Here is a 57,671-nt window from a genome sequence, read left to right on the forward strand (position 1 = left end):
TAAACTATCCGGTCTAAAACCGTTTCCTTTTCTAACTTCCAACAGTTGTGGGGGTGACATTAAGACGAGTGTTATTATTTTAACTAATATAAAGCAAAATAAAGTCAGTTGATGAAAAGAATTATAAAATGTTTATATCAGGCAATTTTAAAAACAATTGAACATGATGGGGTTGAACATTCAGGGTATATGTCATTTATGATACTCATGGCATTTTTTCCTTTTTTAGTTTTTTTATTAGCATTAACAAGTTTTATTGGTGCCTCAGAACTCGGGCAGAATTTTATAACTATCTTTCTTGAGAGTATGCCAGAATTGGCTACTGACTCAATAAAAACTAGGATAAATGAACTTAGTAAAACTCCACCTCAAAGTCTAATGACCGTAGCGATAGTAGGAAGTATATGGACCGCATCATCTTTTGTTGAATGTTTAAGAACAATCTTAAATAGGGTATATGAAATAAAATCACCCCCTCCATACATAAGACGAAGATTACTTAGCATAGTACAGTTCTTAGTAATCAGCATATTCGTTACTTTTGCTATGTTCATTTTAATTATAGTGCCAATAATATTGACAAAACTTCCGATGATTTTACAAATAATGGAAGAACATATGCTAGCTCTAACTATTTTACGATATGTTATAATTTTTTGTTCATTATTTATTACCTCATCATCATTATATTATATCGTCCCTAATATAACATTAAATTTTACAGATGTAGTTCCTGGAGCTTTATTAACAGTAATTTTATGGGTGATAAGTGGATATTTATTATCTACTTGGATAAGAAGTTATAACCAATTAAGCATAATATATGGTTCACTTGGTGGTATAATAATAACCCTAATGTTCTTTTATATTATTAACATGATTTTTATATATGGTGCAGAATTTAATTATTTGCTAAAAAAATACCACTGAATTATTAAATAAAAGTAAATCTTTGTTTACTTTTATGAAATTTTTGTTGCGTCCTAGCTAAAATAGTAGTACAAGCCGTTTTGTTAGGATATGTGAAGGATATCTAAGTAAAAGCTTGAACGATGGGATAATGGTTGCATCTTTGTCATTCGCGTTCGTCCCTTTGTTATTCGTGCTTAGGTGCGGAATCTAAGCCCCCGCATCAAAGCAGGGGTGACATCTGACTTTTTTGTCATATATGGACGAGTGAATTTGTCAACAAAGAAAATTTTTGATCCATTCCCAAACTTGTTCCATTGCATTAAGTTCCGGTGCATAGGGCGGAAGCGGTATCAAAGTGATATTGCTTGGCACAGTTAGTTTTTTGGCTGTGTGCCAACCTGCATTATCCGTTAGTAAAGCTATATGTCGGTTGCCTTGAATACTGCGAGAAAGCTCTTCTAAGAATTTATTCATTGCCTGTGTGTTTGCATATGGTAAAATTAATGCAAAAGCTTCTCCTGTATCATGGCAAGCAGCTCCATAAATATATGTTGAAATGAATTGCTGTTGCCGAACTTTACGGGGTCTAGTGCCACGCTTAGCCCATATACGAGTTAAGCTACCTTGTTGCCCAACTCGAGTTTCATCCTGAGACCATATATCAACTTTACATCTATCGATATTTTTTGGTAATAATTTTGTTAACATGTCTGGGAAGTTTTTTTATATGTATTTTGAGTCTCTTGATTTGACTTTGGATGCATTGAACGAGAAGTAATCCAGCTAAAACCAAGGCGGTGCATAGTATTGTAGACTGTTTTTAAAGCGCATTTAGCACCATATTCCTCAAGTAACATGATATGTAGCTCCTTTCCAGTTATATACCCACCAGTTTTACTTTCACTGAGCGTATTGATTTTATCAAAAAGAGCAGACTCTTGTATAGTGTTAATCTTCCTAGGGGCGCCGCTTCTTTGTGATTCAAATAATCCTTCAAAACCATGATTCCTAAATCTTCTGAGCCATGATTGCACAGTTTTCCAGTGTGACTTCACTATTTCAGATATGGCTTTTAAAGATTTGCCTAATTGAAGGTGATACATCGCCAATAAACGTATACGATTTCGACCATGCGGCTCATGTTTCATCATTTTTATAAAATCATGACCATGAAAACCTTGTGGTAATATTAACCTAGCCATTTGAGTACCTTTATCAGTTAAAAACCCATTTTACACCACTGTGTTAATTATTGCAATTGGTATCACACTGGAAAACTGTGCAATCATGGCTCAGAAGATTTAGGAATCATGGTTTTGAAGGATTATTTGAATCACAAAGAAGCGGCACCCCTAGGAAGATTAACACTATACAAGAGTCTGCTCTTTTTGATAAAATCAATACGCTCAGTGAAAGTAAAACTGGTGGGTATATAACTGGAAAGGAGCTACATATCATGTTACTTGAGGAATATGGTGCTAAATGCGCTTTAAAAACAGTCTACAATACTATGCACCGCCTTGGTTTTAGCTGGATTACTTCTCGTTCAATGCATCCAAAGTCAAATCAAGAGACTCAAAATACATATAAAAAAACTTCCCAGACATGTTAACAAAATTATTACCAAAAAATATCGATAGATGTAAAGTTGATATATGGTCTCAGGATGAAACTCGAGTTGGGCAACAAGGTAGCTTAACTCGTATATGGGCTAAGCGTGGCACTAGACCCCGTAAAGTTCGGCAACAGCAATTCATTTCAACATATATTTATGGAGCTGCTTGCCATGATACAGGAGAAGCTTTTGCATTAATTTTACCATATGCAAACACACAGGCAATGAATAAATTCTTAGAAGAGCTTTCTCGCAGTATTCAAGGCAACCGACATATAGCTTTACTAACGGATAATGCAGGTTGGCACACAGCCAAAAAACTAACTGTGCCAAGCAATATCACTTTGATACCGCTTCCGCCCTATGCACCGGAACTTAATGCAATGGAACAAGTTTGGGAATGGATCAAAAATCATTTCTTGTCTAACCAATGTTATGGTGTATATGAAGATATCGTCACTATGGCTTGTTACGCTTGGAATCAATTTGCTCATAATGTAGATTTAGTAAAATCAATTATGTATAGAGACTGGATAAACACACCGTGTTAATTATTGCAATTGGTATAAGTTATTGGATATTAGCAGGTCAACCTATTACTATCAACCTACTGGTATTAGTGAACAAGATATCAAGATTATGGCAATAATTGATGAGACCTATACTATGCATCCATATTATGGTATGCGGCGGATGGCTAAATATTTACAAGCCCAAGGTTTTTCGGTAGGTCGTAAAGCTGTTAGACGTTACTACAAGATAATGGGTCTTGAAGCTGTTTATCCTAAAATAAATTTAAGCAAGAGGAATCAAGCGCATAAAATATATCCTTATTTACTAAAAGGATTAGAAATAGTATTGCCAAACCAGGTTTGGAGTGCAGATATAACGTATATAAGACTGAGCCAAGGGTTCGTATATTTAGTAGCTATTATTGACTGGTATAGTCGTTATATTCTAAGTTGGCGAATCTCCATTAGTTTGGAAAGTGAATTTTGTGTAACAGCCCTTGAAGACGCTATAACGTCAGTTCGGGATAAGATATAGATGAAATAGTAATAGATAAAAGGATTGTCAAAAAGGAGTGCCTGCAGTATTTATATTTTTAAACAAAAAAACAAACTACAGGCATGAAAAAAGATATCACAGAATTATATAGTTTTATAGATGATTTTTGTAAAATTTATTTGGAGTATGAACAGAGAAAGTTATTACCATCAAATAAGCAAAGAAATCGCTGTTGTAGCATGAGTCTAAGTGAAATGTTAACAATAATAATTATGTTTCATACATCCTATGCTAAGAATTTTAAATTTTTCTATAAAAGTTATATAGAGTGCATGCATAAGGATGATTTTCCCAAAGCCTTGAGTTATAATAGATTTGTTGAATTAATGGCACGATTATTCATACCGCTAAATATGTTGATTCATTTGTTGTTTGGTGAGGAAACAGGTATTTATTTTATTGACTCTACAACGATTAAAGCTTGTCACAATAAAAGGCGTTATAGCAATAAAGTTTTTAAAGGATTAGCCAAACATAGTAAATCCTCTATGGGGTATTTTTATGGTTTTAAATTACATGTAATAATCAATAATAAAGGGGAGTTTATGGCATTAAAAGTGACCAAAGGCAATGTAGATGATAGGGTTCCAGTACCGGAGTTAACAAAAAGATTAACTGGAATTATAGCAGCTGATAAAGGTTATATTAAGCAAAATTTGTTCTTAAATTTATATGAAAGAGGCTTAAAAATGATTCATGGAATTAAGAAGAATATGGAAAATAAATTAATGGATTTGAAAGAAAAAATCTTACTTCGAAAGCGTAACTTAATTGAAACAGTTTTTGATTATCTAAAAAATAAAATGAACCTTGAACATACTAGACATAGATCACCAATAAATGCCTTTGTCCATATATTATCTACTCTTGTTGCTTACTCATTAAAGAAAAATAAACCTTCAACAAAATTTGATTTTAATCTACATGTTCACAATATCCTTATCCCGAATTGACGTAATACAGAAGCTCCTGAAGATTATAAAATTAAGGTTATTCAGAAAAAATACCTAAATAATCTTGTAGAACAAGATCATAGGTTTATCAAAAAACGTACAAAGCCAATGCTTGGTTTTAAGAGTTTTCATTCTGCAGAAATGACTATTACCGGTATAGAAAATGTTCGTATGATTCAAAAAAGACAAATAATTGGAGCTAATGATAATCTTTCTACTTTTGAGAATTTTGCTATGTTAATGGCATCATAATGTCCAAAATATAAGTTGTAACAATTTTGGTATAGCATAATTTATAGATGCGACAGAACCATTTCTCTATGTATCTATAATGTCATATTTGGAATTGCTGGTTTCGTCCTGATTATTTTATGTAGTTGATATAAGATTATTATTAACTAGAATCATATAAGAGATAGTAATTAAATATTCAGTTTATATGTTTTCTTCAATTGATTTAATAATTTTTTTTGGATTTCTAGCTGTCAATACACTCGTAGGTATTTTCGCTGGAAAAGAAAATACTACAATCGCGGATTATGCCCTTGGAGATAGAAAATTTAGCACAGGAGATATTGCAGGTACATTAATTGCTACTTGGATTGGTGCTGGTTTTTTCTTATTTAGCATATCAAAAATTTATACATCTGCTCTCCCGTTTATTTTTATAATGATTGCTAACGGATTAATGCTTTTGCTTTTATCTGTATTTTATATACCTAGGATGAAAAGTTTTTTAGGTAATTTGTCTATAGCCTCCACCATGGGAAATTTATATGGTAAACATGTACAAGTGCTTTCTGCAATAGCAGCAATATGTTTGGCTATCGGTTATGTTGGGCTGCAAATTAAAGTATTATCAAATCTTGTATCTTGGATGACAGGGGCAGAAGGTATTTATATAATATTACTGTGTAGTATTATTGTAATAATATATTCAGCCTTTGGTGGAATAAAAGCCGTTGTTTATACGGATTTAGTACAGTTTTTTACCTTTGGTGTATTTGTTCCAGTAATAGCCTTTATTTTATGGAATTCACTTGATAATAGCCAAGTAGTCTATGATGTTGTGTCCTCAGAAAAATTCCTAGATTATAATTATTTATTTAGTTTGAGTTGGGTTAGCATCTTTATATGGTTCATTCTACCTGCTATGGATCCAAGCATTTTTCAAAGAATTTTAATGGCAAAAAACACGCGTCAAGCATCTAGAGCTTTTGCTATAGCTTCCGTTGCCTGTGTTACAATAATTATTTTCTCCTCTTGGCTTGCAATACTCGCTCGTGCCACAGGTGAGGATCTAGATCCAGATAATATTATTAATTATATACTCCATAATTACTCATATAAGGGTCTTATAGGTTTAACAGCGGCTGGTATTGCTGCCATGGTTATGTCTACAGTAGATTCCTATATTAATACATCCGCTGTCTTATTTAGTGAAGATATATGCAAGACGTTTGGAATTAAGTTGAAAAATGAATTAACCATCGCAAAATCTTTCTCAGTTTTAGCAGGAATAGTTGGAGTTTTTATTGCATTATCCGGTAATAACCTTTTTGACATTACCTTGTTTATAGCAAATTTTTATGTGCCAATTGTTACAGCACCAATGACACTAGCTATATTTGGTTTTAGGTCTACACGTCAATTCGGGATAAGGATATTGTGAACATGTAGATTAAAATCAAATTTTGTTGAAGGTTTATTTTTCTTTAATGAGTAAGCAACAAGAGTAGATAATATATGGACAAAGGCATTTATTGGTGATCTATGTCTAGTATGTTCAAGGTTCATTTTATTTTTTAGATAATCAAAAACTGTTTCAATTAAGTTACGCTTTCGAAGTAAGATTTTTTCTTTCAAATCCATTAATTTATTTTCCATATTCTTCTTAATTCCATGAATCATTTTTAAGCCTCTTTCATATAAATTTAAGAACAAATTTTGCTTAATATAACCTTTATCAGCTGCTATAATTCCAGTTAATCTTTTTGTTAACTCCGGTACTGGAACCCTATCATCTACATTGCCTTTGGTCACTTTTAATGCCATAAACTCCCCTTTATTATTGATTATTACATGTAATTTAAAACCATAAAAATACCCCATAGAGGATTTACTATGTTTGGCTAATCCTTTAAAAACTTTATTGCTATAACGCCTTTTATTGTGACAAGCTTTAATCGTTGTAGAGTCAATAAAATAAATACCTGTTTCCTCACCAAACAACAAATGAATCAACATATTTAGCGGTATGAATAATCGTGCCATTAATTCAACAAATCTATTATAACTCAAGGCTTTGGGAAAATCATCCTTATGCATGCACTCTATATAACTTTTATAGAAAAATTTAAAATTCTTAGCATAGGATGTATGAAACATAATTATTATTGTTAACATTTCACTTAGACTCATGCTACAACAGCGATTTCTTTGCTTATTTGATGGTAATAACTTTCTCTGTTCATACTCCAAATAAATTTTACAAAAATCATCTATAAAACTATATAATTCTGTGATATCTTTTTTCATGCCTGTAGTTTGTTTTTTTGTTTAAAAATATAAATACTGCAGGCACTCCTTTTTGACAATCCTTTTATCTATTACTATTTCATCTATATCTTATCCCGAACTGACGTAAGATATAAAAATATGGTATGCCAAAAATATTTAATACTGATCAAGGAGTACAATTTACCTCGGAGAATTTTATTAGTATGCTAAAGCTACATAATATCTTGATTAGTATGGATGGTAAGGGACGAGCCTTAGATAATATTTTTATTGAACGTTTTTGGCGATCATTAAAACAGGAAAAAATTTATCGGATTATTTTAACAACAGTAAAGGAGGCAAAGACAGCAATTAACGAATATATGGACTTTTATAATAGACAAAGGATGCATCAAGCTTTGGATTATAAAACTCCAGAATGTGTATATTTTGAAAAAAATATTGTATAAAAACAACAATTTAATTTTTGTGAATTATATCTCTATTTATCTAAATTTTTGTCTAGACAAAGGGGACCACCTTAGGTTTTGTCTCTATTCTTTCATGCAATATTCAGGTTAGTGTCACCCTGCTTCGGTGCGGGGTCTAGATTCCCGCCTACGCGGGAATGATGGTATGGACGAGTGAAGCGAAATATGCTTTACTTGTACGGAGTCAGCTGAAAAATAGTTTTCAGCTGCTCCAAATTAAATAATAATTTAATTAATAGGTCCATACCATGATAAATAATAGCATAAAAAATACTATAATAGGAATAGATTTAGCAAAAAATAGTATGCACTTGGTGCAAGTCGATCAAAATGGCAAAAAAATAGGTTATCAAAAAGTTACAAGAGATGAGTTAATAGCCTATTTAAGCAATCTCGATAAAAGTTCATTGGTAGCTATGGAAGCATGTGGAGGAGCTAATTATTGGTCACAGGAAATTGCTAAGCTTGGTTTGCAAGTCAAACTAATGAAAACAAAAGATGTAAAAGTTTATGCTACATCGAAACAGAAAAATGATTATAACGATGCGTTAGCAATATGCAAAGCGGCTCGTGATCCAGAATTAAAAACTGTGCTGCCAAAAAGCAAAGAGGAACAAGATATAAAATTTTTGCATAAAATTAGAAGTAATACGATCAGAGATCGTGTGCAAAAAACTAATTCTACAATATCAAGTTTATGTGAATATGGCTATAATATAAAATTAAGTAAAAATAAATTTTGCAAATCATGTAGGCTGGAGGTAGAGTTAGCGTATAGTAAAGGTTATATAAATTCTGGGATACGGTCAATTTTACTTTTAGAATGTAAAGAAATTGAGGATTTATGTGACAAAGAGAAAACTTTAGAAAAGCTGATTATCAGCAATAATAAGCAAAGTGAGAAAGCTACTAGGTTGCAGACAATTTTTGGCATTGGAGCAATCAATGCTAGTTGTTTGAGTGTAGCCCCAATGGAAAGTTATCCAACCCCGAGGGATTTTGCTGCTTCGCTTGGTTTGGTACCAAAGCAACATAGCTCAGGAGATAAGATAGTTTTAGGAGGGATTACCAAACAGGGAGATAGATATGCCAGAACTATGTTGATTCAAGCCGCAAGGACAATAGCAATAAGAGCAAAAAGTGGTAAGGAATCAAAGATAAACTAGTGCAGTGGGCAGTGAAGAAACTTGCTGAAAATAAATCATATAATATTATATGTGTTGGTTTAGCAAATAAGTTAGCAAGGATTGCTTATGCAGTAGTCACCAATGGTAGCGAATATGTTGCAAATTAGTTTAGTTGAGAAAAAAGAAGAAACTATGTCAACTAAATAAAAATTGGTAATTGATAAATATTGCGAGTAAAGAATAGTAACAATAAAGAGAACGAAAGTTAAAGAGTTAATGAATAAGTATTCTGAATAAAATCCGTAATTATGTCGAGGCTCTAGAAGCCGTGGGAATGAGAGGTCACTCAAGGATATTTATAAGAATGCAGAAACCATTATGGCACTCGATGCCGAATATATGACCGCTTCCTTTGTGGCTCTATTTTTTTATTTTCTTTGTTGACAAATTCACTCGTCCATATAAGACAAAGGGGACCACCTTAGGTTTTGTCTCTATTCTTTCATGCAATATTCAGGTTAGTGTCACCCTGCTTCGGTGCGGGGTCTAGATTCCCGCCTACGCGGGAAAGACAAAGGGGACCACCTTAGGTTTTGTCTCTATTCTTTCATGCAATATTCAGGTTAGTGTCACCCTGCTTCGGTGCGGGGTCTAGATTCCCGCCTACGCGGGAAAGACAAAGGGGACCACCTTAGGTTTTGTCTCTATTCTTTCATGCAATATTCAGGTTAGTGTCACCCTGCTTCGGTGCGGGGTCTAGATTCCCGCCTACGCGGGAATGATGGTATGGACGAGTGAAGCGAAATATGCTTTACTTGTACGGAGTCAGCTGAAAAATAGTTTTCAGCTGCTCCAAATTAAATAATAATTTAATTAATAGGTCCATACCATGATAAATAATAGCATAAAAAATACTATAATAGGAATAGATTTAGCAAAAAATAGTATGCACTTGGTGCAAGTCGATCAAAATGGCAAAAAAATAGGTTATCAAAAAGTTACAAGAGATGAGTTAATAGCCTATTTAAGCAATCTCGATAAAAGTTCATTGGTAGCTATGGAAGCATGTGGAGGAGCTAATTATTGGTCACAGGAAATTGCTAAGCTTGGTTTGCAAGTCAAACTAATGAAAACAAAAGATGTAAAAGTTTATGCTACATCGAAACAGAAAAATGATTATAACGATGCGTTAGCAATATGCAAAGCGGCTCGTGATCCAGAATTAAAAACTGTGCTGCCAAAAAGCAAAGAGGAACAAGATATAAAATTTTTGCATAAAATTAGAAGTAATACGATCAGAGATCGTGTGCAAAAAACTAATTCTACAATATCAAGTTTATGTGAATATGGCTATAATACAAAATTAAGTAAAAATAAATTTTGCAAATCATGTAGGCTGGAGGTAGAGTTAGCGTATAGTAAAGGTTATATAAATTCTGGGATACGGTCAATTTTACTTTTAGAATGTAAAGAAATTGAGGATTTATGTGACAAAGAGAAAACTTTAGAAAAGCTGATTATCAGCAATAATAAGCAAAGTGAGAAAGCTACTAGGTTGCAGACAATTTTTGGCATTGGAGCAATCAATGCTAGTTGTTTGAGTGTAGCCCCAATGGAAAGTTATCCAACCCCGAGGGATTTTGCTGCTTCGCTTGGTTTGGTACCAAAGCAACATAGCTCAGGAGATAAGATAGTTTTAGGAGGGATTACCAAACAGGGAGATAGATATGCCAGAACTATGTTGATTCAAGCCGCAAGGACAATAGCAATAAGAGCAAAAAGTGGTAAGGAATCAAAGATAAACTAGTGCAGTGGGCAGTGAAGAAACTTGCTGAAAATAAATCATATAATATTATATGTGTTGGTTTAGCAAATAAGTTAGCAAGGATTGCTTATGCAGTAGTCACCAATGGTAGCGAATATGTTGCAAATTAGTTTAGTTGAGAAAAAAGAAGAAACTATGTCAACTAAATAAAAATTGGTAATTGATAAATATTGCGAGTAAAGAATAGTAACAATAAAGAGAACGAAAGTTAAAGAGTTAATGAATAAGTATTCTGAATAAAATCCGTAATTATGTCGAGGCTCTAGAAGCCGTGGGAATGAGAGGTCACTCAAGGATATTTATAAGAATGCAGAAACCATTATGGCACTCGATGCCGAATATATGACCGCTTCCTTTGTGGCTCTATTTTTTTTATTTTCTTTGTTGACAAATTCACTCGTCCATATATGACAAATTTTGCGTTTTATGACTTTTAATGCCATGCGTAAGGCGAGATACTAATTATAGCCATCTTCTGTACTTAACCAAACTGAATATTACACAAATAATTTTCTAAAATAATATCTTTTGTTATTAGTGGCACTAAATATTTATGCTATATTATTTTATAACTGATATAGAATAAAATTTTATGAAAAATATTGAGAAAAAATGGCAAAGAATTTGGCTTGAGGAAAAAGCTTTTGCCGCAAAAGACAACAGTGATAAGCCTAAATATTACGTACTTGAAATGTTACCTTATCCTTCTGGGAAAATTCATGTTGGACATTTACGTAACTATTCTATTGGAGATTGTATCGCTCGTTTTATGAAATCACGAGGCTATAACGTATTGCATCCCATGGGTTGGGATGCTTTCGGTTTGCCAGCAGAAAATGCTGCCATTAATAATAACTCTAATCCTAAAGACTGGACTTATTCAAATATCGCAACTATGCGAGATCAGCTAAAATCAATTGGCTTTTCATATGATTGGTCGAGAGAAATAACAACTTGTGATCCAGATTATTATAAGCATGAACAAAAATTCTTTTTAGAACTTTATAATAGAGGTTTAGCCTATCAAAAAGAATCTTTAGTAAATTGGGATCCTGTTGATAATACTGTTTTAGCTAATGAACAAGTAGTAGATGGTCGTGGATGGCGTTCAGGTGCTTTAGTTGAAAAAAAATATTTAAAACAATGGTTTTTAAAAATTACTAATTACGCTGAAGAGCTATTAAATGAAATTTTAAAACTGGAATTTTGGCCTGATTCTGTTAAATCTATGCAGGAAAAATGGATAGGTAAATCGGAAGGAGCAAATTTTACTTTTAAAATTAAAGATCATCAAGCTAATATAGAAGTATTCTCTACTCGACCAGAAACTATTTTTGGAGCAAGTTTTGTTGCAATAGCCTATAATCACCCAATAATTGGGCAATTGGTGAATAAAAATAACGATATGGTGTTGTTTATTGAAAAATGTTCACAATTACACACTAATGCTGCAGTAGATAAAGCTGAAAAAGAAGGGGTGTATACTAACCTTTTTGCCATTCACCCATTTGATTCGACAATTATTATTCCTGTCATAATAACAAATTTCGTACTAATGGATTATGGTACTGGGACGGTTTTTGGATGTCCAGCTCATGATGAAAGAGATCATGCATTAGCAAAGAAAATGGGCTTGCCAATAAAGCAGGTAGTAATTAACAAAGATGTTCAAATGGACGTATACTCGGAGCCTTACACGGGTGATGGTATGATGATCAACTCAGACTTTTTGAATGATCTTGCTGTTCAGGATGCTAAACAAAAATCTATAGAAGAATTTGAAAAACGTGGTTTAGGAAAACGTACTATTAACTACCGTCTGAAGGATTGGGGAGTGTCTAGACAAAGATATTGGGGCTGTCCTATCCCAATAATATATTGCTCAGTTTGTGGAACTGTGCCAGTAGCTGAAAAAGACTTACCAATAACTCTACCAAGCGATGTTACATTTTATGGAAATGGCAACCCTCTTGATTTGCATCCTACTTGGAAAGATACTAATTGCCCAAAATGCCAAAAACAAGCTATTCGAGAGACTGATACGTTAGATACATTCTTTGAGTCTTCTTGGTATTTCACCCGTTATTGTAACGTGGCAGCAAAAGATATAACCGATAAGCAAGCATGTGATTATTGGTTACCTGTTGATCAGTATATTGGTGGAATTGAACATGCAGTAATGCATCTTCTTTATTCCAGATTTTTTACCAAAGTAATGAACGAACAAGATTATCTTAGTATTCGCGAACCTTTTAATAATTTGCTAACTCAGGGTATGGTTCTACATGCTACTTATAAAGATGCTAATAATAATTGGCTTTACCCAGATGAGGTAATAAAACAGTCTGATAAGTGGATTAATAAAAATACTGGAGAAAAAGTAGTTCAAGGACGAATAGAAAAAATGAGTAAATCCAAAAAGAATGTCGTGGATTTAGAATCAATATTGACCAACCATAGTGCTGATGCTATTAGGCTATTTGTCCTCTCCGATAGCCCGCCAGAGAAAGATTTTGAATGGTCGGCAAATGGTCTTGAAGGCTGTTCTCGTTTTATTAGTAAGCTAGAAAATATGGCAGAAATACTAATTAATAGTGAAATAACGGAAGGTTCTAGTAATAAATCAAATAAATTAACAAAGCTTACCCACTACACTATCAAACATGTTACCGAAGAATTAAAGGATTTTAAGCTAAATAAAGCCATAGCAAGAATGCGGGAACTATTTAATGCTTTGTCAGATGAAATATCTAAGGGCAAGGAAGGCAATATTGATAGTAGACCTCTTGCAAAACTCGCTTATGCTGAGGAATTTGAAGGAGACGCTTCACCTCGAACCGCAGCGTACTCAAATGTACGTGAGGATTCGAGTACCGCATCGACGTACAAATTACCAGCAGAAGTAGAGTTTTGCAAGAGGTCTAGTGTTAAAGAGGGGTTTACAGTCTTGATTATGTTACTTAACCCATTTATTCCACATATTACAGAGGAAATTTGGCAAAAATTAGGTAGTAAGGAAAGATTATATCAAACTTCCTGGCCTTCTTTCGATGAATCATTGCTGGAGCTAGAATCTTATACCATGGCTATCCAAGTTAATGGCAAACTGAGAGCTACACAAGAATTTGCCAACGTAACGAGCAATATTGAGATTCAGAATATGGTAATGCAATTACCCGAGATACAAAAACATTTAAGCGGCAAAGAGCCTAAGAAAATTATCATAATACCCTCGAAAATAGTAAATATCGTGGTGTGAGACTATTAAGTTACAAATATAATGAATAATCAAAAGTTTTACAACCAAACCCTCAGTACATGACAAAAAGATTAACGAGAAAAGAGTAGATAACGCTTGATCAAAGCCCTATTACTTATGTTATTCAGACTTAAGGAGAGGGAGAATGATTTCAGCGTTATCACAACTATTACTCGATAATCAAGTTTTTTTGCAGATTTGAATAAAATATAGGACAATGGTTGTCATCCCTGCTTCAGTGCGGGATCTAAAAATGCCCTGAGGTATTATAGATTCCGCACCGAAGCGGGAATGATGGTATGGACGAGTGAAGCGAAATATGCTTTACTTGTACGGAGTCAGCTGAAAAATAGTTTTCAGCTGCTCCAAATTAAATAATAATTTAATTAATAGGTCCATACCATGATAAATAATAGCATAAAAAATACTATAATAGGAATAGATTTAGCAAAAAATAGTATGCACTTGGTGCAAGTCGATCAAAATGGCAAAAAAATAGGTTATCAAAAAGTTACAAGAGATGAGTTAATAGCCTATTTAAGCAATCTCGATAAAAGTTCATTGGTAGCTATGGAAGCATGTGGAGGAGCTAATTATTGGTCACAGGAAATTGCTAAGCTTGGTTTGCAAGTCAAACTAATGAAAACAAAAGATGTAAAAGTTTATGCTACATCGAAACAGAAAAATGATTATAACGATGCGTTAGCAATATGCAAAGCGGCTCGTGATCCAGAATTAAAAACTGTGCTGCCAAAAAGCAAAGAGGAACAAGATATAAAATTTTTGCATAAAATTAGAAGTAATACGATCAGAGATCGTGTGCAAAAAACTAATTCTACAATATCAAGTTTATGTGAATATGGCTATAATATAAAATTAAGTAAAAATAAATTTTGCAAATCATGTAGGCTGGAGGTAGAGTTAGCGTATAGTAAAGGTTATATAAATTCTGGGATACGGTCAATTTTACTTTTAGAATGTAAAGAAATTGAGGATTTATGTGACAAAGAGAAAACTTTAGAAAAGCTGATTATCAGCAATAATAAGCAAAGTGAGAAAGCTTAAGGTGGTCCCCTTTGTCTAGACAAAAATTTAGATAAATAGAGATATAATTCACAAAAGAGTCTGTCCTATAGTTTGTGTAAGTTGCAAAGAAAGCAGTAAGAGATTACTGTAAAAAAAGTAACTTAAGCAAGCAAGGAGGAATTATGGCTAAAAAATTAGATACAGATAAAGATACATTAAACATCAGTAATCAGCTAGTAGAAGAATTATTATCAAAAGCAGATCCATCGGAGTTATTTGGTCGAGATGGTTTATTTCAACAGCTAAAGAAGCAAATAGTTGATAAAATATTAGCAAGTGAGTTGGATCATGAATTAGGATATTCAAAACATAGCAAGATGGCAAAAGTAGATAATAATAGTCGTAATGGTAGCTATGAGAAGACAGTAATTGATGGGGATGGTCGTAAGCTGACAGTAGAAGTACCAAGAGATCGGGAAGGAGAGTATAATCCTCAATTAATACCAAAAGGGCTGAGGAGATTTAATGGATTTGATGAGAAAGTGATATCCCTTTATGGTCGCGGTATGACAGTCAGCGAGATCCGAGGGCATTTAGAAGAAATATATCAAACTGATGTATCTGGTGACTTGATATCCACCATAACAGATGGGGTAATAGAAGAAGTAACTAGGTGGCAAAATCGTTGTTTAGATAGGGTGTATCCAATATTATACTTGGACTGTATCTATGTAAAATCTAGAGACAATCACATAGTAATAAATAAAGCAGTATATTTAGCACTTGCTGTAAATATAGAAGGGAAAAAGGAGTTACTTGGCATTTGGATAGGCAAAAATGAAGGTGCTAAATTTTGGATGCAAGTAGTTACTGAGTTAAAGAATCGAGGAATTGAACAAATTTATGTTGCTTGTGTGGGGTTTAAAGGGCTTTCCAGAAGCTATAAGCAGTGTATTCCCGAGTACTATAGTACAATTATGTATTGTACATATGGTTCGCAATTCAGTAAAGTATGTGTCATATAAAGATTTAAAAGAGGTCACATCAGATCTAAAACAAATTTATACAGCTAATAATGACGAAATGGCACGTTTAAAACTTCAGCAATTTGGTGTAAAATGGGATAAAAAATATCCGGTAATTTCTGATATTTGGCAACGTAATTGGTCTGGGATAATACCGTTTTTTGCCTTTCCTGAAGAGAACAGAAAGGTAATTTATACTACTAACACTATAGAATCTGTAAATCGTCAAATTAGAAAAATTATCAAAAATAAGGGGGTGTTTCCAGATGATAAGTCAATTCAAAAAATAATATTTTTATCCCTACAAAATGCAGCCAAAAAATGGACCATGCCTATTAAAGATTGGTCTTTAGCTTTAAATCAATTTGAAATACTTTGTGGAGATTTTAAATATGATTTATTGGAAAATAAAAAATGAACTTACACAAATTAAATGATTGACTCAACTAAGGTGGTCCCCTTTGTCTAGACAAAAATTTAGATAAATAGAGATATAATTCACAAAAATTAAATTGTTGTTTTTATACAATATTTTTTTCAAAATATACACATTCTGGAGTTTTATAATCCAAAGCTTGATGTATCCTTTGTCTATTATAAAAGTCCATATATTCGTTAATTGCTGTCTTTGCCTCCTTTACTGTTGTTAGAATAATCCGATAAATTTTTTCCTGTTTTAATGATCGCTAAAAACGTTCAATAAAAATATTATCTAAGGCTCGTCCCTTACCATCCATACTAATCAAAATATTATGTAGCTTTAGCATACTAATAAAATTCTCCGAGGTAAATTGTACTCCTTGATCAGTATTAAATATTTTTGGCATACCATATTTTTCTATAGCGTCTTCAAGGGCTGTTACACAAAATTCACTTTCCAAACTAATGGAGATTCGCCAACTTAGAATATAACGACTATACCAGTCAATAATAGCTACTAAATATACGAACCCTTGGCTCAGTCTTATATACGTTATATCTGCACTCCAAACCTGGTTTGGCAATACTATTTCTAATCCTTTTAGTAAATAAGGATATATTTTATGCGCTTGATTCCTCTTGCTTAAATTTATTTTAGGATAAACAGCTTCAAGACCCATTATCTTGTAGTAACGTCTAACAGCTTTACGACCTACCGAAAAACCTTGGGCTTGTAAATATTTAGCCATCCGCCGCATACCATAATATGGATGCATAGTATAGGTCTCATCAATTATTGCCATAATCTTGATATCTTGTTCACTAATACCAGTAGGTTGATAGTAATAGGTTGACCTGCTAATATCCAATAACTTACACTGTTGTACAATTGTTAACTTATTATGATTAGGCTCTATCATATTATACCAATTGCAATAATTAACACGGTGTGTTTATCCAGTCTCTATACATAATTGATTTTACTAAATCTACATTATGAGCAAATTGATTCCAAGCGTAACAAGCCATAGTGACGATATCTTCATATACACCATAACATTGGTTAGACAAGAAATGATTTTTGATCCATTCCCAAACTTGTTCCATTGCATTAAGTTCCGGTGCATAGGGCGGAAGCGGTATCAAAGTGATATTGCTTGGCACAGTTAGTTTTTTGGCTGTGTGCCAACCTGCATTATCCGTTAGTAAAGCTATATGTCGGTTGCCTTGAATACTGCGAGAAAGCTCTTCTAAGAATTTATTCATTGCCTGTGTGTTTGCATATGGTAAAATTAATGCAAAAGCTTCTCCTGTATCATGGCAAGCAGCTCCATAAATATATGTTGAAATGAATTGCTGTTGCCGAACTTTACGGGGTCTAGTGCCACGCTTAGCCCATATACGAGTTAAGCTACCTTGTTGCCCAACTCGAGTTTCATCCTGAGACCATATATCAACTTTACATCTATCGATATTTTTTGGTAATAATTTTGTTAACATGTCTGGGAAGTTTTTTTATATGTATTTTGAGTCTCTTGATTTGACTTTGGATGCATTGAACGAGAAGTAATCCAGCTAAAACCAAGGCGGTGCATAGTATTGTAGACTGTTTTTAAAGCGCATTTAGCACCATATTCCTCAAGTAACATGATATGTAGCTCCTTTCCAGTTATATACCCACCAGTTTTACTTTCACTGAGCGTATTGATTTTATCAAAAAGAGCAGACTCTTGTATAGTGTTAATCTTCCTAGGGGCGCCGCTTCTTTGTGATTCAAATAATCCTTCAAAACCATGATTCCTAAATCTTCTGAGCCATGATTGCACAGTTTTCCAGTGTGACTTCACTATTTCAGATATGGCTTTTAAAGATTTGCCTAATTGAAGGTGATACATCGCCAATAAACGTATACGATTTCGACCATGCGGCTCATGTTTCATCATTTTTATAAAATCATGACCATGAAAACCTTGTGGTAATATTAACCTAGCCATTTGAGTACCTTTATCAGTTAAAAACCCATTTTACACCACTGCGTTAATTATTGCAATTGGTATTACACCTAACCTTTAATTCCAAACAATGCAGATTTTTTTTTGAGCCAGTCACACTCAACGCTTAACTGACCAATTTGCTCATATAGATTCTTGATTAACCCCTGCTGATTTGGATCAGCACTCTGTGTTTTATTCTTAAAACCTTGTACTAACAACTCAAGACCTTGTTTTTTCCAGTTACTGATCTGTGTTGCATGAACACCATACTTACTGGTTATCTGGGCTATTGTTAGCTCTCCCTTAATTGCTTCTATGACAATTTTGGCTTTCTCCTCAGCACTATATTGCCTTACTTGTTTTTTCATCTCTAGCTCTCCTTGTTTGCTAAAGAATTCTATCTCATTTTTCTTATTTTTCTGTCCAAAATATTGGAACCATTATAATTTGTACTTTTCTGTAATTTTTAAATTGCCACGGAGTTATGCGTAAGGTAAGTAAATTATCAATTTTATTATGCTTTACTACGATGCAAGCCTTGCATATCAAGGTTCTTATGAATTTTTTAATCCAGAATTCGGGTTAATAGATAAAAATCTTTTATATTGACCTATCAGTGGATACTTATATAATGCACGCTTTCAATAAGCATAAAATTATAATGAATAAATTAGCAAAAATATTATCTACTATTTATATAGGTTCCTTGTTTTTTACCAATGCTCAGGCAGATGATGTTAATCTTGAGGCTGATCAGAGTTTTTTTTATATTGGGACGGAAGCCGGAATAGTACAGCCGGTGGTAAAAAAATTTCGCCATGATTCGGGTACTGACTTTACCTTAAAAAGGTCTAAGATGTATAGCGGTAAGATTGGTTACAGCTTTTATCCGCAAATGGCTATTGAGTTTTCAGCAACACATCATTCACAATACCGGCTAAATTATGTTTTACCCAAACAAGAGGTTGCCGGTTTAATTGTACCACAAACTGCAGGTGCCACTAAGATAATTTCCAATTTATATATGCTTAATATTGTATATGATTTTGACAAAATTAAAGAAATGACTCCTTTTGTCATATTAGGTGCTGGAATTGCTCAGGTAAAAGTTAGTTCCGCTTCTTCTCGCTGGAAATTAATGGATGTAGAATATTTTGAAATTAGAACCACTGATAGTAATTATTTTGCTTGGCAAGTAGGTCTTGGGCTTTCTAAGGATTTATCTAGTAATTTTAGCGTTGATATAGCAGTAAAATTACAAGCTGCTCATTCCATAAAGATTAATTATGATACTTTGGATATGCAAACTCAGAAATTTATCCCAGCAATTCCTATCAAAAAAACCATAGGGGTTGGAGAATTTGGTATAGGATTTACTTATAAATTACCAATTTAATGTAAAAAGACTATTAGTGCATGAAACTTTTTAGTATATAATACATTTAAATTTTAGTGTGGAGAACATATGACTGCTAATTTAGAGCTTGCCTCAACATCTCAGAATACATACGATGAATTGCCTTATGAGAGTTATTCATATGCCTTAACATCCCCGTACCATCTACAAACACTTGCTGTGTTATTTGGTATGCAATCACCAGCAGTTGAGACTGCAAGGGTTTTAGAGTTAGGGTGTGCTGCAGGTGGTAATTTAATACCTCATGCTGTTAATTATCCTAAAGCACATTTTGTTGGAGTTGATCTATCTAAAGTACAAATAGATGAAGCTAATAAACATAAAGAAGGATTAGAACTTAAAAATATAGAATTCCGACATTATTCTATTATGGATATTGATGAATCATTTGGTAAATTTGATTATATAATTTGTCATGGAGTAATCTCTTGGGTGCCAAAAATTGTCCAGGATAAGATTTTTGAGATAGGTAATAAAAATTTATCAGATAACGGCGTCATGTATATTAGTTATAATACACTACCTGGCTGGAATATGATTCGTACTATAAGAGATATGATGCTTTATCACTCAAATGCCTTTAATAACATTCAAGATAAAATTACTCAATCTAGGTTATTACTTGAATTCGTTAATGATAGTTTGGAATCTTCTAAATCGCCTTATTCTCAAGTGTTACAAAATGAAGCTAGTTTGCTTGCCAAACAAAATGACCATTATTTGCGTCATGACCATTTAGAAGAAGATAATGTACAATATTATTTTTATGAATTTATGGATGAGGCTAAAAAAAATAATTTACAGTATTTGTCTGATTGTAATATTTCCACCATGTATCTAGGAAATATGCCGGCAAAAGTGGTAGAGAAATTACAAGCAATAAATGATATTGTTAGAATAGAACAATATATGGACTTCATTACCAATCGTCGATTTAGGTCAACCTTACTTTGTCACAATAATATTAAATTAAATAGAGCTATCAAAAATGAGGATATTACTAAATTTAATATGACATTTAATATAGTGCCAGAAAAGCCTCTTGTTGATATAGACCTTAATTCATCTGAAGTCGCCAAGTTTTTTCATAATGGTAATAAGGATAATAATTTATCAACATCTTCTCCTTATATGAAAGCGATACTCTATACTTTCTCTGAGAATATCAATAATCCGATGAGTTTTGATAAAATTGCTGTTAGTAGTAATAAAAAACTGCAAGGAGCAAAACTGAATGAAATAAAGGCTGAATTTTTAGCTAATGCCATGAAGTTAGTGTTGCAAGGATATATTAATATCACCTTACAGAATAATAGGAAAGAAGTAAATCTTGATAAACCTAAAGCATCAAAGCTTATTTCATATCAGGTAACTCATACATCTAATATGTGGGTAACAAACCAAAGATATGAAGTGGTAGCTATTAATCTTTTTGAGAAGTTTGCTCTACGATATATGAACGGTAATAATGACCACAAGCAAATCATTGAACTTGTTATGCAGCATGTTACTTCTGGTGAGATGACCTTAAGCCGAGATGGTAATAAAATAGAGAATATTGATGAAGTCAATAAAGAATTAACATCATTCTTGCCGCCTACATTAACTAAGTTTGTGGCTAATGCTTTGCTGATTTAATTGTCATATATGGACGAGTGAATTTGTCAACAAAGAAAATAAAAAAATAGAGCCACAAAGGAAGCGGTCATATATTCGGCATCGAGTGCCATAATGGTTTCTGCATTCTTATAAATATCCTTGAGTGACCTCTCATTCCCACGGCTTCTAGAGCCTCGACATAATTACGGATTTTATTCAGAATACTTATTCATTAACTCTTTAACTTTCGTTCTCTTTATTGTTACTATTCTTTACTCGCAATATTTATCAATTACCAATTTTTATTTAGTTGACATAGTTTCTTCTTTTTTCTCAACTAAACTAATTTGCAACATATTCGCTACCATTGGTGACTACGGAAGTGTAATATAGTGAGTTGACATTGTTATAAAAAGGCGATACAATAATGTCATTATTAGCAACTATGAGTAATAGGATGACAACAAGAAGATATAGAATAATATATGAATCGTATGATCATAAGCAACCCACTACAACAATTTCAAGAGTAGAAGTACTTAATGGCGAGCTTAACGAACCAAGTAATTGTCTAGATTTTTCCATAGGTTTGGATAATCAAATTGCTTTAATTCAAGGAGTACAGGATATAGTTTTGCAGGAAAAGATTCAATTAATCCATAAACTAACAAAAGTTACTTGCCCTAAGTGTAAAATTAAAATGCATAAGACTGGTGTAAATAAATCTACTTTTCACGATGTTTTCACTGATCATAACATTGTAATACAGAGATTTAAATGCCATAATTGCGGATATGAAACGCACTCTACCGTCCGCACGTTATTGCAGGGAGTAATTTCTGGTGATTTAAAAAAAATACAAGCTACACTAGGTGCTACACATAGTTTTAGAGAAGGAGAGAAATTATTTGAATTATTTTCTGGTAAAGATCGGCAAATTAATAATCATAATCGTATTAAACAAGTTACAGAATCAGTTGGCAATGCTATTGAAGATATCAATGCTGATGAGAAGGAAATGCTCATTACTGAAGATGCTGTTGAACTAATATTAAATGTAGATGGAGGACATATAAAGACAACAGAGGATCAACGTAGTATGGAGGCTATGGTGGCTGTAGTTTACAAACCAGAATCTATAAAATCAAATAGTCAAGATACCAGGAATTATATTATAAGTAAGAATTGTGCAGCGTCAATTAAGGATGATCGTCAAAAACAAATTATAAGTTCTACTATTATTGCAGCATTGAAACAAGGCTTAAGCCCAAAAACACATATTACCGCACTATGTGATGGGGCGGCAAATTGCTGGAATATAGCAAAGGCACTAGAGCCTTTGTGTGCTAAAATAACTTATATTTTAGATTGGTTTCATTTGGGTATGAAATTTGAGAATATATCGTTACCAAAAAGGCTAAAAGAAGATCTGATGCATATCAAGTGGCATTTATGGAGAGGAGATGTGGAGAAGGCGATGATAAGATTTAAAGAAATATTAGCACTGACAAAAGAAGAACAGCATCATGATAGGATTAAAAAATTATCCCAATATGTTGATAATAATAAAGATAAAATTGTGGATTACTCAACAAGGAAGGATCAAGGGCTGATCTTTACTAGTAATCTTGCTGAATCAACTGTTGAGAGTTTAATCAATCAAAGATGTAAAGGGCAGCAACACATGAGATGGTCTAGAGAGGGGTTAAATCCTATTTTGCAATTAAGATCTATAATCCATAGTAATGATTGGTCTAGCAAATGGAAAACTGCGGTACTAAATGCTGCTTAATAATTCACTATATTACACTTCCGTTTGTATTTGTTTCTAATGCCTTTACACCAATCATTAACTTTCTTTAACTTGGTGCTTATCCTTTTTCCACTGCTCTTTAACTTAGGTATTATTCTACCATTCCTAGACTTTCCCAGATAAAAGGTAAATCCTAGAAAATCAAAGGACTCCTGTTTTATGCCTCGAGACAACTGGTTCTTTGAAAATCTGACCAATTTGGTCTTTTCTTCATTAAGTTTAAGTTTGTACTTTTCAAGTCGTTTCACAAGAACTACTTTAATCTTCTTTGCATCCTCTTCATATCTACAGCATATCACTGCATCGTCACAGTAGCGAAATAATTCTACCGTACCACTGCAATGCTGGGTTACTACTTTTTTAATCCATTCATCTAGTACATAGTGAGCAAATATATTCGCAAGTATGGGGCTTACAATACTTCCTGCAATTACCCCTTCTTCTAGGATAGTTAACTCTCCATCAGATAATACTCCCGCCTTAAACATACGGATTAAATACCTAATTAGCCTCTCATCCTGAACCTTCTCCCGTAATATTTCGATCAATATCTTCCTATCCAATGTACCAAAAAAAGTTCGCTAAGTCTAAGTCTATTATGCTCTCAACCTCATTTTCATAAAGATGTTTAGAAAGCTCCCTACTGCATCATGACATCCAATCCCTGCCCTGAAACCGTAGGAACACTTAAGGAATAATGGCTCATAGATATTTTCAAGTACCTTCTTCATCATCTTTTGGCAAAGCTTATCTTCAAAATTGCTAATCCCTAAAGTCCTATACTTACCCGGGCTTCCTTCCTTTGGTATCTTTACCTCTAGTATATTCCCTGGTTTATATACCATGTTCTTTAGTTTCTTAACCAATTCTCTGATATTTTCTGTAAGGTTTAAGCTATAGCTCGATTTGTCCATACCATCTGTTCCCACCGCTCTATTTACATCAAGCTCTTGGTAACATTTGGTAAGTGCTTCTTCATTAAATAAATGCATGAGATTGTTAAATCTCTTGCCCTTATCCTGTGAGGATAACCTAAGGTGGTCCCCTTTGTCTAGACAAAAATTTAGATAAATAGAGATATAATTCACAAAAATTAAATTGTTGTTTTTATACAATATTTTTTTCAAAATATACACATTCTGGAGTTTTATAATCCAAAGCTTGATGCATCCTTTGTCTATTATAAAAGTCCATATATTCGTTAATTGCTGTCTTTGCCTCCTTTACTGTTGTTAAAATAATCCGATAAATTTTTTCCTGTTTTAATGATCGCCAAAAACGTTCAATAAAAATATTATCTAAGGCTCGTCCCTTACCATCCATACTAATCAAGATATTATGTAGCTTTAGCATACTAATAAAATTCTCCGAGGTAAATTGTACTCCTTGATCAGTATTAAATATTTTTGGCATACCATATTTTTCTATAGCGTCTTCAAGGGCTGTTACACAAAATTCACTTTCCAAACTAATGGAGATTCGCCAACTTAGAATATAACGACTATACCAGTCAATAATAGCTACTAAATATACGAACCCTTGGCTCAGTCTTATATACGTTATATCTGCACTCCAAACCTGGTTTGGCAATACTATTTCTAATCCTTTTAGTAAATAAGGATATATTTTATGCACTTGATTCCTCTTGCTTAAATTTATTTTAGGATAAACAGCTTCAAGACCCATTATCTTGTAGTAACGTCTAACAGCTTTACGACCTACCGAAAAACCTTGGGCTTGTAAATATTTAGCCATCCGCCGCATACCATAATATGGATGCATAGTATAGGTCTCATCAATTATTGCCATAATCTTGATATCTTGTTCACTAATACCAGTAGGTTGATAGTAATAGGTTGACCTGCTAATATCCAATAACTTACACTGTTGTACAATTGTTAACTTATTATGATTAGGCTCTATCATATTACACCTAACCTTTAATTCCAAACAATGCAGATTTTTTTTTGAGCCAGTCACACTCAACGCTTAACTGACCAATTTGCTCATATAGATTCTTGATTAACCCCTGCTGATTTGGATCAGCACTCTGTGTTTTATTCTTAAAACCTTGTACTAACAACTCAAGACCTTGTTTTTTCCAGTTACTGATCTGTGTTGCATGAACACCATACTTACTGGTTATCTGGGCTATTGTTAGCTCTCCCTTAATTGCTTCTATGACAATTTTGGCTTTCTCCTCAGCACTATATTGCCTTACTTGTTTTTTCATCTCTAGCTCTCCTTGTTTGCTAAAGAATTCTATCTCATTTTTCTTATTTTTCTGTCCAAAATATTGGAACCATTATACTATAGAAAAATATGGTATGCCAAAAATATTTAATACTGATCAAGGAGTACAATTTACCTCGGAGAATTTTATTAGTATGCTAAAGCTACATAATATCTTGATTAGTATGGATGGTAAGGGACGAGCCTTAGATAATATTTTTATTGAACGTTTTTGGCGATCATTAAAACAGGAAAAAATTTATCGGATTATTTTAACAACAGTAAAGGAGGCAAAGACAGCAATTAACGAATATATGGACTTTTATAATAGACAAAGGATGCATCAAGCTTTGGATTATAAAACTCCAGAATGTGTATATTTTGAAAAAAATATTGTATAAAAACAACAATTTAATTTTTGTGAATTATATCTCTATTTATCTAAATTTTTGTCTAGACAAAGGGGACCACCTTATTGAATCAGAGAATTTGAAGAGATATCAGCAAAGACGAGAAGATTTAGTATTAATGCTTAGCAATGAAAAGAAAAGACTACATCATAGTATTGATGGTATTGATAAAAACAGTGTAGAAAAACATATTAAATTCTTACAAGATACGTCAATTCGGGATAAGGATATTGTGAACATGTAGATTAAAATCAAATTTTGTTGAAGGTTTATTTTTCTTTAATGAGTAAGCAACAAGAGTAGATAATATATGGACAAAGGCATTTATTGGTGATCTATGTCTAGTATGTTCAAGGTTCATTTTATTTTTTAGATAATCAAAAACTGTTTCAATTAAGTTACGCTTTCGAAGTAAGATTTTTTCTTTCAAATCCATTAATTTATTTTCCATATTCTTCTTAATTCCATGAATCATTTTTAAGCCTCTTTCATATAAATTTAAGAACAAATTTTGCTTAATATAACCTTTATCAGCTGCTATAATTCCAGTTAATCTTTTTGTTAACTCCGGTACTGGAACCCTATCATCTACATTGCCTTTGGTCACTTTTAATGCCATAAACTCCCCTTTATTATTGATTATTACATGTAATTTAAAACCATAAAAATACCCCATAGAGGATTTACTATGTTTGGCTAATCCTTTAAAAACTTTATTGCTATAACGCCTTTTATTGTGACAAGCTTTAATCGTTGTAGAGTCAATAAAATAAATACCTGTTTCCTCACCAAACAACAAATGAATCAACATATTTAGCGGTATGAATAATCGTGCCATTAATTCAACAAATCTATTATAACTCAAGGCTTTGGGAAAATCATCCTTATGCATGCACTCTATATAACTTTTATAGAAAAATTTAAAATTCTTAGCATAGGATGTATGAAACATAATTATTATTGTTAACATTTCACTTAGACTCATGCTACAACAGCGATTTCTTTGCTTATTTGATGGTAATAACTTTCTCTGTTCATACTCCAAATAAATTTTACAAAAATCATCTATAAAACTATATAATTCTGTGATATCTTTTTTCATGCCTGTAGTTTGTTTTTTTGTTTAAAAATATAAATACTGCAGGCACTCCTTTTTGACAATCCTTTTATCTATTACTATTTCATCTATATCTTATCCCGAACTGACGTAAGTAGTTACTGAGTTAAAGAATCGAGGAATTGAACAAATTTATGTTGCTTGTGTGGATGGTTTAAAGGGCTTTCCAGAAGCTATAAGCAGTGTATTCCCGAGTACTATAGTACAATTATGTATTGTACATATGGTTCGCAATTCAGTAAAGTATGTGTCATATAAAGATTTAAAAGAGGTCACATCAGATCTAAAACAAATTTATACAGCTAATAATGACGAAATGGCACGTTTAAAACTTCAGCAATTTGGTGTAAAATGGGATAAAAAATATCCGGTAATTTCTGATATTTGGCAACGTAATTGGTCTGGGATAATACCGTTTTTTGCCTTTCCTGAAGAGAACAGAAAGGTAATTTATACTACTAACACTATAGAATCTGTAAATCGTCAAATTAGAAAAATTATCAAAAATAAGGGGGTGTTTCCAGATGATAAGTCAATTCAAAAAATAATATTTTTATCCCTACAAAATGCAGCCAAAAAATGGACCATGCCTATTAAAGATTGGTCTTTAGCTTTAAATCAATTTGAAATACTTTGTGGAGATTTTAAATATGATTTATTGGAAAATAAAAAATGAACTTACACAAATTAAATGATTGACTCAAATTGCCTTTAGAAGCGACATACAGTGCTAATTCTTTGATTCTCACAGTTTTAGCTTTTACTACTGCACAAATTAATTCTGCAAATGTTTTAATTCGTGCTGGGTGCCAATCTAAAAATATGTATAATATTTGGTATAGTGATTGAGAGTCCATTAATACCTCCTGTTGCTTATTCTCAGCGGAGATTAGTGACTCTCAGTCACTTATTCAATTTATTATTTTAACCCTCCTGTAAAATCTGTGGGGTACTATGTTATTCATTAACTCTTTAACTTTCGTTCTCTTTATTGTTACTATTCTTTACTCGCAATATTTATCAATTACCAATTTTTATTTAGTTGACATAGTTTCTTCTTTTTTCTCAACTAAACTAATTTGCAACATATTCGCTACCATTGGTGACTACTGCATAAGCAATCCTTGCTAACTTATTTGCTAAACCAACACATATAATATTATATGATTTATTTTCAGCAAATTTCTTCACTGCCCACTGCACTAGTTTATCTTTCGATTCCTTACCACTTTTTGCTCTTATTGCTATTGTCCTTGCGGCTTGAATCAACATAGTTCTGGCATATCTATCTCCCTGTTTGGTAATCCCTCCTAAAACTATCTTATCTCCTGAGCTATGTTGCTTTGGTACCAAACCAAGCGAAGCAGCAAAATCCCTCGGGGTTGGATAACTTTCCATTGGGGCTACACTCAAACAACTAGCATTGATTGCTCCAATGCCAAAAATTGTCTGCAACCTAGTAGCTTTCTCACTTTGCTTATTATTGCTGATAATCAGCTTTTCTAAAGTTTTCTCTTTGTCACATAAATCCTCAATTTCTTTACATTCTAAAAGTAAAATTGACCGTATCCCAGAATTTATATAACCTTTACTATACGCTAACTCTACCTCCAGCCTACATGATTTGCAAAATTTATTTTTACTTAATTTTGTATTATAGCCATATTCACATAAACTTGATATTGTAGAATTAGTTTTTTGCACACGATCTCTGATCGTATTACTTCTAATTTTATGCAAAAATTTTATATCTTGTTCCTCTTTGCTTTTTGGCAGCACAGTTTTTAATTCTGGATCACGAGCCGCTTTGCATATTGCTAACGCATCGTTATAATCATTTTTCTGTTTCGATGTAGCATAAACTTTTACATCTTTTGTTTTCATTAGTTTGACTTGCAAACCAAGCTTAGCAATTTCCTGTGACCAATAATTAGCTCCTCCACATGCTTCCATAGCTAGCAATGAACTTTTATCGAGATTGCTTAAATAGGCTATTAACTCATCTCTTGTAACTTTTTGATAACCTATTTTTTTGCCATTTTGATCGACTTGCACCAAGTGCATACTATTTTTTGCTAAATCTATTCCTATTATAGTATTTTTTATGCTATTATTTATCATGGTATGGACCTATTAATTAAATTATTATTTAATTTGGAGCAGCTGAAAACTATTTTTCAGCTGACTCCGTACAAGTAAAGCATATTTCGCTTCACTCATCCATACCATCATTCCCGCTTCGGTGCAGGATATTATAGTCAATTCAGGAGAATTTGGGGCTAGGAGCGATGGAGCGACGCCTATAAGTAATAGGCGAGCATTGAGCGACGACGTCCCCAACTTCTCATTAATTGACTATAGCACAACCAATACTAAAGTAACTTGGTAAAGACGTATCAATTATTATTTCTTTACCAAGTACTTTCTCAGGTAAGATGACTTTTTTGGCATGTAATAACATTTCCCTGGATAAAGCTATTGCTTCTAAGGTGCCGTATTTTCTGTCCCCTATTATAGGGCAAGCTAGCATTTTCGCATGAAATCGAAGTTGATGCATCTTTCCAGTAAGAGGAGTAAACTCAACCAGTGTCAAATCCTTATTTAACTTCTTAAGGAATTTATAGCGGGTTATCGATAATTTACCATTTTCCTCATCATTTTGCACAGTTTCATACGCTCCCCCCCTATTCTTACCTATCATACCACTAATTTCTCCCTCGGATTGTGGAAGCTTACCTAAAACTACCGCTATATAGGTCTTTTTAATATCCTTCTCCTGAAAGGCTTTAACTAATTTTATACTACTCGCATAATTTTTAGCAATTAGCAATATTCCTGAAGTATCTTTGTCTAACCTATGAACTAACTTAAAATCTGCCCCCCGACCATTTAAATATTGCAATGCATCATCTATAGATAGCGTTATCTTGCTACCACCTTGGGTGGCAAGACCTGACGGCTTATTGATTGCTATAAACCAGTCATCTTGATAAATTAGATAATCCTTCAACAATTTACCAGCTAGTTTAATCGCTGAACTGGTAAAAACCCTATCAGAAGTTTTCAGAGGTTGTAAATTTAAACTATCCTCTATAAAAATTTGATCACCAACATTTATTCGCAGATTGGCTGCTACCTTACAAGAATTAACCATTATCCTCTTAAACCTTAAGGCACGCTCAATCACTCCTTGAGTAAGACTAGGATATAATTTTTTTAAGTAACGATCCAACCTACAAGGCAGTTCTAGATCAACATTCAATATTGCCACTTATGCACTCTTTAATAAAAAATAACTCCACAATATACAAGATAACAGTATAATTGCACAAATCTGATGAAATAAAGCTATTAATACAGGTACTGAATATAAAATAGTAGTTATGCCAACTAACATTTGTAATAGCAATATACCAACAATGTAATAAGCTGCTTTATTTAATTTAGGATGCTTAGTTTTTATTAAGCTCACTACTAAAAATCCAGCACTAATACAAACTATATATGCTCCCATTCTATGAAAAAACTGAACAACCACAGGGTCGCTTAAGCTATCTATAGTAAGTAGTTTAAACGTTAGTTCTTCAGGTATAAAATTATTACCCATTAATGGAAAGCTATTATATACCTGCCCAGCATCAAGACCTGCAACCAATCCCCCTAAAAGAATCTGTATATAAACTATACTAATAGTTACTAAACAACATAATTTTGCTGAGTTCAAACTTATCGTTTGTTCATTTAGTAAAATATCAAAACTATTATTCATCAGCTGATAGAACAATAAATTATAGATGATAATCGCTATAATCAAATGCCCAGCTAAGCGGAAATGACTAACATATGGCTGCAAAATTAGCCCACTTTTTACCATATACCAACCCATAAATCCTTGAACCGCAAATAATAACAATATCCCCAAATATACTGGTAGTGATCTACTAGCAATTTGCCTAGTCATCAAAAAATATACCAACGGTATCAGATATAATAAACCAACAACTCTCCCAGCAAAACGATGAATAAATTCAATCCAAAAAATAAATTTAAACTCTGAGAGAGTCATATTAACATTTTTTTGCTTATATTCGACTGATTGCTGATATTTACTAAACTCATCCTGCCACTCAGCATTATTGAGTGGCGGGACAATACCTGATACTGGCTTCCATTCAACAATTGATAAACCAGCATCAGTAAGCCTAGTAAGACCACCCCAAAAAATCATAAAAACCACCATACAGCAGCATGCAGCCAACCAAGGCTTTATTAATAGTTGTGACATTAAACCCAATATCTTTAATATCTATAATATAACAGATTTTTTTGATCCACTAATAGCTGTTTTCATTATTTTTGTAATATTTTGTATTTTTTTTAATATAGTCAATTCAGGAGAATTTGGTAGCAGGAGCGATGAGTGACGACGCATAGGCACCAGCAATTATCTTTTTTACTTTTTTATAAAAACAAATAATAGTTGATTATCTAATAAATAATTCATATTTCTATTGAACCTATTTATAATAAAATTTAAATGACCTTTATCAGTTAACCGTTTTTATCTGTATTTTATAAAAAAATAATAATTAATTATTTAGTAACAAAACTCCGCTTCTGTTGCAATAATTTATGGCAAACTTCAAGCAATTTACGCATACAAGCAACTATCGCAACTTTTTTAGGTTTAAAATTATTAACAAGCCTATCATATAAAGTTTTTAAATATTGAAAACCATTCTTACCAGCCAATACTGCCATGTATAAAGCATCTCTGGGTATTTTCCTGCCTCCTCGAATAAATCTTCGTCCTTGCTTATTACCACTATCACGAGCATATGGAGCTATACCAACAATTGCTGACAATTCATTGCTACTATAATTTTTATCCCCTAATTCATGTACAAAACTAATTAGTTTTGTAGCCAAACATTTACCAATACCAGGTACGGTCTCTAATATTTTTACCTTCTCTTTTAACTCTTCCGACTCATCTATTACCTCACTTAATTTTTTATCAAGCTCTGCTATTTCATCTTACGTCAATTCGGGATAAGGATATTGTGAACATGTAGATTAAAATCAAATTTTGTTGAAGGTTTATTTTTCTTTAATGAGTAAGCAACAAGAGTAGATAATATATGGACAAAGGCATTTATTGGTGATCTATGTCTAGTATGTTCAAGGTTCATTTTATTTTTTAGATAATCAAAAACTGTTTCAATTAAGTTACGCTTTCGAAGTAAGATTTTTTCTTTCAAATCCATTAATTTATTTTCCATATTCTTCTTAATTCCATGAATCATTTTTAAGCCTCTTTCATATAAATTTAAGAACAAATTTTGCTTAATATAACCTTTATCAGCTGCTATAATTCCAGTTAATCTTTTTGTTAACTCCGGTACTGGAACCCTATCATCTACATTGCCTTTGGTCACTTTTAATGCCATAAACTCCCCTTTATTATTGATTATTACATGTAATTTAAAACCATAAAAATACCCCATAGAGGATTTACTATGTTTGGCTAATCCTTTAAAAACTTTATTGCTATAACGCCTTTTATTGTGACAAGCTTTAATCGTTGTAGAGTCAATAAAATAAATACCTGTTTCCTCACCAAACAACAAATGAATCAACATATTTAGCGGTATGAATAATCGTGCCATTAATTCAACAAATCTATTATAACTCAAGGCTTTGGGAAAATCATCCTTATGCATGCACTCTATATAACTTTTATAGAAAAATTTAAAATTCTTAGCATAGGATGTATGAAACATAATTATTATTGTTAACATTTCACTTAGACTCATGCTACAACAGCGATTTCTTTGCTTATTTGATGGTAATAACTTTCTCTGTTCATACTCCAAATAAATTTTACAAAAATCATCTATAAAACTATATAATTCTGTGATATCTTTTTTCATGCCTGTAGTTTGTTTTTTTGTTTAAAAATATAAATACTGCAGGCACTCCTTTTTGACAATCCTTTTATCTATTACTATTTCATCTATATCTTATCCCGAACTGACGTTTAACGAAGAAGGAAGTTAATCATAGCTTAGAAGATATAGATATCTTAAATAATATGAATGGTTTGAGTAGGTCTTTGGTAAAGATTTATGATTTTGCTGAAAATAATATAAGGAAGCTAACAGATAAATATTTGCCAAAGGCGGAGTATTATCATTATAGAGAGCCTAGTAAGAGTGTAGTAAGGGTAGAAGAGGTGCTTGATAGGGTATATGAAGAAAATCAAGATATGGATGCTGCAATAAATGTAAGAGAAGAAAAGCAGGTAGTAGGAGGTAATGCTAATGTGCATAGTAGTCAAATCAATATAGGTAAGAAATTAGGGGAAATTGGTCATGTTGCTAATACAAGTGCTGTTGTGGATGATGTAACAAGTATCGAATCTAATTCTAGTATTAATAGTATTAATGATACAGGCATGTTAGAGGCTAAGGTGGTCCCCTTTGTCTAGACAAAAATTTAGATAAATAGAGATATAATTCACAAAAATTAAATTGTTGTTTTTATACAATATTTTTTTCAAAATATACACATTCTGGAGTTTTATAATCCAAAGCTTGATGCATCCTTTGTCTATTATAAAAGTCCATATATTCGTTAATTGCTGTCTTTGCCTCCTTTACTGTTGTTAAAATAATCCGATAAATTTTTTCCTGTTTTAATGATCGCCAAAAACGTTCAATAAAAATATTATCTAAGGCTCGTCCCTTACCATCCATACTAATCAAGATATTATGTAGCTTTAGCATACTAATAAAATTCTCCGAGGTAAATTGTACTCCTTGATCAGTATTAAATATTTTTGGCATACCATATTTTTCTATAGCGTCTTCAAGGGCTGTTACACAAAATTCACTTTCCAAACTAATGGAGATTCGCCAACTTAGAATATAACGACTATACCAGTCAATAATAGCTACTAAATATACGAACCCTTGGCTCAGTCTTATATACGTTATATCTGCACTCCAAACCTGGTTTGGCAATACTATTTCTAATCCTTTTAGTAAATAAGGATATATTTTATGCACTTGATTCCTCTTGCTTAAATTTATTTTAGGATAAACAGCTTCAAGACCCATTATCTTGTAGTAACGTCTAACAGCTTTACGACCTACCGAAAAACCTTGGGCTTGTAAATATTTAGCCATCCGCCGCATACCATAATATGGATGCATAGTATAGGTCTCATCAATTATTGCCATAATCTTGATATCTTGTTCACTAATACCAGTAGGTTGATAGTAATAGGTTGACCTGCTAATATCCAATAACTTACACTGTTGTACAATTGTTAACTTATTATGATTAGGCTCTATCATATTACACCTAACCTTTAATTCCAAACAATGCAGATTTTTTTTTGAGCCAGTCACACTCAACGCTTAACTGACCAATTTGCTCATATAGATTCTTGATTAACCCCTGCTGATTTGGATCAGCACTCTGTGTTTTATTCTTAAAACCTTGTACTAACAACTCAAGACCTTGTTTTTTCCAGTTACTGATCTGTGTTGCATGAACACCATACTTACTGGTTATCTGGGCTATTGTTAGCTCTCCCTTAATTGCTTCTATGACAATTTTGGCTTTCTCCTCAGCACTATATTGCCTTACTTGTTTTTTCATCTCTAGCTCTCCTTGTTTGCTAAAGAATTCTATCTCATTTTTCTTATTTTTCTGTCCAAAATATTGGAACCATTATAGTGATGCAAGTTACTTTTTGATATCTATTTGATGTGTACTAACTTATAAATTAGTAGACAATAGAAAAAGCACTAAATATACTGTAGATTAAATGGTAAATCGGCATATAATAGACAATATAGTAAACAAATTGATTTAATAGACGTATTTGGATAGATAAAATGAGATTACTCAATGAGATTATTTGGCTATGCTAGAGTATCAACTTCTGATCAATCATTAGAAATACAAAAACAAGCTCTTAAAAAAGCCGGGGTTATCGAGTCAAGAATATTTTCTGATAAAACAACAGGTAGTAATCTTGATCGAGAAGGACTAAAATCATTAATGGTTAAAGTTGAGGAAGGTGATTCAGTGTTAATTACTAAACTGGATAGATTAGGAAGGGATACAGCAGATATGATCAGCCTAATTAATCACTTTGATAAAATGAATGTAGGAGTACGTTTCTTAGATGATGGTATTAGCACCGAAGAAGCTATTGGTAAAATGGTAGTAACGATTTTATCAGCAGTAGCACAAGCTGAGCGTCTTAGGATTTTAGAGCGTACTAATGAAGGTAGGCTAGAGGCAAGAATTAAGGGTGTGAAATTTGGAGCTAAACGTAGGATTAATAGAAAGCAATTGCTGCAATATCATGAACAAGGTATTATTGGTACTAGTTTAGCTAAAAAAATGAGTATCAGTCGTGCTTCTGTGTATAAGATACTCAAAGAAGAGTGATCAAATGTTGGCTAAATGATAGATAACAAGTAAGTAGCAAAATGACAAAAAAACCTAAACATGACGAGCTTTTTAAAAGAATTATGGGCAATGAAATAGCTGCACAAGAATTTTTAGAGTATTATGGACCAGTGTTAAGAACAAGCTCTTTTGCCGCCACTTACAGTTCCTAAAAAAATAATGTTTACACTTTTTTATTGTTAGAGCAAAAAATATATTGCAAAATAATTGTAATATGAATAAAATCGAGTAAATCAATACCGACACTGTGATTTCTAGGAACAGATAAAAATGCAATATAATTTATCATTAGAGGATTTAAATTTATGCAAGAAAAAGAAAGGTCAATCAAATCAGTTAACTTTTGCAATAATGTTAGTGTATTTCAAAAAATACATACAATTTCCCTCTAATAAAGCTAACACAGTTTCGATGCAATTATTGTTACAGGTTGCCAAACATTTAGATATTGATCCAACACAAATTATTACATTTGACTGGGATACACGTACTGGAGAAAGGTATCGTCAGGATATCAGACAGTATTTAGGATATCGTGTAGCAAATGCCAAGGATATTACATTAATAATGAATTATCTTGTAGATGACTTGATACCGCGTCATTTCTCAGATTCAGTGCTACTTGAACAAATACGTACATATTTCATCAAAGATAGAATAGAAATTGTTAATACCAAACAATTAGAAAATTACATTTCGTTAGCTAAACAAAAATTTGAACAACAATTTTTTAGAAAAATATTTGATAATTTAAGTCAAGGAAATCTTCTTTTAATAGATCGCATTCTTAGTAAAAATAGTGATGAGGATAATAACATTATAGAATTATCAGAACTTAAAAAAGATATCTCTGGAGCTAAAATTAAGAATATTCAATGTGCCATAAATAAAATCAATTTACTAGGTCAAATCAAATTATCTGACTGCATAATAGAGTCAGTAGACAGAAAATTATTATTAAAATATTATGAACGTGTGATGGTTTTTGCACCTAGCAATATTCTAGATTTTGCCCCGACTATAAAATATGCCACCATGGCAATATTCTGTAGTGTAAGACTGGAGCTATTGTTGGATGCCTTAATAGATACCATGATTAAACTAATTAAAAAGATGCGAGCCGGAGCAGAGAAGCATGTAGACCGTCATATTCTTCAGGAAGTTAAGCGTGTTGACGGAAAGTTTGATATTCTAGAAAAGTTGGCTATACTAAATGCAAAAAATCCTAAAAGCATTATTGAGGACAAAGTTTATCCGGTAGTGCCTCAGGAGAAGCTGGAAGAAGTAATTGAAGATCTACAACATCGTGGTAGTAAGTGGTATCAGGCTCAGGTGCGAGAAAAAATGCATACCACCTATGCTTATGGCAATAGAGGTAGTCTACTTGCGATAATAAGAATATTACAAATTTCTGAAGATCATATTGATTATCAACCTATCTTAAAGGCAATTCGTTTTATCAACCAATACTGGAATGAATCAGATTTAGCTTACTATATTAATATCCCACCAATCAATAGAGCTATCCCACAGAACTGGTATAGCATGATCTTTAAAATAGAAAAAGGTCAATTGCGAATAAATAAATATAATTATGAACTAGCCATATTAGAACAGATTAAAGAACTTCTTGGTTTTAAAGCTATTTGGGTTAATAAAAGTTACCGTTATAGAGATCCGAATAAGGACTTACCGAAGGACTTTATTGAGAAACGAGAATCATATTATGAGTTACTTGGGTTACCGCTAAAATTCGAGGAGTTCGTAGAAAAATTAAAGACTTCACTTACTAACAGCTTAGATGCATTAAATGCAAATATTCCTAATAATCAGTTTGTAAAGATCCAACAAAGTAAAGTTGGTAACAATATAAAGCTTACTCCCTTAGACTCACAGGATGAACCTGATAATATTATTAAGTTACAGCAAGAAATCAATAATAAGTGGTCAAGTATACACTTAATTGATATTTTAAAAGAGTGCGATCTAAGAATCAATTTTACTAAGGAACTTGAAACTGTTGGTAAAAGCAGCAATATCAATAGTTCTGATCTACAAAGAAGACTATTACTATGTATATTTGGCATTGGTAGCAACACCGGATTAAAAAGAATCAGCATTGCTAATGATAATGTTAATTATAGTGATTTACGTTATGTAAAAAAACGCCATATTAATGCTACAAACATTAGAAATGCTATTCGTACAATGGTTAATAACGTTTTAAAAACACGAAATCCTGATGTTTGGGGAGAGGCTACTACAACAGTGACCTGTGACTCAACTCATCTGTTTGCTTGGGATCAAAATCTAATGAGCGAATGGCATTTTCGTTATGGTAAGAAAGGAGTAATGATTTATTGGCATGTTGACAAGAAATCATTATGTATTTACTCGCAGTTAAAGGATTGCACCTCATCAGAGGTAGGTAGCATGATAAAAGGCATTATTGACCATGATACGGACATGGACATGAATCGTGTATTTGTCGATACCCATGGACAAAGTGTAATAGGTTTTGCCGTGAGTTATTTACTAGATTTCTCCTTATGCCCGAGACTAAAGGCAATCAATAAGCAAAAATTGTATTACGTTGATTCTAGAGATAGAAATAAATATAAAAATATTTCAGAGATCCTAAAGGGAAGTATAAATTGGGAGTTATTAGAAGATAATTACGATGAGACTGTCAAACATATGGTTGCCCTAAAACTAGGAATAGTTACACCATCCGTATTAATCAAAAGATTTAGTAATAATAATTACGCTCATCCGGTATATAAGGCACTGGTAGAACTAGGCAAAGCCAATAAAACCATATTTTTGTGTAAATATTTATCCTCGGAAGAATTACGTATTGAAGTTAATGAAGGACTAAATATTGTTGAACGCCTTAATAATGTAATGGATTTTATTTTTTACGGTAAACTAGGTCACATTGCAACGAACAATATTGAAGATCAGGAATTATCGGTATTATGTTTACATCTGTTGCAGGTATGTATGGTTTATATCAATACCTTGATTATTCAACAAATATTATCACAGCCACATTGGCAGAACAGGTTTATGCCTGAAGACTATAGAGCATTAACACCGTTATTCTCAGGTCATATAAATCCTTATGGTCTTTTTCCGTTAGATTTTAATAAACGCTTGTTAATCGGGATAACTATTTAATTGCTTATTATGATATTAGAACGTACGCCAGTTAGAGAAAAAGCTAAATATTTTTGCAAACATCTGAAAAAAGAAAAGCCTGATTATAATTACTTAAGAGAATTATTCAGGCATATAAGAAAAAATCTTGATGTAGAAGTAAAGAGTGGTAAGGAAAGGAAGTTGCCGTATGTGCCTACGGAAGAGGAAATAAATAAATATTACAACACGGTATGGAAATCTAGAAATATGAAGCATATAGTAATGATTAAAACATTGCTTTATACCGGGGTGAGAGTTTCTGAGTTAGTAAATATAAAAATATCTGACATAGATTTAGATAATTGTCAGATAAAAGTTGTGCAAGGTAAGGGAAAGAAGGACAGAATAGTTCCGTTTCCTGATAGTTTTAAGGAAATATTAGCTGTTCATCTAGAAAATATGAAAAGAAATGATTCAAAATATTTATTTGAATCAAGTTTGAAGATGGCATATTCTGATCGAGGCATTAGAAAAATATTAATGAACTATACAAAAGAAGCGGGTATTGAGCATTCAATATCTCCTCATACATTAAGACATTTTCTTTTTACTTGGATGAAGAAAAAAGGCGTAGATGACGCATTAATTCAGCCATATTCAGGACATGAGAGTCGTCAATCATTGGAGATGTATTCAAAATTATCACTCGGAGATTGCCAATCTGAGTATGAAAAAAGGATTAAAGATTTTCCAATTTAATTCTAAGTGGCGGCAAAAGAGCTTGTTCTTAACACTAGTCACGTCAGTTCGGGATAAGATATAGATGAAATAGTAATAGATAAAAGGATTGTCAAAAAGGAGTGCCTGCAGTATTTATATTTTTAAACAAAAAAACAAACTACAGGCATGAAAAAAGATATCACAGAATTATATAGTTTTATAGATGATTTTTGTAAAATTTATTTGGAGTATGAACAGAGAAAGTTATTACCATCAAATAAGCAAAGAAATCGCTGTTGTAGCATGAGTCTAAGTGAAATGTTAACAATAATAATTATGTTTCATACATCCTATGCTAAGAATTTTAAATTTTTCTATAAAAGTTATATAGAGTGCATGCATAAGGATGATTTTCCCAAAGCCTTGAGTTATAATAGATTTGTTGAATTAATGGCACGATTATTCATACCGCTAAATATGTTGATTCATTTGTTGTTTGGTGAGGAAACAGGTATTTATTTTATTGACTCTACAACGATTAAAGCTTGTCACAATAAAAGGCGTTATAGCAATAAAGTTTTTAAAGGATTAGCCAAACATAGTAAATCCTCTATGGGGTATTTTTATGGTTTTAAATTACATGTAATAATCAATAATAAAGGGGAGTTTATGGCATTAAAAGTGACCAAAGGCAATGTAGATGATAGGGTTCCAGTACCGGAGTTAACAAAAAGATTAACTGGAATTATAGCAGCTGATAAAGGTTATATTAAGCAAAATTTGTTCTTAAATTTATATGAAAGAGGCTTAAAAATGATTCATGGAATTAAGAAGAATATGGAAAATAAATTAATGGATTTGAAAGAAAAAATCTTACTTCGAAAGCGTAACTTAATTGAAACAGTTTTTGATTATCTAAAAAATAAAATGAACCTTGAACATACTAGACATAGATCACCAATAAATGCCTTTGTCCATATATTATCTACTCTTGTTGCTTACTCATTAAAGAAAAATAAACCTTCAACAAAATTTGATTTTAATCTACATGTTCACAATATCCTTATCCCGAATTGACGTTAGTCCCATTACTAAAAATAAAATATTAATATCGGATTTACCAAATTTCCAACTTGTCCTATCCATTGCTACGACATAATTTTTTGAAGCAAAAAAGCTTAATAGCAAATAGCCAACCTTCATATAATCAAAATTAAAATCTTTTAAAAAACGATAAATTCTATGAGTTTTTGACGTCGCTTTAGCATCACCTAAAATACCAAGTGCTAAACCTTTTTGATAAATTGAGCTGCCCGTCAGCAAACTAATTACCATACCAACCAAACATTTTAATCTTGATTTATTTCCGTCTATATATAAAATCAATTCTTGAAGTATTATATTATGCATTTTGTTATAAAAATACCTACCTTATACTACTTCACACCACTCTAAATCAACCATTCTTCTTCATCTTCTCAAAATTGTAGGGTACTATAGAGGCAAAGACAGCAATTAACGAATATATGGACTTTTATAATAGACAAAGGATACATCAAGCTTTGGATTATAAAAATCCAGAATGTGTATATTTTGAAAAAAATATTGTATAAAAACAACAATTTAATTTTTGTGAATTATATCTCTATTTATCTAAATTTTTGTCTAGACAAAGGGGACCACCTTAATAAGTCAATTCAAAAAATAATATTTTTATCCTTACAAAACGCAGCCAAAAAATGGACCATGCCTATTAAAGATTGGTCTTTAGCTTTAAATCAATTTGAAATACTTTGTGGAGATTTTAAATATGATTTATTGGAAAATAAAAAATGAACTTACACAAATTAAATGATTGACTCGACATAATTTAAGTGAAAATTAACATATCCATGACCACTTATAAGCGATATTGCCATTTTATTTTTATAAATACCACCTTCATGCAATATCCAGGCTAGTGGCATTGAAGCAATCCAAAAAAACGATTAAAATGGATTGCTTCCTCGACCTTACGGTCTCCTCGCAATCTGATGTATCCCCACGAAATTAAGCACGACAAAGCTCCGTCTTTATAATAGATGCCAGGGGTTCTACCAATGGTTTTATGGCATGCAAATAATTAAATTCAATAATAAATTTCCCAAGGGTAAAATACGAATAAATCTTTTTATCTTTTACTGTGTTAGGTTGGAAAATTCTTTGCATACCTTGGCTATAGCCTACCACACCTATAACCCAATATGTTATAATAACAATGGCAGATAGTAACATTAAAACCATAGTACCCTACAATTGACTATAAAAGTTGCGTAGCCTATTTATGCAGTCTTTTGGTAGTTGAATATTCAAAATGTAAGGCTTTACCTTCAAATACCCTACTATAGGCATGATGTAAACTACTGGCTGCTTCTGCAAAACCACTAAGAATTAATTTTAATTTTGCTGGATAACTAGCAATATCACCAATTGCATAGATACCTGGAATATTTGTTTCAAAATAACCAGGCTCGACAATTATATGATTAGTTTTAATATTTAATCCCCAATTTTTTATCGGACCAAGTTCTTGGGTAAGTCCAAAAAATGGCAGTAATATATTTGCCGGTAAGGTGCGAATATTTTCCTCAAAACCCTTTACTCCAACGGCTTCTAAGATGCCATCTTTTCCTACTAAATGGTCTAGTTGATAATTAATTACCAGCTTAATTTTACCATTATCGGCTAATTCTTTGAGTTGCCTTATAGTTTCAGGAGCTGCTCGAAATTTCTCACGCCGATGTACTAAATATATTTTTTTAGCAATTTCGCAGAGTGATATTGCCCAATCTACAGCCGAATCTCCGCCACCAGCTATGACGATTTCTTGGTTAGCCAAACTATTGCGGTTATTGATAAAATAAAATACTGATTTTCCTTCAAATGCTTCTATACCAGCTAGTGGAGGTCTGTTAGGTCCAAAAGAACCACAGCCAGCAGCAATAATAATAGCTTTAGCAGCTATTGTGACATTTTTAGAAGTGGTGATTTGGAAATAGTCATCTTCTTTTTTTAATTGTATAACTTGCTGATTGAGATGATAAACCGGATTAAACGGTTTAGCTTGTAATGCCAATTGTTCTATCAACTCTTCTGCCATAATTTTAGGGTAGGCTGGTATGTCATATATCGGCTTTTCTGGATAAAGTATACTACATTGCCCGCCTATTATTTCCTGTGAGTCAACAACATGGCAACGCATACCAAGCATCCCAGCTTGGAAAATAGCAAATAACCCAACTGGTCCTGCTCCAATTATTATAATATCAGTATTGTGCATAAAATAAAATTTTATAAATAAAAAATCGTAAAAACTCTTAGTGATACCAGGACAGCAATTGCAAATATGACATTATAGATACATAGAGAAATTTTAGCATTGTGATCCACTCAACTTTAAGACGAATAATCTATTTTTCTGTTAAAGATTTGTATGTATTTTCTTGAATTCTATAAATATTTTTATACAAACTTATCATAACACGTCAATTCGGGATAAGGATATTGTGAACATGTAGATTAAAATCAAATTTTGTTGAAGGTTTATTTTTCTTTAATGAGTAAGCAACAAGAGTAGATAATATATGGACAAAGGCATTTATTGGTGATCTATGTCTAGTATGTTCAAGGTTCATTTTATTTTTTAGATAATCAAAAACTGTTTCAATTAAGTTACGCTTTCGAAGTAAGATTTTTTCTTTCAAATCCATTAATTTATTTTCCATATTCTTCTTAATTCCATGAATCATTTTTAAGCCTCTTTCATATAAATTTAAGAACAAATTTTGCTTAATATAACCTTTATCAGCTGCTATAATTCCAGTTAATCTTTTTGTTAACTCCGGTACTGGAACCCTATCATCTACATTGCCTTTGGTCACTTTTAATGCCATAAACTCCCCTTTATTATTGATTATTACATGTAATTTAAAACCATAAAAATACCCCATAGAGGATTTACTATGTTTGGCTAATCCTTTAAAAACTTTATTGCTATAACGCCTTTTATTGTGACAAGCTTTAATCGTTGTAGAGTCAATAAAATAAATACCTGTTTCCTCACCAAACAACAAATGAATCAACATATTTAGCGGTATGAATAATCGTGCCATTAATTCAACAAATCTATTATAACTCAAGGCTTTGGGAAAATCATCCTTATGCATGCACTCTATATAACTTTTATAGAAAAATTTAAAATTCTTAGCATAGGATGTATGAAACATAATTATTATTGTTAACATTTCACTTAGACTCATGCTACAACAGCGATTTCTTTGCTTATTTGATGGTAATAACTTTCTCTGTTCATACTCCAAATAAATTTTACAAAAATCATCTATAAAACTATATAATTCTGTGATATCTTTTTTCATGCCTGTAGTTTGTTTTTTTGTTTAAAAATATAAATACTGCAGGCACTCCTTTTTGACAATCCTTTTATCTATTACTATTTCATCTATATCTTATCCCGAACTGACGTATAACGTTATTGTAATCAATTTGGTAAAAACCAACGGTTAGCAATAAATAAGTCTATTGCTCTAGAAAAAGCTTTGATAGGTCGAATCTATATTGGCGGGACTCTGTAATCTCGTTTGCCAGCTAATATCTCCCATAACATTTCCATTGATTCAAAGAAAAAAAGATCTACTAAACTTCTTATTCGTTCCCATAACGATCCTAATCTACCAAATTGCTCCCTCATTTCTTGAAATAATTTATCAACTAATTGGTGTATTTGATGAATAGTAAATGCTAACAAAGTAAAATTGTAGAAATTATAACATAGATTCTCAGAACCATGACCGTAATTATGTTCTATATTATAACCATGATTCTTTAAGCTATTAAAGCATTCGTTCTCTATTTTCCAACGTGCTCTTGCTCCGTCTATTATTGTTTTAGCATTATCTGAGGTGATTTCTAGATCAGTAATCCATTTACCATAATACTGACTTTTGTTACTACCATCTTTCTGCGGCACTAGCTCCCATGCCGCTATATAATTTGTTCTTACCTTAGTGCTAGTAAATAATTCAACATCATTAACCCATTCAATTATCAATTTGTTCCTTCTAAGGCTCAATGTCTCTATCTTTGATTTATCTACAGATTGAACATTATCCATTAATGTCTTATGATTATTGGGTTTTACTTTAAAAATATAATTAGCTTTATGATCACGAATTGTTTCTATCACTGGAGTTGTTGCATATAAGGCATCAGCATTGATTATTATCCCTAATTTATCATGATCCTTTCTAAATCTTGTCAAAAATCTCTTGAAAGCATTCGTCTCACAATCCTCTTTCTCATCACCATCTTGTACACGAATTTCCTCAGGCATTACTGGTATTACTTGTCGTAACCCAAATTTTACAATAGCCCCTTGTAATACTTGATGACAATGATATTGGTTATTTTTATGCCCTCTAATTAGGCAACGTTTACAACTCACTTTATCAGAGCTGTAATATTGTGTACCATCAACATTTAATAAGTATTTACCAGGAAATATTTGATATTGTTCTAGATGCTTCCCTCGTTGTAATTTACTAAATAATTCTTTGAAAATAGGTCTAAACGTTACGTCACTATCTACTTGGTCTATTACGTTCCTCATCCCCTGATCGCTAGGAAGCGATTGTACTGTAAACATGCTACGCAGATTATTACGTTGTTCCTTCCTTTCCATACGCCTTTGAAATTCTAGCAAAGATACTGATTGAAAATACATACACGCCAAACCAGATAACATAATATCTGCTATACTATTACTACTATTTACACCCCTTCTATCTTCTATACCAGCAAATCTATCTGCAATCATACTTCTGATTGCACTAAAACTTAAATGTTTCTTTGAATGCATAACTTGATACCAATATTATATTGATATTATCTTAGATAATTTATCCAACTTTGACTACTTTTTTAACTATTCCTCTACGAAAAACTTATTCCATATCCTTTTACTTACCTTCCTTCTATGACATATTTGGAATCGCTGCTGCGCATTAGGCTTTTGGGATTCATATTGCTTGCCTTTTTCATAAAACCACTTATTTGCTTAAATTGTTTCAATAGATTATTGACTTTCTGAACTGATGTTCCCGAGCCTTCAGCAATACGCTTTCGACGTGAGGCATTCAGCAAATCTGGTTTTTTTCGTTCTTTTTTGGTCATTGACAAAATTATTGCTTCTTGGTGATCTATTAATTTACCGCTTAATTTCGATTGATCAACTTTATCGATAATTTTATTAATGCCAGGTAACATATTTATCATACTGCTCAATCCGCCTAGTTTTTTTATACTCCTCATTTGCGTTAGGTAATCTTCCAAGTCAAATTTACCTTTTTTTAGTCTAGCAGCTGCTTTTTCCGCCTCTTCCTGATCTATTAGGCTACTTGCTTTTTCAACAAAGGAAATAATATCTCCCATATCTAATATTCTCGAGGCGATACGTTCTGGATCAAATAACTCTAAATCTGCCAATTTTTCACCAGTACTTAGGAACTTAATAGGCTTATTGGTAATATGCTTAATACTCAAAGCCGCTCCACCTTTAGCATCACCATCAATACGAGATAAAATCACCCCGGTAATTCCTAGTTGTTGGTCAAAATTGCTAGCTATAAGTACTGAATCTTGCCCTGTCATTGCATCAACCACCAGAATTATTTCCTTTGGCTCTACTAAATTTTTTATATTTACCGCTTCTTGCATCATTTGATCATCGATTTGCAACCTACCTGCCGTATCATAAATAACGACATCATAGGCAGCTAATTTTGATTCGTACAAGGCTCTTTTAGTAATATCGATAGGAGTATGGTTGGGGATAATAGTTAAACTATCTACCTCTATCGATTTACCAAGGATAGTTAATTGCTCCTGAGCAGCAGGACGATAAGTATCAAGAGAAACTAAAAGTACCTTTTTATTTTGGTTTTTTAGCCTAAGTGCTAATTTGGCACTAGCGGTAGTCTTACCACTACCTTGCAGCCCAACCATTAAAATATTTACCGGAGGGGCAGATTTAAGTTGTAATACACTCTCCTCTGGAGAAGAGGATAATATATTAATTAACTCATTATGGATAATTTTTACTATCATCTGCCCTGGAGAGACTGATTTTATCACCTCCTGCCCCATAGCTTTTAACTTTACTTCAGCAATAAAGTCCTTAACTACCGGTAGTGCCACATCTGCCTCAAGAAGGGCAATCCTAATATCACGCATAGTATCGTTTATTTGAGCTTCTGATAAAGTGCCGCTTCTTTTGATACGATCAAAGATTTTTGTTAGATTTTGAGTTAATGTTTGGAACATAAAATTTAATAAGTTACTTTAATTTTATCATTCTAGCATATTTACTAAGAAGCACTAAGCATATTAGCAAAAAAAATATTATAGTCAATTGATGTCATTATTAATTTTCCAAAAAATACTTTACATATAAAATAAAATATTGTCTTATGTAGGATATATCGTACATTTGTTAAATTTTTATAAGGTAAATTTTATGGGCAAATCCACTACAGAACTCAATAGAGTTATCAAAGCTCTAAAAGCAGGAGAAAATATTGAGAAGATAGATTTGCATAAGAATAAGATAGACAATAAGCAAATTGGGTTACTGGTACCAGCGATTCCAAATATGTCATAGAAGGAAGGTAAGTAAAAGGATATGGAATAAGTTTTTCGTAGAGGAATAGTTAAAAAAGTAGTCAAAGTTGGATAAATTATCTAAGATAATATCAATATAATATTGGTATCAAGTTATGCATTCAAAGAAACATTTAAGTTTTAGTGCAATCAGAAGTATGATTGCAGATAGATTTGCTGGTATAGAAGATAGAAGGGGTGTAAATAGTAGTAATAGTATAGCAGATATTATGTTATCTGGTTTGGCGTGTATGTATTTTCAATCAGTATCTTTGCTAGAATTTCAAAGGCGTATGGAAAGGAAGGAACAACGTAATAATCTGCGTAGCATGTTTACAGTACAATCGCTTCCTAGCGATCAGGGGATGAGGAACGTAATAGACCAAGTAGATAGTGACGTAACGTTTAGACCTATTTTCAAAGAATTATTTAGTAAATTACAACGAGGGAAGCATCTAGAACAATATCAAATATTTCCTGGTAAATACTTATTAAATGTTGATGGTACACAATATTACAGCTCTGATAAAGTGAGTTGTAAACGTTGCCTAATTAGAGGGCATAAAAATAACCAATATCATTGTCATCAAGTATTACAAGGGGCTATTGTAAAATTTGGGTTACGACAAGTAATACCAGTAATGCCTGAGGAAATTCGTGTACAAGATGGTGATGAGAAAGAGGATTGTGAGACGAATGCTTTCAAGAGATTTTTGACAAGATTTAGAAAGGATCATGATAAATTAGGGATAATAATCAATGCTGATGCCTTATATGCAACAACTCCAGTGATAGAAACAATTCGTGATCATAAAGCTAATTATATTTTTAAAGTAAAACCCAATAATCATAAGACATTAATGGATAATGTTCAATCTGTAGATAAATCAAAGATAGAGACATTGAGCCTTAGAAGGAACAAATTGATAATTGAATGGGTTAATGATGTTGAATTATTTACTAGCACTAAGGTAAGAACAAATTATATAGCGGCATGGGAGCTAGTGCCGCAGAAAGATGGTAGTAACAAAAGTCAGTATTATGGTAAATGGATTACTGATCTAGAAATCACCTCAGATAATGCTAAAACAATAATAGACGGAGCAAGAGCACGTTGGAAAATAGAGAACGAATGCTTTAATAGCTTAAAGAATCATGGTTATAATATAGAACATAATTACGGTCATGGTTCTGAGAATCTATGTTATAATTTCTACAATTTTACTTTGTTAGCATTTACTATTCATCAAATACACCAATTAGTTGATAAATTATTTCAAGAAATGAGGGAGCAATTTGGTAGATTAGGATCGTTATGGGAACGAATAAGAAGTTTAGTAGACCTTTTTTTCTTTGAATCAATGGAAATGTTATGGGAGATATTAGCTGGCAAACGAGATTACAGAGTCCCGCCAATATAGATTCGACCTATCAAAAGCTTTTTCTAGAGCAATAGACTTATTTATTGCTAACCGTTGGTTTTTACCAAATTGATTACAATAACGTGAATTATGATAAGTTTGTATAAAAATATTTATAGAATTCAAGAAAATACATACAAATCTTTAACAGAAAAATAGATTATTCGTCTTAAAGTTGAGTGGATCGCAATGCTAAAATTTCCCTATGTATCCATAATGTCATATTTGGAATTGCTGTTGTACAATTGTTAACTTATTATGATTAGGCTCTATCATATTACACCTAACCTTTAATTCCAAACAATGCAGATTTTTTTTTGAGCCAGTCACACTCAACGCTTAACTGACCAATTTGCTCATATAGATTCTTGATTAACCCCTGCTGATTTGGATCAGCACTCTGTGTTTTATTCTTAAAACCTTGTACTAACAACTCAAGACCTTGTTTTTTCCAGTTACTGATCTGTGTTGCATGAACACCATACTTACTGGTTATCTGGGCTATTGTTAGCTCTCCCTTAATTGCTTCTATGACAATTTTGGCTTTCTCCTCAGCACTATATTGCCTTACTTGTTTTTTCATCTCTAGCTCTCCTTGTTTGCTAAAGAATTCTATCTCATTTTTCTTATTTTTCTGTCCAAAATATTGGAACCATTATATTTTATACCTTTTATTAAATATTATTTACAATAACTTAGAGATTAAACTATAAAAAAATTATACACAAGTATAAATTAAATTAATATTTAATCTTTATTTATATTAATTTAAATTGAATTTATTGTAAATATTATTGAATTTTTAATTAGTTATCTTCGGCAATTTCCTAGTATAGTCAATTCAGGAGAATTTGGACTTTCCTGGATTGCTTCGTCGACCTTATGGTCTCCTCGCAATGACATCTTGTACTTTAACCTTTTTCCGTGAACATTCACATTCAATCTACAACTGCAGTACTAGTTTAATTCATTAAATTCTACTTTAGCAAATAATTTTGTTTGAAGTATCAATAATTCTGAATGATTATTTGAACTTTCTTCTGCCAATTTATTAGCTTTAGTTAAAAGTTCTAAGTCTCTAGCTAGATCGGCAAAAAAGAATCTTATCTCACCACTTTGCTTTGTTCCTAATATTTCTCCGCTACCTCTTAACAGTAAATCCTGCTCAGCTATATAAAAGCCATCATTACTATTTCTCATTACTTCAAATCTAGATTTTGCAAGTATAGTTAATTTTTGAGGATCATATAGAAGAATACAATGAGATTGTAACATTCCACGTCCAACTCTACCTCTTATCTGATGTAATTGAGCTAAACCAAACTGCTCGGCATTCTCTATGACGATTAAGGTGGCATCTGGGACATCAATACCCACTTCAATTACAGTAGTAGCAATAAGGATTTTAATATTACCATTCTTAAATTGTTGCATAATCGTATCTTTTTGTTCATTTTTCATTTTGCCGTGTATGGTAGTTGTAATGTTAGGGTAGACGGTTTCAATGGTAATGAATCTGCTATTAACGTCAGTCAGCCCAGTAGACCTCTTGCAAAACTCTACTTCTGCTGGTAATTTGTACGTCGATGCGGTACTCGAATCCTCACGTACATTAGAGTACGCTGCGGTTTGAGGTGAAGCGTCTCCTTCAAATTCCTCAGCATAAGCGAGTTTTGCAAGAGGTCTAGTGTTTTTTTCCTGGGTTACTAACTCTTCATCAGTTTGATCGATAAGGGGGCATATCCAGTAAATTTTTTCTCCAGATGTTAGTTTTTTATCCAAAACGGAAATTACATTATTTAGTTTTGTTTTGGGTAAGATGCTAGTAATAATTGGCAGTCGATTTTTTGGCTTACTGGTTAATTTAGAAATATCCATATCTCCAAACATAGTCAAAGTAAGGCTTCTAGGAATAGGGGTGGCTGTCATTACTAAAACATCGGGATACGAGGCTTTGTTAATTAAATCGAGCCGTTGTTGTACACCAAATTTATGTTGCTCATCAATGACAATATAACCTAGATTTTTAAAAATTACTTTTTCTTGAAATAAGGCATGAGTACCAATTAATATATCAATATCTCCGTTTTGTAGCTCTGATAATAGCTTATTGCGTTCTTTGCTAGATATTTTCCCAGTAAGTAAACCAATCTTTATTCCGCTTTCACTTAAGGCTTTAACAAAGAATTGGTGATGTTGATTTGCTAATAAATCAGTAGGAGCCATTAGTGCAGCTTGAAATTTATGATATACTACATTGACTATTGTTAATAAAGCTACCAGGGTCTTGCCAGACCCTACATCACCTTGCAGTAAACGCATCATTTCTGTAGGAGATAATTGATCTTTTTCAATTTCTTCAATGACTTTTTTTTGGTCATATGTTAGTTCAAATCCTAATATTTTAAGTATTGATTGTTGTAGCTGAGGGGATTTAGTAAATGAATTACCTTGTTTTAATTTTGTTTGTTGACGGAGATGTTGTAATGATAGCTGGTTAGCAAATAGTTCTCTTGCTGCTAATCGTCTTAAGGATTGAGTTTGTAATTTAGTATCATGAACTTGGTATAAATGCATGATTTTTAAATCATTTAATAAAGATTCAATATACTCCTTTATTTCTTGAAAATTTTCAGGGATACTGCTACACTCTTTTTCAAGCAAATCAATAGCCTTTATTATATAGGAATAAAGTTGTTTATTAATTATTCCATAAGTTAAAGGATAAATTGATTGTATAGAGTTGGTAAGTTTTTTATCAAAAATAAATATTGGGTGAGATATTTGAGCTAAGCTAGAGAATATTTGCACCTTGCCTTCAATTATTTGCTTACTACCTATCGTAAGTTTATTTAGCAAAAAATAAGGTGGTCTATTAAAAAATATCAGTAGAATAGAACCAGTCTCATTAGATACTAAGATTTTTAAAGGCTGCTTTCTGCTTTTAGGAACAAGAATTTCTTCAATTGTTACTTCCGCTTGAATTAACTGTCCATTTTTCAGTAAAGATAAATTGGGCGAAATTGTTTTAACTTGATAAGAAGTAGGGCGGTAAAATAGCAAATCTCTTAAATTGATTATCCCCAATCTTTTAAGTCCATCAATTATATTATCACTAACGTTAATATGTGATTTAATTGGTAAGAAAAAAAACTTACTGATAGTTAACATATTTTATTACTATATAGTTTTGTCTTTTTAATGTCATCCCTGCGTAGGTAGGGGGCTAGCCTGAATATTGCATGAAAGAATAGAGACAAAACCCTTGTAATACTATATAATATCAGTGTTAAAAGAAGATTACATAGAGGGTTTTGCCATGACAAATTGTACAGGATTAATTTACCAATCGAAAGTAAAAAATCGTCAAATAGAAATAAATTTCACAGGAGGTAATATTAGTAGCGATGGAGGTGTATTATTGCTAAGAGAAGCAGATAAAAGACTTGGTCTAACTAATGAACTGGCTAAGATTTTTCCTGATAAGCGAGATTCTGATAAAATTACTCATACTATTTTAACAATGCTCAAACAGCGTATTTATGGTATTGCTCTTGGTTATGAAGATTTAAATGATCACGATAATTTAAGAAAATGTCCAGCTTTGCAAACAAGTATAGACACACTGGACGATATGGCTAGTAGCTCTACTTTATGCCGTTTAGAAAATAAAGCAGATCGTGGATTTGCTCTTAAAGCTCATAAGGTGATGATTGACAAGTTTGTCGAATCTCATAAAACCGTGCCGAAACAATTAATACTTGATTTTGATGCCACTGATGATGAAATTTATGGCAATCAAGAGGGGAAGTTTTATCATGGATATTATCGTCATAATTGCTTTCTACCTTTATATGTTTTTTGTGGAAAAAAGCTGTTAGTAAGCAATCTTCGCAGCTCAAAGCTAGAACAAGCAAAGCATAGCTGGGCAATATTATCTCTATTAGTCAAGCGTTTTCGTCAATCGTGGCCTGAAGTAGAGATTATTTTTCGTGGTGATGGTGGATTTTGTCGTCATCAGATGCTGGATTGGTGTGATGAAAATAATGTAAAATATATAGTCGGAATAGCCCAAAATACTAGACTCAACAAGCTGCTTGAGCCATTGATGCAACAATCTAACGAAGCCTTCACAATTAGCAAAGAGAAGCAACGCTTTTTTAGTGAATTTAAATATAAAGCTGATAGCTGGAGTCGTCATCGTAAGATAGTTGGTAAAGCAGAAGTAATTAGCCTTGGTGAGAATCCAAGATATATAGTAACTAATTTAGCAGGTAAGCCAGAAGATTTATATGATAAAAATTACTGTGCACGTGGAGATATGGAAAATCGTATAAAAGAGCAACAGTTAGAGCTATTTGCCGATCGCACTTCATGCCATAAATGGTGGGCTAATCAACTCAGACTAATTTTGTCAAGCCTTGCCTATACATTAGTAGAATATATACGTGATAAGTTTTTACAAGGTACTGAATTAGCTAAAGCCTTGGTAGGAACGGTGCGTTTAAAATTGTTCAAAATTGGAGCAGTAATTATTAGAAATACTAGGAGCATTAAATTCTTGTTGTCTTCATCTTATCCTTACCAACATATATGGGATAGTGTTATGAAAAAATTAGCTATAGAATAAGCTAATATGGTACTGTCCCCGGTACAATAAAAAATGGGGGTAAGGGGGGATTCTATCTTAAATCAGGAAGAATTGCATATCTAGACATAATTTAAGTGAAAATTAACATATCCATTACCACTTATAAGCGATATTGCCATTTTATTTTTATAAATACCACCTTCATGCAATATCCAGGCTAGATTCCCGCTTACGCGGGAATCTTAGTGCATAAAAATATCGATATCGTTCCAGCCTATCAGATCCAAATTAGCTCTAATAGGTAAGAACTTAAAAATTTGTTTTGCAAGGTCTAGCCTATTTTCGGCTAGTAATCTATCTTGTAAGATAGAACGCAGCTGATGTAAATAAAGGACATCTTTGGCAGCATATTCTTTTTGTTCTTCCGTAAGTTCATTTCTTCCCCAATAGGAAGATTGTTGTTGTTTAGAAATTTGCACTGAAAGCAATTCGCGACATAAATCTTTTAAGCCATGGGAATCAGTGTAGGTTCTAACCAATTTAGAAGATATTTTGGTACAGAAGATATTCTCTAAATCAATTTCAAGATATCTCTTTATTGCGGCTAAATCAAATCGAGCATAGTGAAATATTTTACACCGATTTTTATCAAGTAATAATTTTTTTAAATTAGGTGCTGCATAGTTCTTGTCAATAAAGTTTACTAGATAAGCATCACCATCACCATTGCTTATTTGCAAAAGGCATAATCTATCCCTATGTACTTTTAATCCCATCGTTTCTGTATCGATTGCTAGGTCTCCAGCAATATTAAAATCTTCTGGAATATCATTGTAAAAAACTATAATGCTAATAATAACCTCCTAATCTTTTGTTGGTATACTCAAAGCGTCATTGCTAGCGAACGTATGTAAGCAAAGCAATCCATTTTTGGTTGCTTTTGTGGATTGCTTCGTTGACCTACGGTCTTTCTCGCAATGACGACCACATATGACTTTAAAACTGTCTTGGGTTACCATATTATTTTACGGTAAATACCTGTTCTGTTGGAGAAGCCACTCCTAAAACTCTTCTGGCCTCTTGGTCAAGCATATCCTTGTCTAGAGATTCTGGTCTAAGTAGTGTTACTTTATGTTCAAGTTCAACACGTTCTGCCCTTAAAGTTTCTAGCTCACTATAGGCTTTTTCCAGTCGTTGATTTAATGTAAAATAAGCAATAATTCCCCTATTACCATAAATAGAATGAAAAATAAAATAAGCTAATAGTAAAGAAAGTAAAACATTAAATATTATAATTTTGGATCTTTTAACTAAATCAATAAAATATTGATAATTCATAATATTTTAATAATAAAAAATAATATTGGGGCGGTGAGAATTATGCTGTCGAATCGGTCTAAAACGCCTCCATGACCTGGTATTATAGTACCACTATCTTTAATAGCAAATTTGCGTTTGAAATATGAAATAAATAAATCGCTCATTTGTGCTATTAGTGCTAAACAAAAAGCTGCTATAATTAAGTGCCGTTTGTTTAACAAATAGTAAGTTGGCAAATCAAATCCTGGCAACAAACTCAATAAAAATGCCGCAACCCCGCTAGCTAATACTCCTGTGATTAATCCACTCCAAGTTTTGTTAGGACTAATCTTGGGAGCAAGTTTAATACCGCCTATATTTTTCCCGCCAATCATAGCAAATACATCAACTGACCATATTATAGTAAAATAGAGTAATAATAGCCACCGATTTTTATCTTCAGTAGCAATTATTACTAAAGATATAATAGGAATGGGAATAATAATCAACCCAAATAATCCATAAAGACAGGATGGTTTGGTCATCTGATACCATTCATATAACATACCTACGGCAATTAATAACATCAATATATAAAATAACGACTTGATAGATATTATCGATATAATAAATACCGGTCCTATTACTAGGGCTGATAATATTCTCGTCGCTATATTAGACTTTTTCTTACCTGCCGCCAAAAGTCCTCTTCCTTTTTGAGTAATCATCTAACGCTTCTAATAAATCTTGTTTGTCAAAGTCAGGCCAGTATTTAGGTGAAAAATATAGTTCAGCATATGCGATTTGCCATAATAATAAATTGCTGATTCTATATACCCCACCAGTGCGAATTAATAAATCTACATCTGGCATTTCTGGATCATACAGATAATTAATAAACTCATGTTCGCTAATATTTGTTTTACCAGAATCGATAATTTTTTGACAGGCATCAACAATCTCTGCTCGCCCGCCATAGCTAAAAGCAAGACAAAGAGTTATTTTATTATTATGTTTTGTTAATTCCATAGCATCATGAATTTGTTTTTGTAACACAGAATCTAATAAACCCAATTTACCGATAATTTTTATTTTAACCCCATTCTTGTGCAGTGCCGCAGTCTCATTTTTTAGGTAATAACGTAATAATTTCAATAAAAATGTGACCTCAGTCTTTGATCTACGCCAATTCTCTGATGAAAAAGTATAAAGTGTAACGTAAGGTATATTAAGTTCTATAAAATTTGCTAATAATTTTTTCACTTTATCGGCACCTACTCTATGTCCTTCAAATTTAGGTAGGTCTTTCCCTAATGTCCACCTAGCATTACCATCCATGATGATAGCTAAATGATTTACTTTGTTGATTGTACTCATATTTACTTTTGTATTATAGGTAGTGAAATTTCAACCAATAACCCGCCTAAAGCTTTACTATCCTGTAATGATATTGTCCCACTATGATCAATAATTATTTCTTTAGTAATAGCAAGACCAAGTCCAACATTCCCTGAATTATTAAGTGAACGGGACTTATCTGAACGATAAAATGCTTTAAATACTAATAATTTCTCTTCATCCTTTATGCCAATTCCATTATCTTCAATCTTTATTATTGCATTAGTAGAGGTAGAGCATATAGTAATTTTTATTTTTGTAGAATATTTTATCGCATTATTTATTACATTAGATATTGCACGTTCAAAGTTGCTAGGCTTAATTTGTGTGTATATTGCTTGCCCTATCGTAATTAATTCAATGTTGGCAGACCATTTATTTGTAACATTTAACATCCAAGAAGATAATTCGATTATTTGAGCTTCTTCTCCATTTTCTCCTCTAGCAAAATCAAGATATGATTTTATCATTTGCTGCATAGCAACTATATCTTCCCTAAGACCTTCTGTTTCCTCAGATTTGTTCATTAGCTCTAATTGTAACTTCATTCTAGTTAACGGAGTACATAAATCATGCGAAATCATAGCAAGCATTCTAGTTCTTTTGCTAATTTGCTTTTCAATGCGTTCTTTCATTTTAAGAAAAGCAATACCAGCCTTTTTTATTTCTTTTGCCCCAGAAGGTTTAAATGTTTGTAATTTGGTGATTCCTTGCCCAAATTGATCAGCCGCATCTGCCAGAATTAAAATGGATTTAATTTGGTTTTTAGAGAAGATTAAGGAAACAGAAAGTAATAAAATGGTTAAGAAGATTAACCATAAGACAAAAATATAGGCAGTTGGATTCATCAACAATTTTGCTGGGAAAGTTATTTGCATTAAACCATTGGTTAATTGAAGTAGTACTTCAATTCTTCCTGAATCATTAAGCTGTACTATATTATTTTTATTAATTTTTACGTTAATAATGTTTTTAAAAATCTCTAATTCCTCACTAATTCTAGGTTGGGTAGGTGATAAGGTTGATTCTGGATAAAACTGATACGATAAATTTAAATAATTGGTTGCTACAGTATTCTTTGCCAATAAATTATTATCATCTTTTTCAAGAAGGTAAATAATCTCATTAGCAATAATATTACTAGTATAGTAAGAAACATTATACCAGTGACGATCATAGAACAAAAATACCGCTAAAATTTGTCCTATTAATGTTGGAACAATGATAATGAGTACAAATCTAGCCAGTAATGTTTGTGGTATAAATTTATGTATAGATAGCATATCCGCTATTCCGAATGGTTTTTAGGTATCTGGGTTCTTTCGGGTCATCTTCAATCTTACTTCTTATTCTAACAATTTGTACGTCGATAGAACGAGGGCTAAGACCTCCCATTATTTTTGATAACTCATCACGTTTCATTTCTTGTCCAACGTTGTTTAGTAATACTTCTAGTAATTTTTGTTCTGTAGAGCTTAATGATACAAGTTGATTATTTTTTATGAATTCCTTTGACTCAAAATTATAATAATTATTACCTAATTGTTTGATTTTATCTTGTTTTTTATAATTATTATAGCTATTTAATAGATTGTTGATTCTTAATAATAATTCTTTCGGTTCAAAAGGTTTAGTTAAATAATCTGATGCCCCGGCTTCTAAGCCCTTGATACGATCATTTGGTTCTGACAATGCAGTTAGCATAACAATTGGCACAAGGTCTTTGGTAGCTCTTATAGTTTTAGCAAAATCAAGTCCTGTAACATTTGGTAACATGACGTCTAGAATAATTAAGTCATAAATAGAAGATTTTAATAATTCCTCAGCTCCTTCGACAGAATGTGTTGTTGATACTAAAAAGCCGTTTTTATACAAAAACTGTTTTAAAAGTTTCTGTATTCTAGTATCATCATCAACTACAAGAATGTGGGGTTTTGAGCTTTGCATAAATAAATTTTAGGTAATAAAAATTACTATAGTTTAATAGTAGAATATTAACAATGACAATAATACAAGAAAATATACTAACTGAAAAGCCGTTTAAAAATCTTAATCAATTATCAGGTTATATTTGGATTAATGGTAGATTTATTGCT

At 32.3% G+C, this 57,671-nt stretch carries 60 protein-coding genes and 7 pseudogenes (1 of these 67 only partly in view); 33 read left to right on the plus strand and 34 right to left on the minus strand.

Annotated features, from left to right (window positions below; translation table 11 throughout):
- Positions 1-111 precede the first annotated feature (111 nt).
- Positions 112-930, plus strand: a complete 819-nt coding sequence (locus NBW66_RS00620) for a YihY/virulence factor BrkB family protein (RefSeq protein ID WP_250310811.1) — start codon at positions 112-114, stop codon at positions 928-930.
- A 255-nt stretch (positions 931-1,185) separates the two neighbouring features.
- Here the strand turns inward: NBW66_RS00620 and NBW66_RS00625 are convergent, their stop codons facing one another.
- Both NBW66_RS00625 and NBW66_RS00630 read right to left on the minus strand, forming a co-directional pair.
- Positions 1,186-1,620 (minus strand): IS630 family transposase, encoded by a 435-nt coding sequence (locus NBW66_RS00625; RefSeq protein WP_250311437.1) that lies wholly within the window; start codon positions 1,618-1,620, stop codon positions 1,186-1,188.
- Positions 1,614-2,114: a helix-turn-helix domain-containing protein gene (locus NBW66_RS00630; RefSeq protein WP_250310542.1), complete on the minus strand. Its 501-nt coding sequence runs from the start codon at positions 2,112-2,114 to the stop codon at positions 1,614-1,616. Before NBW66_RS00630 ends, NBW66_RS00625 begins: the two co-directional genes overlap by 7 nt.
- A gap of 50 nt (positions 2,115-2,164) precedes the next feature.
- On the opposite strand from NBW66_RS00630, the gene NBW66_RS00635 reads away from it, so the two are divergent.
- The 7 genes and pseudogenes from NBW66_RS00635 to NBW66_RS00660 all read left to right on the plus strand — a co-directional run bounded on the left by NBW66_RS00635 (position 2,165) and on the right by NBW66_RS00660 (position 6,220).
- The gene (locus NBW66_RS00635) at positions 2,165-2,524 is read left to right on the plus strand and encodes a winged helix-turn-helix domain-containing protein (protein WP_250311438.1); all 360 of its coding nucleotides are present in this window, start codon (positions 2,165-2,167) and stop codon (positions 2,522-2,524) included.
- On the plus strand, positions 2,518-3,078 hold the full coding sequence (locus NBW66_RS00640; RefSeq protein WP_250310543.1) for an IS630 family transposase: 561 nt from the start codon (positions 2,518-2,520) through the stop codon (positions 3,076-3,078). Before NBW66_RS00635 ends, NBW66_RS00640 begins: the two co-directional genes overlap by 7 nt.
- Before the next feature lie 88 nt (positions 3,079-3,166).
- Positions 3,167-3,304, plus strand: a pseudogene (locus tag NBW66_RS14810) (IS3 family transposase); the annotation flags it as partial.
- A gap of 36 nt (positions 3,305-3,340) precedes the next feature.
- Positions 3,341-3,550, plus strand: a pseudogene (locus tag NBW66_RS14815) (DDE-type integrase/transposase/recombinase); the annotation flags it as partial.
- Between the two features lie 107 nt (positions 3,551-3,657).
- Entirely contained in the window at positions 3,658-4,548 is an 891-nt protein-coding gene (locus tag NBW66_RS00650; RefSeq protein WP_250310582.1) for an IS982 family transposase, read from the plus strand.
- A gap of 3 nt (positions 4,549-4,551) precedes the next feature.
- Positions 4,552-4,800: pseudogene (locus tag NBW66_RS00655) on the plus strand (DDE-type integrase/transposase/recombinase); the annotation flags it as partial.
- Positions 4,801-4,987: 187 nt separating this feature from the next.
- Positions 4,988-6,220 (plus strand): sodium:solute symporter family protein, encoded by a 1,233-nt coding sequence (locus tag NBW66_RS00660; RefSeq protein WP_250311440.1) that lies wholly within the window; start codon positions 4,988-4,990, stop codon positions 6,218-6,220.
- On the opposite strand, the gene NBW66_RS00665 is transcribed toward NBW66_RS00660, so the two are convergent.
- Positions 6,196-7,086: an IS982 family transposase gene (locus NBW66_RS00665; RefSeq protein WP_250310582.1), complete on the minus strand. Its 891-nt coding sequence runs from the start codon at positions 7,084-7,086 to the stop codon at positions 6,196-6,198. The genes NBW66_RS00660 and NBW66_RS00665 overlap by 25 nt on opposite strands.
- Positions 7,087-7,211: 125 nt before the next feature.
- Here NBW66_RS00665 and NBW66_RS00670 point away from each other — a divergent pair, with 125 nt between their 5' ends.
- From NBW66_RS00670 to NBW66_RS00695, 8 genes and pseudogenes are all read left to right on the plus strand, one after another.
- Positions 7,212-7,517, plus strand: a complete 306-nt coding sequence (locus NBW66_RS00670; protein WP_250311441.1) for an integrase core domain-containing protein — start codon at positions 7,212-7,214, stop codon at positions 7,515-7,517.
- Positions 7,518-7,786: 269 nt separating this feature from the next.
- Positions 7,787-8,704: an IS110 family RNA-guided transposase gene (locus tag NBW66_RS00675; protein ID WP_250311442.1), complete on the plus strand. Its 918-nt coding sequence runs from the start codon at positions 7,787-7,789 to the stop codon at positions 8,702-8,704.
- Positions 8,704-8,832 carry a hypothetical protein gene (locus NBW66_RS14340; RefSeq protein WP_284346678.1) on the plus strand — a complete coding sequence of 43 codons (129 nt, stop codon included), beginning with the start codon at positions 8,704-8,706 and terminating at the stop codon, positions 8,830-8,832. Before NBW66_RS00675 ends, NBW66_RS14340 begins: the two co-directional genes overlap by 1 nt.
- Before the next feature lie 722 nt (positions 8,833-9,554).
- Positions 9,555-10,472 (plus strand): IS110 family RNA-guided transposase, encoded by a 918-nt coding sequence (locus NBW66_RS00680; RefSeq protein ID WP_250311443.1) that lies wholly within the window; start codon positions 9,555-9,557, stop codon positions 10,470-10,472.
- Entirely contained in the window at positions 10,472-10,600 is a 129-nt protein-coding gene (locus NBW66_RS14345; RefSeq protein ID WP_284346678.1) for a hypothetical protein, read from the plus strand. Before NBW66_RS00680 ends, NBW66_RS14345 begins: the two co-directional genes overlap by 1 nt.
- Positions 10,601-11,082: 482 nt before the next feature.
- Positions 11,083-13,749: a leucine--tRNA ligase gene (leuS, locus tag NBW66_RS00685; protein ID WP_250311444.1), complete on the plus strand. Its 2,667-nt coding sequence runs from the start codon at positions 11,083-11,085 to the stop codon at positions 13,747-13,749.
- 402 nt (positions 13,750-14,151) lie between these two features.
- Positions 14,152-14,814: an IS110 family transposase gene (locus NBW66_RS00690; protein WP_250311445.1), complete on the plus strand. Its 663-nt coding sequence runs from the start codon at positions 14,152-14,154 to the stop codon at positions 14,812-14,814.
- Positions 14,815-14,957: 143 nt separating this feature from the next.
- Positions 14,958-16,218 (plus strand): annotated as a pseudogene (locus tag NBW66_RS00695) (IS256 family transposase).
- Positions 16,219-16,321: 103 nt separating this feature from the next.
- Here the strand turns inward: NBW66_RS00695 and NBW66_RS14820 are convergent.
- The 5 genes and pseudogenes from NBW66_RS14820 to NBW66_RS00715 all read right to left on the minus strand — a co-directional run.
- A pseudogene (locus tag NBW66_RS14820) lies at positions 16,322-16,471 on the minus strand (IS3 family transposase); the annotation flags it as partial.
- Between the two features lie 15 nt (positions 16,472-16,486).
- Positions 16,487-17,140, minus strand: a complete 654-nt coding sequence (locus tag NBW66_RS00700) for an IS3 family transposase (RefSeq protein ID WP_250311446.1) — start codon at positions 17,138-17,140, stop codon at positions 16,487-16,489.
- Positions 17,141-17,159: 19 nt separating this feature from the next.
- Positions 17,160-17,720 (minus strand): IS630 family transposase, encoded by a 561-nt coding sequence (locus NBW66_RS00705; protein WP_250310543.1) that lies wholly within the window; start codon positions 17,718-17,720, stop codon positions 17,160-17,162.
- Complete coding sequence (locus NBW66_RS00710) at positions 17,714-18,214, minus strand: helix-turn-helix domain-containing protein (RefSeq protein ID WP_250310542.1); 501 nt, start codon at positions 18,212-18,214, stop codon at positions 17,714-17,716. The genes NBW66_RS00705 and NBW66_RS00710 overlap by 7 nt, the downstream gene beginning before the upstream one ends.
- 68 nt (positions 18,215-18,282) lie before the next feature.
- Entirely contained in the window at positions 18,283-18,582 is a 300-nt protein-coding gene (locus NBW66_RS00715) for a transposase (protein WP_094649795.1), read from the minus strand.
- A gap of 293 nt (positions 18,583-18,875) precedes the next feature.
- On the opposite strand from NBW66_RS00715, the gene NBW66_RS00720 reads away from it, so the two are divergent.
- The 3 genes and pseudogenes from NBW66_RS00720 to NBW66_RS00730 all read left to right on the plus strand — a co-directional run bounded on the left by NBW66_RS00720 (position 18,876) and on the right by NBW66_RS00730 (position 23,022).
- Complete coding sequence (locus NBW66_RS00720; protein ID WP_250311447.1) at positions 18,876-19,610, plus strand: outer membrane beta-barrel protein; 735 nt, start codon at positions 18,876-18,878, stop codon at positions 19,608-19,610.
- A 90-nt stretch (positions 19,611-19,700) separates the two neighbouring features.
- A pseudogene (locus tag NBW66_RS00725) lies at positions 19,701-21,269 on the plus strand (methyltransferase regulatory domain-containing protein); the annotation flags it as partial.
- A gap of 388 nt (positions 21,270-21,657) precedes the next feature.
- Entirely contained in the window at positions 21,658-23,022 is a 1,365-nt protein-coding gene (locus tag NBW66_RS00730; protein WP_250311117.1) for a UPF0236 family transposase-like protein, read from the plus strand.
- Here NBW66_RS00730 and NBW66_RS00735 read toward each other — a convergent pair.
- The 4 genes from NBW66_RS00735 to NBW66_RS15145 are packed head-to-tail and all read right to left on the minus strand — an operon-like array spanning position 23,019 to position 25,276.
- On the minus strand, positions 23,019-23,606 hold the full coding sequence (locus NBW66_RS00735) for a reverse transcriptase domain-containing protein (protein WP_348539283.1): 588 nt from the start codon (positions 23,604-23,606) through the stop codon (positions 23,019-23,021). The genes NBW66_RS00730 and NBW66_RS00735 overlap by 4 nt on opposite strands.
- Positions 23,607-23,639: 33 nt before the next feature.
- Complete coding sequence (locus NBW66_RS14765) at positions 23,640-24,131, minus strand: reverse transcriptase domain-containing protein (RefSeq protein WP_348539284.1); 492 nt, start codon at positions 24,129-24,131, stop codon at positions 23,640-23,642.
- A 19-nt stretch (positions 24,132-24,150) separates the two neighbouring features.
- The gene (locus tag NBW66_RS00740; protein ID WP_250310686.1) at positions 24,151-24,969 is read right to left on the minus strand and encodes an IS3 family transposase; all 819 of its coding nucleotides are present in this window, start codon (positions 24,967-24,969) and stop codon (positions 24,151-24,153) included.
- Between the two features lie 7 nt (positions 24,970-24,976).
- A complete protein-coding gene (locus NBW66_RS15145; protein ID WP_094649795.1) occupies positions 24,977-25,276 on the minus strand; it encodes a transposase in 300 nt (99 codons plus the stop codon).
- Positions 25,277-25,292: 16 nt separating this feature from the next.
- Here NBW66_RS15145 and NBW66_RS00750 point away from each other — a divergent pair, with 16 nt between their 5' ends.
- A complete protein-coding gene (locus NBW66_RS00750) occupies positions 25,293-25,676 on the plus strand; it encodes an integrase core domain-containing protein (protein WP_250311448.1) in 384 nt (127 codons plus the stop codon).
- Positions 25,677-25,695: 19 nt separating this feature from the next.
- Positions 25,696-25,929, plus strand: a complete 234-nt coding sequence (locus NBW66_RS00755) for a hypothetical protein (protein ID WP_250311449.1) — start codon at positions 25,696-25,698, stop codon at positions 25,927-25,929.
- Here the strand turns inward: NBW66_RS00755 and NBW66_RS00760 are convergent.
- Positions 25,897-26,787 (minus strand): IS982 family transposase, encoded by an 891-nt coding sequence (locus tag NBW66_RS00760; RefSeq protein ID WP_250310582.1) that lies wholly within the window; start codon positions 26,785-26,787, stop codon positions 25,897-25,899. The genes NBW66_RS00755 and NBW66_RS00760 overlap by 33 nt on opposite strands.
- A 109-nt stretch (positions 26,788-26,896) precedes the next feature.
- Here NBW66_RS00760 and NBW66_RS00765 point away from each other — a divergent pair.
- Positions 26,897-27,478: pseudogene (locus NBW66_RS00765) on the plus strand (IS256 family transposase); the annotation flags it as partial.
- A gap of 398 nt (positions 27,479-27,876) precedes the next feature.
- Here NBW66_RS00765 and NBW66_RS00770 read toward each other — a convergent pair.
- The 5 genes from NBW66_RS00770 to NBW66_RS00790 form a co-directional block, all read right to left on the minus strand.
- The gene (locus NBW66_RS00770) at positions 27,877-28,923 is read right to left on the minus strand and encodes an IS110 family RNA-guided transposase (protein ID WP_250311450.1); all 1,047 of its coding nucleotides are present in this window, start codon (positions 28,921-28,923) and stop codon (positions 27,877-27,879) included.
- A gap of 226 nt (positions 28,924-29,149) precedes the next feature.
- Entirely contained in the window at positions 29,150-30,067 is a 918-nt protein-coding gene (locus NBW66_RS00775; RefSeq protein ID WP_250312221.1) for an RluA family pseudouridine synthase, read from the minus strand.
- A 6-nt stretch (positions 30,068-30,073) separates the two neighbouring features.
- Entirely contained in the window at positions 30,074-31,087 is a 1,014-nt protein-coding gene (locus NBW66_RS00780) for a COX15/CtaA family protein (protein ID WP_250311451.1), read from the minus strand.
- Positions 31,088-31,395: 308 nt separating this feature from the next.
- A complete protein-coding gene (locus NBW66_RS00785; protein ID WP_348539297.1) occupies positions 31,396-31,833 on the minus strand; it encodes a transposase in 438 nt (145 codons plus the stop codon).
- Positions 31,834-31,844: 11 nt separating this feature from the next.
- Positions 31,845-32,735, minus strand: coding sequence for an IS982 family transposase (locus NBW66_RS00790; protein ID WP_250310582.1), 891 nt, complete (start codon positions 32,733-32,735; stop codon positions 31,845-31,847).
- 161 nt (positions 32,736-32,896) lie between these two features.
- Between NBW66_RS00790 and NBW66_RS00795 the strand changes: the two genes are divergently transcribed.
- Positions 32,897-33,292 carry a hypothetical protein gene (locus tag NBW66_RS00795; protein WP_250311453.1) on the plus strand — a complete coding sequence of 132 codons (396 nt, stop codon included), beginning with the start codon at positions 32,897-32,899 and terminating at the stop codon, positions 33,290-33,292.
- Positions 33,293-33,344: 52 nt separating this feature from the next.
- Here NBW66_RS00795 and NBW66_RS00800 read toward each other — a convergent pair whose 3' ends face one another.
- Complete coding sequence (locus tag NBW66_RS00800) at positions 33,345-34,163, minus strand: IS3 family transposase (RefSeq protein ID WP_250310686.1); 819 nt, start codon at positions 34,161-34,163, stop codon at positions 33,345-33,347.
- 7 nt (positions 34,164-34,170) lie between these two features.
- Positions 34,171-34,470, minus strand: coding sequence for a transposase (locus NBW66_RS00805; protein WP_094649795.1), 300 nt, complete (start codon positions 34,468-34,470; stop codon positions 34,171-34,173).
- A 252-nt stretch (positions 34,471-34,722) separates the two neighbouring features.
- Between NBW66_RS00805 and NBW66_RS00810 the strand changes: the two genes are divergently transcribed.
- The 5 genes from NBW66_RS00810 to NBW66_RS00825 all read left to right on the plus strand — a co-directional run bounded on the left by NBW66_RS00810 (position 34,723) and on the right by NBW66_RS00825 (position 40,230).
- Positions 34,723-35,271 carry a recombinase family protein gene (locus NBW66_RS00810; protein ID WP_250311454.1) on the plus strand — a complete coding sequence of 183 codons (549 nt, stop codon included), beginning with the start codon at positions 34,723-34,725 and terminating at the stop codon, positions 35,269-35,271.
- Between the two features lie 41 nt (positions 35,272-35,312).
- Entirely contained in the window at positions 35,313-35,444 is a 132-nt protein-coding gene (locus NBW66_RS14350) for a hypothetical protein (RefSeq protein WP_284346703.1), read from the plus strand.
- A 118-nt stretch (positions 35,445-35,562) separates the two neighbouring features.
- On the plus strand, positions 35,563-38,472 hold the full coding sequence (locus tag NBW66_RS00815; RefSeq protein WP_250311455.1) for a Tn3 family transposase: 2,910 nt from the start codon (positions 35,563-35,565) through the stop codon (positions 38,470-38,472).
- Between the two features lie 9 nt (positions 38,473-38,481).
- Entirely contained in the window at positions 38,482-39,192 is a 711-nt protein-coding gene (locus NBW66_RS00820; protein WP_250310731.1) for a tyrosine-type recombinase/integrase, read from the plus strand.
- Positions 39,193-39,339: 147 nt separating this feature from the next.
- Complete coding sequence (locus NBW66_RS00825; RefSeq protein WP_250310582.1) at positions 39,340-40,230, plus strand: IS982 family transposase; 891 nt, start codon at positions 39,340-39,342, stop codon at positions 40,228-40,230.
- Here the strand turns inward: NBW66_RS00825 and NBW66_RS00830 are convergent.
- Positions 40,198-40,563, minus strand: a complete 366-nt coding sequence (locus NBW66_RS00830; protein ID WP_250311456.1) for a hypothetical protein — start codon at positions 40,561-40,563, stop codon at positions 40,198-40,200. The two genes, NBW66_RS00825 and NBW66_RS00830, sit on opposite strands and share 33 nt — an antisense overlap.
- Positions 40,564-40,649: 86 nt before the next feature.
- Between NBW66_RS00830 and NBW66_RS14825 the strand changes: the two genes are divergently transcribed.
- Both NBW66_RS14825 and NBW66_RS00835 read left to right on the plus strand, forming a co-directional pair.
- On the plus strand, positions 40,650-40,766 hold the full coding sequence (locus NBW66_RS14825; protein WP_410525842.1) for an IS3 family transposase: 117 nt from the start codon (positions 40,650-40,652) through the stop codon (positions 40,764-40,766).
- A gap of 19 nt (positions 40,767-40,785) precedes the next feature.
- The gene (locus tag NBW66_RS00835; RefSeq protein WP_250311457.1) at positions 40,786-40,989 is read left to right on the plus strand and encodes a hypothetical protein; all 204 of its coding nucleotides are present in this window, start codon (positions 40,786-40,788) and stop codon (positions 40,987-40,989) included.
- Between the two features lie 213 nt (positions 40,990-41,202).
- Here the strand turns inward: NBW66_RS00835 and NBW66_RS00840 are convergent, their stop codons facing one another.
- The 5 genes from NBW66_RS00840 to ffh form a co-directional block, all read right to left on the minus strand.
- A complete protein-coding gene (locus NBW66_RS00840) occupies positions 41,203-41,436 on the minus strand; it encodes a hypothetical protein (RefSeq protein WP_250311458.1) in 234 nt (77 codons plus the stop codon).
- A gap of 34 nt (positions 41,437-41,470) precedes the next feature.
- Positions 41,471-42,472, minus strand: coding sequence for an NAD(P)/FAD-dependent oxidoreductase (locus NBW66_RS00845; protein WP_250311459.1), 1,002 nt, complete (start codon positions 42,470-42,472; stop codon positions 41,471-41,473).
- A gap of 205 nt (positions 42,473-42,677) precedes the next feature.
- Positions 42,678-43,568 carry an IS982 family transposase gene (locus tag NBW66_RS00850; protein WP_250310582.1) on the minus strand — a complete coding sequence of 297 codons (891 nt, stop codon included), beginning with the start codon at positions 43,566-43,568 and terminating at the stop codon, positions 42,678-42,680.
- 194 nt (positions 43,569-43,762) lie between these two features.
- Positions 43,763-45,067 carry a transposase gene (locus NBW66_RS00855; protein WP_250311217.1) on the minus strand — a complete coding sequence of 435 codons (1,305 nt, stop codon included), beginning with the start codon at positions 45,065-45,067 and terminating at the stop codon, positions 43,763-43,765.
- Positions 45,068-45,171: 104 nt separating this feature from the next.
- Entirely contained in the window at positions 45,172-46,530 is a 1,359-nt protein-coding gene (gene ffh / locus NBW66_RS00860; RefSeq protein ID WP_250311460.1) for a signal recognition particle protein, read from the minus strand.
- A gap of 452 nt (positions 46,531-46,982) precedes the next feature.
- Here ffh and NBW66_RS00865 point away from each other — a divergent pair, with 452 nt between their 5' ends.
- Positions 46,983-48,287, plus strand: a complete 1,305-nt coding sequence (locus tag NBW66_RS00865) for a transposase (RefSeq protein ID WP_250311217.1) — start codon at positions 46,983-46,985, stop codon at positions 48,285-48,287.
- Positions 48,288-48,570: 283 nt separating this feature from the next.
- Here the strand turns inward: NBW66_RS00865 and NBW66_RS00870 are convergent, their stop codons facing one another.
- Together NBW66_RS00870 and NBW66_RS00875 are read right to left on the minus strand one after the other, a co-directional pair.
- The gene (locus NBW66_RS00870) at positions 48,571-48,870 is read right to left on the minus strand and encodes a transposase (protein ID WP_094649795.1); all 300 of its coding nucleotides are present in this window, start codon (positions 48,868-48,870) and stop codon (positions 48,571-48,573) included.
- Between the two features lie 374 nt (positions 48,871-49,244).
- On the minus strand, positions 49,245-51,458 hold the full coding sequence (locus NBW66_RS00875) for an ATP-dependent DNA helicase RecG (RefSeq protein ID WP_250311461.1): 2,214 nt from the start codon (positions 51,456-51,458) through the stop codon (positions 49,245-49,247).
- Between the two features lie 148 nt (positions 51,459-51,606).
- Here NBW66_RS00875 and NBW66_RS00880 point away from each other — a divergent pair, with 148 nt between their 5' ends.
- Positions 51,607-52,917, plus strand: coding sequence for an IS1380 family transposase (locus NBW66_RS00880; RefSeq protein WP_250312222.1), 1,311 nt, complete (start codon positions 51,607-51,609; stop codon positions 52,915-52,917).
- A 203-nt stretch (positions 52,918-53,120) separates the two neighbouring features.
- Here the strand turns inward: NBW66_RS00880 and NBW66_RS00885 are convergent, their stop codons facing one another.
- From NBW66_RS00885 to NBW66_RS00910, 6 genes are all read right to left on the minus strand, one after another.
- Positions 53,121-53,732, minus strand: a complete 612-nt coding sequence (locus NBW66_RS00885; RefSeq protein WP_250312223.1) for a ribonuclease D — start codon at positions 53,730-53,732, stop codon at positions 53,121-53,123.
- Between the two features lie 166 nt (positions 53,733-53,898).
- Positions 53,899-54,216: an FtsB family cell division protein gene (locus tag NBW66_RS00890; protein WP_250311462.1), complete on the minus strand. Its 318-nt coding sequence runs from the start codon at positions 54,214-54,216 to the stop codon at positions 53,899-53,901.
- Positions 54,213-54,905, minus strand: coding sequence for a phosphatidate cytidylyltransferase (locus tag NBW66_RS00895; protein ID WP_250311463.1), 693 nt, complete (start codon positions 54,903-54,905; stop codon positions 54,213-54,215). The genes NBW66_RS00890 and NBW66_RS00895 overlap by 4 nt, the downstream gene beginning before the upstream one ends.
- A complete protein-coding gene (uppS, locus tag NBW66_RS00900) occupies positions 54,865-55,554 on the minus strand; it encodes a polyprenyl diphosphate synthase (RefSeq protein ID WP_250311464.1) in 690 nt (229 codons plus the stop codon). Before uppS ends, NBW66_RS00895 begins: the two co-directional genes overlap by 41 nt.
- A gap of 2 nt (positions 55,555-55,556) precedes the next feature.
- Positions 55,557-56,858 carry a sensor histidine kinase gene (locus NBW66_RS00905; protein ID WP_250311465.1) on the minus strand — a complete coding sequence of 434 codons (1,302 nt, stop codon included), beginning with the start codon at positions 56,856-56,858 and terminating at the stop codon, positions 55,557-55,559.
- Positions 56,842-57,522: a response regulator transcription factor gene (locus tag NBW66_RS00910; protein ID WP_250311466.1), complete on the minus strand. Its 681-nt coding sequence runs from the start codon at positions 57,520-57,522 to the stop codon at positions 56,842-56,844. Before NBW66_RS00910 ends, NBW66_RS00905 begins: the two co-directional genes overlap by 17 nt.
- 53 nt (positions 57,523-57,575) lie before the next feature.
- On the opposite strand from NBW66_RS00910, the gene NBW66_RS00915 reads away from it, so the two are divergent.
- A protein-coding gene (locus tag NBW66_RS00915) for a branched-chain amino acid transaminase (protein ID WP_250311467.1) crosses the window boundary here: on the plus strand, positions 57,576-57,671 show its start. 807 nt of this gene lie beyond the right edge of the window; 96 of the gene's 903 nt are visible here — the first part of the coding sequence; its start codon is at positions 57,576-57,578; the stop codon falls past the right edge of the window.

The organism is Rickettsia endosymbiont of Oedothorax gibbosus, from assembly GCF_936269705.1.
GTDB lineage: Bacteria > Pseudomonadota > Alphaproteobacteria > Rickettsiales > Rickettsiaceae > Tisiphia.

Excerpts from the sequence above, each read along its gene's own strand:
- NBW66_RS14350 (WP_284346703.1), top strand. The coding sequence starts at position 35,313 with ATGACAAAAAAACCTAAACATGACGAGCTTTTTAAAAGAATTATGGGC.
- NBW66_RS00880 (WP_250312222.1), top strand. The coding sequence starts at position 51,607 with ATGACAAATTGTACAGGATTAATTTACCAATCGAAAGTAAAAAATCGT.
- NBW66_RS00670 (WP_250311441.1), top strand. The coding sequence starts at position 7,212 with ATGCCAAAAATATTTAATACTGATCAAGGAGTACAATTTACCTCGGAG.
- NBW66_RS00710 (WP_250310542.1), bottom strand. The coding sequence starts at position 18,214 with ATGGCTAGGTTAATATTACCACAAGGTTTTCATGGTCATGATTTTATA.
- NBW66_RS00815 (WP_250311455.1), top strand. The coding sequence starts at position 35,563 with ATGCAATATAATTTATCATTAGAGGATTTAAATTTATGCAAGAAAAAG.
- NBW66_RS00810 (WP_250311454.1), top strand. The coding sequence starts at position 34,723 with ATGAGATTATTTGGCTATGCTAGAGTATCAACTTCTGATCAATCATTA.
- NBW66_RS00675 (WP_250311442.1), top strand. The coding sequence starts at position 7,787 with ATGATAAATAATAGCATAAAAAATACTATAATAGGAATAGATTTAGCA.
- NBW66_RS00890 (WP_250311462.1), bottom strand. The coding sequence starts at position 54,216 with ATGAATTATCAATATTTTATTGATTTAGTTAAAAGATCCAAAATTATA.
- NBW66_RS00680 (WP_250311443.1), top strand. The coding sequence starts at position 9,555 with ATGATAAATAATAGCATAAAAAATACTATAATAGGAATAGATTTAGCA.
- NBW66_RS00665 (WP_250310582.1), bottom strand. The coding sequence starts at position 7,086 with ATGAAAAAAGATATCACAGAATTATATAGTTTTATAGATGATTTTTGT.
- NBW66_RS00705 (WP_250310543.1), bottom strand. The coding sequence starts at position 17,720 with ATGTTAACAAAATTATTACCAAAAAATATCGATAGATGTAAAGTTGAT.
- ffh (WP_250311460.1), bottom strand. The coding sequence starts at position 46,530 with ATGTTCCAAACATTAACTCAAAATCTAACAAAAATCTTTGATCGTATC.
- NBW66_RS00895 (WP_250311463.1), bottom strand. The coding sequence starts at position 54,905 with ATGATTACTCAAAAAGGAAGAGGACTTTTGGCGGCAGGTAAGAAAAAG.
- NBW66_RS00700 (WP_250311446.1), bottom strand. The coding sequence starts at position 17,140 with ATGATAGAGCCTAATCATAATAAGTTAACAATTGTACAACAGTGTAAG.
- NBW66_RS00805 (WP_094649795.1), bottom strand. The coding sequence starts at position 34,470 with ATGAAAAAACAAGTAAGGCAATATAGTGCTGAGGAGAAAGCCAAAATT.
- NBW66_RS00740 (WP_250310686.1), bottom strand. The coding sequence starts at position 24,969 with ATGATAGAGCCTAATCATAATAAGTTAACAATTGTACAACAGTGTAAG.
- NBW66_RS00790 (WP_250310582.1), bottom strand. The coding sequence starts at position 32,735 with ATGAAAAAAGATATCACAGAATTATATAGTTTTATAGATGATTTTTGT.
- NBW66_RS00660 (WP_250311440.1), top strand. The coding sequence starts at position 4,988 with ATGTTTTCTTCAATTGATTTAATAATTTTTTTTGGATTTCTAGCTGTC.
- NBW66_RS00850 (WP_250310582.1), bottom strand. The coding sequence starts at position 43,568 with ATGAAAAAAGATATCACAGAATTATATAGTTTTATAGATGATTTTTGT.
- NBW66_RS00865 (WP_250311217.1), top strand. The coding sequence starts at position 46,983 with ATGCATTCAAAGAAACATTTAAGTTTTAGTGCAATCAGAAGTATGATT.
- NBW66_RS00720 (WP_250311447.1), top strand. The coding sequence starts at position 18,876 with ATGAATAAATTAGCAAAAATATTATCTACTATTTATATAGGTTCCTTG.
- NBW66_RS00800 (WP_250310686.1), bottom strand. The coding sequence starts at position 34,163 with ATGATAGAGCCTAATCATAATAAGTTAACAATTGTACAACAGTGTAAG.
- NBW66_RS00690 (WP_250311445.1), top strand. The coding sequence starts at position 14,152 with ATGATAAATAATAGCATAAAAAATACTATAATAGGAATAGATTTAGCA.
- NBW66_RS00875 (WP_250311461.1), bottom strand. The coding sequence starts at position 51,458 with ATGTTAACTATCAGTAAGTTTTTTTTCTTACCAATTAAATCACATATT.
- NBW66_RS00650 (WP_250310582.1), top strand. The coding sequence starts at position 3,658 with ATGAAAAAAGATATCACAGAATTATATAGTTTTATAGATGATTTTTGT.
- NBW66_RS00905 (WP_250311465.1), bottom strand. The coding sequence starts at position 56,858 with ATGCTATCTATACATAAATTTATACCACAAACATTACTGGCTAGATTT.
- NBW66_RS00840 (WP_250311458.1), bottom strand. The coding sequence starts at position 41,436 with ATGGTTTTAATGTTACTATCTGCCATTGTTATTATAACATATTGGGTT.
- NBW66_RS00730 (WP_250311117.1), top strand. The coding sequence starts at position 21,658 with ATGTCATTATTAGCAACTATGAGTAATAGGATGACAACAAGAAGATAT.
- NBW66_RS00640 (WP_250310543.1), top strand. The coding sequence starts at position 2,518 with ATGTTAACAAAATTATTACCAAAAAATATCGATAGATGTAAAGTTGAT.
- uppS (WP_250311464.1), bottom strand. The coding sequence starts at position 55,554 with ATGAGTACAATCAACAAAGTAAATCATTTAGCTATCATCATGGATGGT.
- NBW66_RS00825 (WP_250310582.1), top strand. The coding sequence starts at position 39,340 with ATGAAAAAAGATATCACAGAATTATATAGTTTTATAGATGATTTTTGT.
- NBW66_RS00625 (WP_250311437.1), bottom strand. The coding sequence starts at position 1,620 with ATGTTAACAAAATTATTACCAAAAAATATCGATAGATGTAAAGTTGAT.
- leuS (WP_250311444.1), top strand. The coding sequence starts at position 11,083 with ATGAAAAATATTGAGAAAAAATGGCAAAGAATTTGGCTTGAGGAAAAA.
- NBW66_RS00795 (WP_250311453.1), top strand. The coding sequence starts at position 32,897 with ATGAATGGTTTGAGTAGGTCTTTGGTAAAGATTTATGATTTTGCTGAA.
- NBW66_RS00855 (WP_250311217.1), bottom strand. The coding sequence starts at position 45,067 with ATGCATTCAAAGAAACATTTAAGTTTTAGTGCAATCAGAAGTATGATT.
- NBW66_RS00770 (WP_250311450.1), bottom strand. The coding sequence starts at position 28,923 with ATGATAAATAATAGCATAAAAAATACTATAATAGGAATAGATTTAGCA.
- NBW66_RS00715 (WP_094649795.1), bottom strand. The coding sequence starts at position 18,582 with ATGAAAAAACAAGTAAGGCAATATAGTGCTGAGGAGAAAGCCAAAATT.
- NBW66_RS00830 (WP_250311456.1), bottom strand. The coding sequence starts at position 40,563 with ATGCATAATATAATACTTCAAGAATTGATTTTATATATAGACGGAAAT.
- NBW66_RS00780 (WP_250311451.1), bottom strand. The coding sequence starts at position 31,087 with ATGTCACAACTATTAATAAAGCCTTGGTTGGCTGCATGCTGCTGTATG.
- NBW66_RS00760 (WP_250310582.1), bottom strand. The coding sequence starts at position 26,787 with ATGAAAAAAGATATCACAGAATTATATAGTTTTATAGATGATTTTTGT.
- NBW66_RS00910 (WP_250311466.1), bottom strand. The coding sequence starts at position 57,522 with ATGCAAAGCTCAAAACCCCACATTCTTGTAGTTGATGATGATACTAGA.
- NBW66_RS00620 (WP_250310811.1), top strand. The coding sequence starts at position 112 with ATGAAAAGAATTATAAAATGTTTATATCAGGCAATTTTAAAAACAATT.
- NBW66_RS00870 (WP_094649795.1), bottom strand. The coding sequence starts at position 48,870 with ATGAAAAAACAAGTAAGGCAATATAGTGCTGAGGAGAAAGCCAAAATT.
- NBW66_RS00845 (WP_250311459.1), bottom strand. The coding sequence starts at position 42,472 with ATGCACAATACTGATATTATAATAATTGGAGCAGGACCAGTTGGGTTA.
- NBW66_RS00820 (WP_250310731.1), top strand. The coding sequence starts at position 38,482 with ATGATATTAGAACGTACGCCAGTTAGAGAAAAAGCTAAATATTTTTGC.
- NBW66_RS15145 (WP_094649795.1), bottom strand. The coding sequence starts at position 25,276 with ATGAAAAAACAAGTAAGGCAATATAGTGCTGAGGAGAAAGCCAAAATT.
- NBW66_RS00630 (WP_250310542.1), bottom strand. The coding sequence starts at position 2,114 with ATGGCTAGGTTAATATTACCACAAGGTTTTCATGGTCATGATTTTATA.